This is a genomic window from Chitinilyticum aquatile DSM 21506 (genome assembly GCF_000430805.1).
GTDB lineage: Bacteria > Pseudomonadota > Gammaproteobacteria > Burkholderiales > Chitinibacteraceae > Chitinilyticum > Chitinilyticum aquatile.
Genome location: NZ_KE387260.1, coordinates 292,329 through 333,859, shown reverse-complemented (window position 1 = coordinate 333,859; position 41,531 = coordinate 292,329). Strand labels below are relative to the sequence as shown.

The following is a 41,531-nucleotide window of genomic DNA, read 5'->3' as shown; positions in this document are numbered from 1 at the left end:
GTCGATGAGTCGCAAGGGCAACTGCTGGGACAACGCGCCGATGGAGAGCTTCTTCAACAGCCTGAAGAACGAGCGGGTATTCCACCGACGCTACGCGACGCGGGCGACAGCCAAGGCAGACCTCTTTGATTACATCGAGGTGTTTTACAATCGCAAGCGCCGGCATTCGTCGCTGAATTACGAATCACCGGCAACCCATTACGCAGCCTGGCTGGAGCGAGAAAAGCTGGCCGCATAACCGCTACCTTGGTAGCCGGAAAGTGCGGGTAACCTCAAAGCAACGGCAAAAAATCAGCAAGTGAACGACTGTGTTGCTTGAGCTGGGAGGTGGACATGAGTGGCTGTAAGCGAAGAAAAGTTTACTGTAACCAAATGGCGGATCAGCGTCCATGCCGGTACCCGGCTGGCGCAGTCTATGTGACAGCATTGTCATCGGCGCTCCTGGTTGGGCTTTAGCGCATTCAACCCAACAGTGCTTCATGGTGATTTTTTGGGTATAAGGCCACAGCCTTGTATTTAATTTGGTCTTGGCCTTATGGGTTTGTGGGTATGTGTCAGAGCCGCTTGATCCGCCCGCGCAGCGCGTCGATGTGGGCGGCGTTACTGGCGTCACCCGCATCACCGTTGGCACTTTGCCAGACCGGTGGCGTGATGCCGCGCGCAGCCAGCTCGGCCACGGTGGCGGTAGCGAGCGCCTGCAGCAGCGCGCTGCCCACCGCGGTGGATGAGGCGGAAACGGGCACCGGGCAGCCGGGGATGCTGATCAGTGCATCGCCATCGGCCCCGTAGTTGTCGAACACTACGTCGGCCACGTCGAGCAGGCGCTGGCCGCTGGCGTGCCGCGAGGCCACCGTCTGCGAGAAGCGCACCGAGGTCAGCGCCAGCACCGTCGCGCCGCGCTCGCGCGCGCCCAGCGCCATTTCGATCGGCACGGCATTGCGCCCGGAGTTGGAAATCACGATGACCACATCGCCCGCACTCACCGGCTCGTCCTGCAGCAATTGGCCGGCATAGCCGGGCACGCGTTCCAGCCAGGTCGAGCGGCGCGCAGCGACCATGACTGACAACGGCAGGTCGAGAATCGCGTTCACCGGAACGAGGCCGCCGGCGCGGTAAAACAGTTCGGCGGCCAGCAGCTGCGAATGCCCGCTGCCGAATACATGCAGCAGGCCGCCTGCGGCGAGGCTGTCGGCAATGCGGGTGGCGGCATCCTGCAATTGCGGCAGCTGCTCGTCGTGCACGCGCTGGATCAGCGTGATGACGGCCTGCAGGTAATCGGCGGCATAGGGGCTGACTGCCGGGCTGCGTTCACTGTGCGGCATGCTGGACTCCCTGTGTTGTTGCAGCGGCTTGCGGGCGGAAGCCGCTGGTCTTGAAGCCCATGCCGGCGATCAGCTCGCGCAGGGCGTCGCTGGCCATCAGCTCGAAATCGGCAACCCGGCCGCGCCAGTCACGGGCGATGGCCTGCAGCTCGGGCGTGTTGCTGGCCGGATGGCCGACCAGGCAGTACACGCCGGGACCGTCGAAGCGGGCGAGTTCCGTCGCTACCCATGCAAGCCGCTCGGCCTGCGTGGTGTGCGAATGCAGCGGCAGTACGGTCATGCCGGTTACCGGCAGCAGCTCGCCACGCGCGATGGCGGCATCCAGCAGCGCACAGGCGGCGGCGGCTTCGGGTTCCGGCAGGCAGGCGGCCTGCATCATGCCAGGCGTATTGATGTTCGGCAGCAGCAGGGGCAGGGCATGTTCCTTGCCAAGTGCCAGCATGTGGGTCAGCAGCGCCGGATGCCAGAGCGTGAGCATGTGGCTGTCGAGGTGGGTGAGCGGCAGACCAAGCTGCTGCGCCAGTGCAATCTGCGCTTCCAGCTCGTCGCGGGCGGCGGCCAGGTCGGATTCGCGGTAGGTGTCGGCGGCCAGCCGGCGCAGCGTGCCGTCCTCGCCGCAAAGGCGGGCGGGGTGAGCGGAGCCGGTGAGCGGGCGCCAGCGGTAGTTCGGCCATTCGCAGTTCAGCGTCAGGTGCAGACCCATGTCGGCCGCCGGCCCGGCTTCGCGCACGGCATCGACTGCGCCATGAAACCAGGGGCAGGGCGGCATGGCCGACGCCGAGGTCAGGTTGCTGCCCTGCAGCGCGCGCCAGGCGCTCACCGTCGCTTCGCACATGCCGACATCATCGGCATGGGTAATCAGGACACGATCATCCGGCGAAAAGCCGAGGTATTCCTGCAGGGTGCTCATGGTGCGCTCCGGTCCGGGTTCGGGTGATGACGCTGATTATCTGCCTGCCAGCATGCCATGACTTTCCCCGCTTTGCGCAATCGCCGGCTGGCGTTGCGCGCGTGAACTACACTCCAGCCATGTCATCCACACCGGAATGCCCATGCCCGCATCACTGAAACTGGCCGAACTCATCAGCTCGCTCAGCCATGCGCTTGATCTCACCGAGGGTCAGCCGGAAGGGCACTGCGTGCGCTGCTGCTGGATCGGTGTGCACATCGGCCGGCAGATCGGCCTGCCCGAGCAGGAGATCTGGCAGCTGTATTACACGCTGCTCCTGAAAGACCTCGGCTGCAGCAGCAATGCCGCACGCATCTGCGAGCTGTATCTCACCGATGACCAGAGCTTCAAGCATGATTTCAAGCTGGTCGGCTCCAACCTGTCACAGGTGCTGGGCTTCGTGTTCACGCACACCGGACGGCATGAAAGCTGGAGCCGCCGCCTGACGGCCATCCTCAACATCATGCGCAATGGCGAGCGCATTGCCGACGAGCTGATCCAGACGCGCTGCGAGCGCGGTGCGCAGATTGCGCGGCAGCTGCGCTTCCCCGAGCCGGTGGCGCAGGGCGTGCATGCGCTGGATGAGCACTGGGATGGCAGTGGCCGGCCCGACGGCAAGGCCGGAGCCGCGATTCCGCTGCTGGCGCGCATCGCGCTGCTCAGCCAGGTGATCGATGTGTTTCATTTCGCCAGCGGTCGCGAGGCGGCGCTGGCGGAGGCCCGCACGCGCAGCGGTAGCTGGTTCGACCCGGAGCTGGTTGCCGCGTTCGAGGCGGTGGCGCGCGACGAGGGCTTCTGGCAGACGCTGGCCAGCAACGATCTGCCGCAGGCGGTGCTGCAGCTGGAGCCACCGCAGTATGCGCTGCCGCTCGACGATGACTACATGGACGACATTGCCTCGGCCTTCGGCCAGGTGGTCGACTCGAAAAGCCCGTTTACCGCCGGGCACAGCGAACGGGTGGGTTTCTACACCGAGCTGATCGCCAGCGAGATGGGCATTCCCGCTCCCGAGCGGCGCTGGTTGCGGCGGGCGGCCCTGCTGCACGATGTCGGCAAGCTGGGCGTGAGCAGTGCGATTCTCGAAAAACCGGGCAAGCTCACCGACGAGGAATTCCGCGCCGTGCAGTTGCACGCGCAGTACACCGAGGAGATTCTCGCCAAGGTGCCGGCCTTTGCCGAGCTGGCCTTTGTCGCCGGCGCGCACCACGAACGGCTGGATGGGCGCGGTTACCCGCGCCGGCTCACTGCCGGGGCCATCCGGCTGGAAACACGCATCATCACGGTGGCCGACATTTTCGACGCCATCAGCGCCGAGCGCCCCTACCACGCCGCCACACCGCCGGATAAAACGCTGCAGATCATGAGCGGCATGGTCGGCAATGCCATTGATGGCGACTGTTTTGCCGCGCTGCAGGGCATCATCGCGCGCGAACAGGTGCAGCTTGCCGAGGTCTTGCCGGCCTGAGCGGCTGCATCTCGTTATACATTGAATGGTATTGCCATGAAACCAAACATATAAAATGGCTTGATACGTATACCTGTGTGAGTTTCTGTGTGTGACACACGGCCGGGGCAATCCTTCCGCCCGGACGTATAATCGGCCGGCTCAGCCGCTGCGGGGTTCCGCCGGCGCTCATCCGGCAGGCGTTCGCCCTGCCACCGACCGGGATGCTCATGGAAGCCACCAACTGGTTTGTCGTACTCCGCCCCAACCACGATCGCAAGCTCGCCGCCAAAAGCAAGATGTACCGGCTGCGCCACAACCAGCCCGAGCGCATCGCGTTGCTGGAAGAAATCGTCGGCGATGCGCAATTCAAGTACAACCGCTTCAAGCGCGTGATCGATTCCCCCGAGCAATACCTGATCGACCGCCTGCGCCGCGCCTGCGTCGAAAAAATCGGCCACGACCGTGACCTGCTGCACTACCTCATCGCGATTGCGCTGGAGCAGAGCGAGGCGCGCTAAGCGCCGCTTGCGACCGGCTCGGCGGGAATGATCTTCGGCGGTTCGGCCAGCATCTGCAGGAAGGCCGCCAGCGGCACCGGCCGGCCAAACCAGTAGCCCTGGCCGTAGCGCACGCCCATCTTTCTGAGCAGGCCGGCCTGCTGTGCGTTTTCCACGCCCTCGGCAATGATGTCGGCCTGCACCGCGCTGGCGATGGCGACGATTTCCGGAATCAGGCTGGCACGCAGCGTGTCGTCTTCCATGTCATGCACGAAAGAGCGGTCGATCTTCAGGAAATCCGGCGCCAGGCGCTTGACGGTGCCGAGGTTGGAATAGCCGGTACCGAAATCGTCGACCGAGATCAGGTAGCGGTCCGCGCGCAGCCGTGCCACATCGTCGAACAGATTGTCGCTCATGCCGTATTCGGTCACTTCGACATTGATGGCCAGGCACTCGTGCTGCAATGGCTGCAGCAAAGCATGCAGGCGCGCGTGGTTGATGTTGTCCGGAAAAAAATTGAGTGCCACCTTGAAAGGCTGCGCCGCTGACGTTGCCGGCAGGGCAGCCGCCAGATCGCGCAGCGCGCGTTCGCTCACCGCGCTGTCCAGCGCCCAGCCGAGCTTCTGTTCCAGAATCAGCGGAATCACGCGATCGGGGAAGATCACTTTGTCGCCATCCTGCAGGCGCATCAGCACCTCGCAGCCGGTAATGCGGCCGCTGGCCAGTTCCACGATGGGCTGGTACATGCAGATGATGTGTTCGGGGCGGCACAGCTTGCCAATGCGGTAGTTCAGCGTGGTCATGCGCTGCAGGCGCCGTGCCAGCAGCAGGCCGCCAAACGTGCCGGTCAGCACAGCCAGCAGCACCAGCCCGAGCAGCAGATAGGCATTCTGATTGGCGATCACGCGCCAGTCCTGATAGGACTGGATGAAAAAGCCTGTCTCCGGAATATTGCTGCCGACGATCATCCGGCCGTGCTGCCAGTCCACCCTTGACCAGTATTCCTGTGTGCCGGAGTAGCGCAGTTGCAGATGGGTCGGTGCCTGCAGAGCCTTTTCTTCTGGCGCCGACCAGACGAGCTGGGCCCGGCCCTCGTGTTCGGCATGGTGATTGAGCCAGAGCGCGTCAATGTCTGCATTGCGCAGCGTGTCCAGGGTGACATGGGGGTCGGCCAGGGTGATGAAGGCGCCCATCCCCGTGAGGCTGACGCGGAGCTCCTGGTTATCGAGCCGGAAGGGGAAGTTCTGCCAGGTCTGCACCTGTCCAGCGTCGGTCAGGTCGGGTGCCGGCAGGCGGTAAGCCTTGGCAAGCCGGCCCAGATTGGTACTGCACATCACGTAGCCCTGTGCATCGCGCAGGCCGATGCCACGGATATGGTTGTATTGCAGCAGCAGCAGGCGCAGGCGGGTCAGATTGGCCTCGCTGCAGTCACTGCTGTAATCCTGCTGCAGGCGGGTGAGAAGCTGCCGGTTTTCAACGACCACCTGCGCCAGCTGCTGGCTGGCCCTGGACTGGATTGCAGCCAGATGCAGGCGTTCGGCGCCGAGTATTGCCGCGATTCCCGCGACCAGGACGAGCACGCCGGCCAGAATGCCTGCCGTGATGCCGATGCTGCGGCTATGCTGGCCAAGCCAGTGTGAGTGCGTACCGGATGCCATGCTGGGAATCCTCCGGGGATAAGGCCATGTCATATTACATGATGACATGATCTGTAATCAGGCGGGATGGGGTAAACCCGCAGGGGCTTTGTCAGTGCTGAACATTGTCTTGCATGCCCAGGCCTGCCGCAGCCGATTGGCTGCATACCCGCTTGCGCCCGGCGTGCTTGGCGGCGTAGAGCGCCCGGTCGGCGTGCTGCATGGCCTCTTCCAGGCTTGATCCATGATCCGGAATGGCGGCGACACCGGCCGAGAAGGTGACGGCCAGCGTCTGCCCGCCCGCCTGCGCGGGGGAGAGGCCGAGGCTGGCCAGCCAGCCCTCCGCCAGCGCCACGGCTTCGTCGCGGGTGGTATCGGGCAGCAGCGCAAGGAATTCCTCGCCGCCGATGCGGAACAGGAAATCGCTCTGGCGCGCGTGTTCCTGCAGCAGGCCGGCAACGTGCGCGAGCACCGCATCGCCGGCAGCATGACCGTAGCGATCATTGATGGCCTTGAAGTGGTCGAGGTCGAGCATGACCAGCGCCAGCGGCTGGGTGGCACGCACGGCGCTCGCCAGCAGCTTGGGGCTGATTTCGGCCAGAAAACGGCGGTTGTGCAGGCCGGTGAGCGGATCGCGGATGGCGGCTTCGCGCAGCTGCGCCTGCAGTGCCGCATTCGAGTCGAGCTGGTCTTCCAGCGATTGCAGGGCCTGGTGCAGCTCCAGCTGCACATGCTTGCGCTGCGTGATGTCGTGCAGCACCAGCAGGAGGCCGACCGGATGCCGGCGGTAATGCACCGTCACCGCGCGCAGGTCGTAATAGCGCTCGGCAATGCCGATTTCGCACTCGGTCCGGCCGGCCTGCTCCCACAGCGCGGGCAGCAGCGCCTGCAATTCGCCGCAGCCCGTCAGCGGCATGCCGATGGCCGGCTGCGGCATGCCCGGCAGTGCCTGTGCGGCGCGGTTGAGCTGGGCGATGCAGTGCCGGTCATTGATGACGAGCACGGCGTCGGGAACCGCATCGAGCAACACATCGTGCGCGATGGGAAGAAGATCGAACAGCTGGCGGCGCGAGATCAGCCAGTAGAATACCAGCCCCATGACGAGGAAGCTGAAGGGCGTCGGGTCATACTGGAAGAACAGCAGCAGGCCGGTGACATGCGCGGCGTTCACCAGCCAGGGAATCGCCATCGCCAGCGCAAAGCCCAGGTAGTGACGCTGGTAGAGCGTATTCGAGCGCGCCAGTGCATTGATGATCACCAGCATGCTCAGCGTCATGTAGCCGTACAGATAAAGCGTGCAGAAAAAGAACCATGGCCCGTGCCGGTAGTCGATGGCTGCACCCGGCTCGGCGCTGACCGGCAGTGTGCTCAGGTACATCAGATGGTGACTGTCATTGCTGAGCGCGATGGCGCAGGTCAGTACCGGCATCACCAGCAGGCCGAGATGCCAGGCGAGCGGCGGACGCTGGTAATCGCCCTTCACATACGCCCAGATGAAGAGCGTCCAGTAACTGGGGGCGGCAACGATGCCCGGCCAGGCCAGCTTGGCGGCCAGTACCTTGTCCTGCGGGCTGCTCACCGCCAGCTCGATGCCGGCAGCCGCACTCCACCAGGATGCGGCCAGCAGCATCGCGATGTAGTGGAATTTGCCGGGGAAGGCGCGCTGGCGCTGCGTATGGGCGGCGAGCGCCAGTGTCAGCAGCGTACCGACCAGCAGCAGCAGGGTGGGAAGATTCATCGCATCCGCGCTTTCGCCAGAGCAAGCGGAAGATGAGTGGGCGTGAAAGTGACGAGCATGTACGCAGTCTAAACCATGTCCGTGGCTTGCAGATGTCATTCCGCGGGCGTGCTTGCGAATACCAGTTCCCGGCAAGTGTCGCCTGCCGCATACGCCGGGCGGTGCAAATGCGGCTGCCGCCGGGCTGGCGTTTTACACTGGCTGCATACTCATCCGGATGAGAACTCCATGAACTGCACCGGCTGTGGCGCACCGCTGGCGGCGGATGCGCTGGTCTGCCCCTTCTGCGGCCTGCATAACGCCGTCGACCTGCTGGCGATTCGCGATTTCAGACTGCTGGCGGAGCACAGCGAGCTGCGCTGCCCCAATGGCTGCGGTGACCTGCAGCTGCTGGAGCTGGGGGCCGGTCTTGATACCACCATCGGCTTCTGTCCCGCGTGCAAGGGGCTGAAGTTTGCCCCGGGCGCCCTGCAGATCGCGCTCGACAAGGTGGCCGGCCAGGTGCGCGAAATCAATCACGACCGCCTCGCCGCCATCCTGAGTGAGCGGGTGCCGCGCGAGGCGGTGCGTTACCGCCCCTGCCCGGCCTGCGCGAAGATGATGCACCGCGCGGCCTTCAATTCCCGCATCCCGCTGATCATCGACGAGTGCCGCGCGCACGGCACCTGGCTCGATGGCGGCGAATTCACCGTACTGGCGGAATGGATGGAGGCAGGCGGGGCGCAGATGGCGCAGCTGGAAGCCGAGCGCCAGGCGCGCATCAGCCGGGCCGTCGGCAATGTGCATGCCGATTTTCTGGTGCCGCCCGGCCAGGCCAGCCCGGTGCCGCAGCCGGAGCCTCGCCCCTGGATGACGCCCCCGCTCGCGCTGGCGCTGCTGGGGAGTGCCTGGTACGCCCTTTTCAGCAGCAACGTCCTGCCTTTATTGCTGGCCGTGCTGGTTACCGTGCTGTGGTGGCGCTGGTTTCGCTAGCCCTGATTTGGTCTGGTCAGGGTATCGGTCCATAGCCCTTTATCCGGAAGGGCCCTGATGCAATAGGTATGGTGTATCCGGGTTGCCGTTGCGGCTAGCGGCGTGCGTCGATGTCGGCCAGCGATTCGGCGCCCTTGGCGGTAACAGAGTAGCCGCCTTCCTCACGCTCGCTGACATGCCCCTTCTTCAGCAGGAAGGTCAGCGCCTCCGGGTCGACCTTGCCCAGCGGGTCGCGCGTGAGCAGGCGCAGGCCATCGATGCAGCGTTTCAGGAACAGCGTCTGGCGGCCTTTTTCGGTGATGGTCAGGATGCCGTTGCGGGCGTATTCGGCGTACTTCAGGCCGCTGAGCACCTTGGCGTGCTTGAACACGCGCGGGCTGAGGCGCTTGCTGCGCAGGCCGCGGCCAACTTCAACGAGCGCTTCGAGTTCATCGGTCGAAAGGGCTTCATTCTTCAAAGGGAGCATCCTGCAGGCGTTGGAATCAGGGGCGTCATGTTACGCGCACTTCCCGCCGCCTGCATGACCCTCCGTCATATCAGCATTTTCTGAATTGCCTGCCGCCCGGCGCTGCAGATGACCGCTTACGCTCTACTGGCAACCGCTTGCTGTTTTTCCTGTCTTTTCTGACCGTGCTGCCGGCACACTGTGGTCAGCTGCCCCGGCGCGCGACATGCCCGGGGCAGGAACAAGAACAATACAAGGGGACTCCGCTCATGTTCATCCGTCATTTATTGCAGCGCTGGCGCGTCGGTACGCGCCTGCTGGCACTGTGCCTGCTGGCCATCCTGATTCTGGGCGCAATCGGAGCATTGTCGCTTGCCGATCTGCGCCGCAGCATGTTCGAAGAGCGCCAGGCCAAGGTGCGTGCGCAGGTCGAATCGGCTGTCGGCGTGGTGAACTATTTCCGCGCACGGGAAGCCGCCGGGCAGCTCAGCCGCGAGGACGCGCAGGCCCAGGCCGCCGCCGCGCTGCGCGACGTGCGCTTCGACAGGAACGAATACTTCTTCATCATCGACACGGGCATGGTTTACCGCATGCACCCGATGAAGCCGGAATTCGTCGGCCAGTACAAGGGCGAGCTGAAAGACAGCAACGGCGTGATGATCCTGCGCGATCTGGTCACCGCCGCGCAGAAGGGTGGCGATTTTTCCTATTTCCATTTCGCCAAGCCCGGCGTGAAGGAGCCGCAGCCCAAGATTGCCTACTCGCTGCTGGTGCCGGACTGGAACTGGGTGGTGTGCACCGGCGTTTACGAGGATGACCTCAATGTCGCCTTCCTGCACAAGCTGATGCTTGGCGGCGCGCAATTGCTGGTGCTGGCGCTGCTGCTGGGCTGGGTGTCATGGGTGATTTCACGCTCGATTCTGCAGCAGCTCGGCGGCGAGCCGCGCGAGGCCATGGCGCTGATGGGTGAAATTGCCGCCGGCAATCTGCAGGTGGACATCCGCAGCAATCACCCCGACAGCCTGCTCGCCTCGCTCGAAACCATGGTCAATGGCCTGCGCGGCATGCTGCGTGCCGTCCAGCAGCATGCCGGCACGCTGGGGCAACAGTCCTCGCAGATTGCCCAGTCCAGCCGTGCGATTGCGCAGGCTGCCGCCAGACAGGCCGACGCCACCACCTCGATGGCTGCCGCGATGGAAGAGCTGACGGTGAGCATCACGCACATCTCCGACAATTCCAGCATCACCGAACATTCCTCGCAGGATGCCACGCAGCTCGCGCGCACCGGCGTGGCGCAGGTCGGCGAGGCCACGCAGGCGATGGAGCACATCGCGGCCAGCGTGGCGGATGCCACCGGCCAGATCCAGCTGCTCGACAGCAAGGCGCGCGAGATTTCCGGTATCGCCGCCGTCATCAAGGAAATTGCCGGCCAGACCAATCTGCTGGCACTCAATGCCGCCATCGAAGCGGCGCGCGCCGGCGAGCAGGGCCGCGGCTTTGCCGTGGTGGCCGATGAAGTGCGCAAGCTCGCCGAGCGCACGTCGAGCGCCACGGTGGATATCGAGGGCATGCTCTCGACCATCCAGGGCGAAACCGAACAGATTGTCGGGCTGATGCATGCGGCGCTGCCGGAAGTGCAGCGCGGCGTAGCGCTGGCACGCGAGGTGTCCGGCTCGCTGGCGCACATTCATGCCGGTGCCGAATCGACGCTGGAGCACCTGCACGAGGTGGCCTCGGCCACGCGCGAGCAGAGCATCGCCAGCAACAGCATTGCCGTGCGCGTCGAGGACATTTCGCAGATGGTCGAGGAAACCAGCGTCGCCATCCGCAATGCATCGGACAGCGCCGCCGGTGTCGAGCAGGTGGCTGCCGAGCTGAAAGAAATGGTGGGGCGCTTCCGCATCTAGCGCGTACGGGCTCCGGCGCGCCTTGGCCGTCATGCCCGCGCAGGCGGGCATCCAGGGAGGCGCCGTGAACTGGATTCCCGCCTGCGCGGGAATGACGCCTCAAATATACCGATGTGATCCGGTTTAATTTAGGGTATATGGCTGAAGCCATTTAATTTGAATGGCTGCAGATCTATACATTTATGGGATTAGCCAATGCAGGCGCGCAGCTCCTGCTCCCAGTTCACGCTCTGCCAGCTCTGGCCCATCACGAAGCTGCGGTAGCTGTCGCCACGGAAGCGGCGGTCGATTTCGACAAGCACGTACACGCCTTCCGGGCGCGGGATGCAGGTGATTTCCACTTCCTGTACGTCACCGAATCCGCCATTCACCGGGCGGAATTCGAATTCCTGATAGCAGCCCAGGCTGCTCTGGATATTGCCGATGCGTGCGGCGCCGGCTTCGACGTCGGTGCTGGCGTGGGCGTAACCCAGCCGCGCCATCGCGGCGATCAGCGCCTGCATCTGCGGCAGCGGGCGGATGTCGAGGAAGTCACGGTCGCTGGCGTCGACAGCCGAGGCAATTGCCAGATCGGTGTGAATCCAGACCGCAGCGTTCACACGCGGAGCCCACGGGCTGCCGGGACTGGCGAGCAGCTGCGCGTTGTTCACCGGTGTTTCCAGCGGCAGCGGCAGCGCGAAGGGGATGATGATTTCCTGGCCGGCAGCAAGTGTGGTCGCGCCGGCCGCGCGGTAGGCGCACAGCGCGCGGGCGGTGCGGATCTTGTCGTCACCGGATTCCTGCTCGACTTCGGCCATTAGCACCAGATCAACGTGTTCCAGGCGCTGTTCGACCTGGCCGCCGCGCAGCACGATCTGGCCATTGAGGGTTTCGCCCGGCTGCAGGCCGGGATTGCTGATGACGGTATCGACGGTGGCGCCGCCTACACCCATGGCGGCAAGCATTTTCTTGAACATCGTGGCGATCTCTTGGTGGTCGGGATGAATGCAGTCTGTGCTGCGGGCTTCTGAGTGCGACACGTGCAAATGGTTCCGCCCGCTTGTGTTTGTTCGTTGTTACGTAGTTTCACTACAAATTGATCTGGTTAATCCTTTTGATTTCCATGGTTTTTTGTTTGGCAAAGTTGTAGTAAATTTGCAGCCGTGCGAATAAATATACGAAAGAAATCTACATGCAGATCGATCCGGTAGTTCTCTTCTTCCTGCTGGGGCTGGCGGCGGGCTGGGCCAAATCCGACCTCAAGCTGCCCAGCGCGCTCTACGACACCCTGTCGGTATTCCTGCTGCTTGCCATCGGCATCAAGGGCGGGCTGGAGCTGGCGAAGCAGCCGTTTCTGGCCATCCTGCCGCAGGCGCTGCTGGTGCTGCTGATGGGCTTCCTGATTCCGCTGCTGGCCTACCCGCTCTTGCGCTGGCGGCTGCCGCAAGTCGATGCCGCCAGTATCGCTGCGCACTATGGCTCGGTATCGGTCGTTACCTACGCGGTGGGCGTGGCCTACCTCACCCGCCAGGGCGTGAGCTTCGAGTCGCAGACCACGCTCTTCCTCGTACTGCTGGAAATGCCGGCGCTGGTGGTCGGCGTGGTGCTGGCGCGGCTGGGTGCACGGCAGGCGGCAGGCGACGTCACGCCTTCTGCCGGTCACGGCTGGGGCAAGCTGCTGCATGAAGTGCTGCTGGGCAAGAGCATGGTGCTGCTGCTGGGCGGGCTGGCCATTGGTGCGCTGGCCGGGCCGGATGGCATCAAGCCGCTCGACCGGCTCTATATCGATCTCTTCAAGCCGGTGCTGACACTCTTCCTGCTGGAAATGGGGCTGGTGGTGGCCGGCAAGCTCGGCATATTGCGCCGCGAAGGCTTCTTCCTTGTGGGTATCGGCGTGGGGCTTCCGCTGATGTTAAGCTGGGTAGGGATAGGTTTCGGGGTATTGATGGGACTCAGCCCCGGCGGTGTCACCATGCTGGCGGTGCTGGCCGCGTCTGCTTCTTATATTGCTGCGCCTGCCGCGATGCGCATGGCCGTGCCGCAGGCCAACCCGGCGCTATCGCTGGGCGCCGCGCTCGGCATTACCTTCCCCTTCAACCTGCTGGTGGGCATTCCGCTCTACCACCAGTTCGCTACTGCTGTTACCGGAGGCTAGAGCATGCAGCTTCATATCCGCACGATGCTGACCATCGTCACCGAAGGTCGCCTGGAAAACGATCTGGTCGAGCTGTTCGAAGAACGCCGCATCCGCGGCTGGACCATCGTCGAGGCGCGCGGCAAGGGCGCGCACGGCGAACAGCACGGCAGCTTCGACGCCAACCACAATATCCAGATCGAGCTGATTGCCGAGGCCGCGACCGCCGAGGCGCTGGCCGAAACCATCCAGCAGCGCTACGGCGCGCACTTCGCGCTGGTGCAGTGGCTCTCGGACGTGCGCGTGCTGCGGCCGCAGAAATTCTAAGGATTTTTCACGCCAGCCTTCCTGCGATGGCTCCGTCCTGCAATCCCGCTGCGGCGGGGCTGCCGCCATGCGGGTCACCGCAGGAAAGCGGAAGCCGCGCTGATCACAGGCCCGGCGCGGCGGCCAGCTCCGTCCTTGCCAGTTTCACGACCGCAATGCCGGACGAAAGCGCCAGCCAGGCCATGATCAGCGCCACGGCCAGATCCGGCCAGGCCGTGCCGGTGCCGAACACCCCGGCTGCGGCCAGCAGGACGGCCACATTGCCGATGGCATCATTGCGGCTGCACAGCCATACCGAGCGCATGTTCGCGTCGCCATCGCGAAACGCATACAGCAGCAGCGCCACGCCGGCGTTGGCCAGCAGGGCCAGCAGCGCGATCACGCTCATGGTGAAGGGCTCCGGCGCAACGCCATGCAGGCCGGACCAGACCGTCTTGCCGATCACGAACACGCCGAACGCCGCCATCGACAGGCCCTTGACCATCGCCGCGCGCGAGCGCCACGCCAGCCCCAGCGACAGCACTGCCAGCGAGATGCCGTAATTGGCGGCATCTCCGGCAAAATCGACCGCATCAGCCAGCAGCGATACCGACCCGGAGCGCAAGCCCCCGACGATTTCCACGCCAAACATCGCTGCATTGATGATCAGCGCAATCCACAGGGCCTTGCGAAAACGCGGGCTGACGCGGGAAGTGGAGCAATGCGCGTTCGCGCAGCAATGTCCGGCCATGATGTTTCTCCAGTAATCAGCAATGAGTAGTCCGGTATTGCACACCCTGTAGTGACTACAGGGTCAAGCGCCTATACTGCGCAGAACCATCCAACAGGAAGCCGCCATGAAAACCGGCATGCGCATCAGCGAGCTGGGCGCCGCAACGGGCGTCGATACCGAGACCATCCGCTACTACGAGAAAGCCGGCCTGCTGCCCGCGCCAGCGCGCAGCGCCAACGGCTATCGCAGCTATGGCGATGTCCATCTGGAGCGGCTTGCCTTCATCCGGCACTGCCGGGCGCTGGATATTTCGCTGGCGGATACCCGGCGCCTGCTGGATTTTCTGGCCCATCCCGAAGCCGATTGTGGCGATATCGACCAGCTGATTGATGCCCAGCTGGCACGGGTACAGGCGCGGCTGGCCAGCATGCAGGCGCTGGAGCAGCAGCTGCTCGCGCTGCGTGGGCAGTGTGGTGAACACCGCTGCGCCAGGGATTGCGGCATCCTGCAGGAGCTGGTCGCCGCCGCGCATGGCGAAGCCTGCGCCTGCCACGGCAGCCGCACCTAAGGCGCGCTGCACGCGGCAGACCCGTTGCGGCACAGCGCCGCCGGTTTGCATGGCTATCAGGGTATGGATTTGCAGCCCTTTCAATGAAAGGGTTGCTGACATATACCTTTTATAATCGCGCGGTGCGGGGGGCTGCATGGTTGATCCGCTGCTCTGCGGGCATAAGCCGCAGCAGCGAACCAGCCCGTGGTCCGTCAGGCTTCGCGCATACCCAAGGGGGAGTGCCTGCGGGGCGCAAGCGTGCTCCCGCCAAACTTCAGCCTTCAGATGGCCGGATTATCGGGGCGCATTGGCCGCAGAGTCTGATTGCTGCTGTGCTGCGGCGTCTTCCGCCGGCTTGCCCGCACACACCCTCGGGTCGGCGTGGTCGGCCGTCTGGCAGTCAATCACCAGCCGCTTTGATTCCCACTGCCCGTTCTGCTGCTCGCAGTAGCCGATCTCCAGCGTGCTGACCTGCCGCTTTTCGTCCAGCTCCATCCTCAGCTGGGCGATGTCAGTCAGGTCCAGCGCCGCCATGCGGGTGTATTCCTCGCCGCAGAAAAAACTGCTGCGCCAGCCCTGGCCATCGCCTTGCCAGCCCGCGATCCAGCGCTCCTTCTCATAGAGCCTTTGCACCCATCCCCCTGCCGGCAGCGCAATGCCGTGGATGCTGCTGCCCGGCTGCAGCAGGCAGTGCTCAAGCCGCACCGCGCCGTTTTCCAGTTTGGCCATGACCGTATCCCTGCACAGCCAGCCGTCGATGTGCTGCGGGTGGGTCAGAAACAGCGTGGGCTTGTCGTTATGCCATTCCAGGCCGATCAGCGAGAATTCGTTCAGCCACACCGGCTGCAGTGCATAGGCGCGGGCGATGAAGTCGGGTTCGTTCGCCCAGTGAAAGGTTGTGCTGCCCGCTGGAAACCATACCCCGCTCAGCGAAAACGGCGCCGTCGCCGTCGCCGATGCCGGCTCCTCCGGCGTTGTGCGCCGCGGCTCTTTCTGCCCGCAGCCGCTCAGGGCCAGCACAGACAGCAGCGCGGCAATGCACAGCCAGCGCGCCAGCCGCGCAGTTGATCCGTGGGGGATATCTCTGGTTTGCATGTCAGATGAAAGCAGGGCGCAAGGTGCCGCAGCATAGCACGCCCGCCGCGCCGCGCACTGTGGCGCCGCTCGCAGCGCGGGGCTCAGGTATCCATGAACACCGGCACGCCATGCACGCCCGCATGCGCTGCCGCGAATACAAAGCGCTTGAACTGCGCCGTGCATTCATCGTCGCCGGGCTGTGGCAGATTGTCCGGTTGCGCGCGGTATTCGAATTCGTCGTCCAGATAGCCCAGGAAAAAGCCCAGCATCTTCGCGTGCGCCGGCTGCAGGTGGCCGACGGGAATGATCATGTGGAGGATCTGGCTGGACGAAATCACCGTCTTGCGCGCGAAAAACCCGCCCCATTTGCGTACCGGCGCCGTGCTGCTGGCGTACAGCTCTTTGCGGCTGCGCGCCGCATCGATGCACGCGCCGTCATAATCGAAATCCGCAATCGCCTGCAGCAGCAGCTGGCCGCGCGCGGACTTCAGATCATCGGGCAGGCGCGACAGCAGCCACTGCTCGGCCGCCGCGCTGATCGGATAATTGATTGCACCACCGCAGCCGAAATCGGCATTGCGATGATTCGCCACACAGCCCGCGCAATGCCGCGCCAGCGCATCCAGCGGCGCCGATTCGGCCAGCAGATCGCCGATCTTCACCTCGACCTGCACCGGCCCATCGGGGCGCAGCACCTGCGTGATGAAGGTCCATTCTTCTTCGGGTTGATCTTTCGGCGTACCCGGATGGCTGCGCATCAGCTCGACCACGCAGCTGGCACGGGTGCGGGCTTTTTCCATCGTCAGCAAGGCTTCGTCGCTGACGGAATCACGCACGGGGCAGGGGTGGGAGGCGTAGTACTCGATGCTCATGTTACTGCGTGTAAAAGAAGCGTTTTAGCAAGAACCAGGGCCCCATTCCCACTGACCACTTACTGGATTGTATTTATTCTTTGCCCGGAATTTTACTTTTTTTCCTGTGTCGTAAGTTCTGTAGCATTCACTGTTGTAACACTGTGTGTTGCATGTGATTGAACCGCTGACCTTATTTGGTTTTTCTGGATATGGGGAGTCATTTTTTTCGGTGTTTTCATTCTTTGTTTTGTTTGATTCAAGGCTAGCTGTTTTTGAAATATTTGAGTTAATTGTGCTTGTGAGCTTATTGCTTTTTAGTATCTGATCTGTTATTTGTGATGCTTGCTTTATTTGCTTTTCGTTGAGTTCTTTTTTGATTCGCTCTGCATTATTGTATGTGATCTCGTCGTGTCTTTTTGACAAGGCAGTTTTATAGAGGGCGTATGCTATCGTACGATTTTTCTGGACTGAGCGGCCGTTCTCAAACATGTAGGCAAGATTATTGATCCCCATGGGCTCAAACTTGTCAGCCGCTTGTGAAAAATAATCGAAAGCGCTCGCGTCACTTTGGGGGAGTCCGTTTCCTTCTAAATATAAAATACCTACATTGGTTTGAGCTTCAGGCAGGCCAAGAATTGCTGCAGTTAAATAATAACTAGCGGCTTGGCTCTTGTTAATAGTGACGCCGCGCCCTTGTTCATACATAAGGCCGAGGCTAAACATGGCATCGGGATTGCCTTCCTCGGCTGATTTTTTGTACCACGTAAATGCTTTTACGTAATCTTTTGGGAGAGGGGCGCCTCTTTCGTAAGCTGCACCAATTGCCAGTGAGGCTTTAGAATCCATAGGCTTCTTGGAGAAAGACATGATCTCAAGAAAGGCTGTTGCTGTATTTTGATCTTGTTTTGCAAGGTCAAGAAGAAGGTCGACCGCCTTTTTGCTGTCCTGCTTTACACCGTCGCCCATAAAATACATGGTTGCTAGGGCATATTTTGCCTTGGGGTTATCGAGAGCTAATTCATGCTCGTACTCTTCTAGAGCTTTCTCGTAGTTTTTTGCCTGATGTGCAGCGAACCCTGCATCGAAGTCAGCTTGCGCGTATTGAATGGAGCAGCTTAAAGCAACAATAATCGAACAGATTGTGATATTTAGCGTTCTCATATGTACACCAAGGTTGTTTTATGTATTGTACGTATATTGAAATTGTGACGAAAGCTTTCTGACTGCTTTGTTGTGCGCATGCTGCGAAGGCACAATATGCATGAAGATGCTTAAACTTAAACAAGAGGATGAGCGATAAGTAGCGAGCTCTTGCTACACTGCCCACTTCCAACCTTTGCCCGGAGCCGCCCATGTCCGAATTGAAAACCCCGCCGTCCGGTGGCTGGGGGGCCCTGAAGGCGACGCTGGCGAGCATTCAGCCGGCCAATGCGGCGCGCGCGGTGATTGCGCTGGCGAACGCTAACCAGCCCGGCGGTTTTGATTGCCCCGGCTGTGCGTGGCCGGACAAGCCGGATACGAAAATCAATTTCTGCGAAAACGGCGCGAAGGCGATCAACCACGAGCTGGATCGCCGGCTGGCCGATGCGGCCTTCTTTGCGCGGCATACCGTTGCCGAGATGCTGGGCTGGGACGATTACACGCTGGAACAGCAGGGCCGGCTGGCTGAGCCCATGCGCTATGACGCGGCCAGCGACAAGTACCTGCCGATCACCTGGGACGCAGCCTTTGCGCTGGTGGGCGAGCATCTGCGCGCGGTCAGCCCGGACGAGGCGCATTTCTATACATCGGGGCGCACCGGCAACGAGACGGCGTTTCTGTATCAGCTGTTCGTGCGGCTCTTTGGCAGCAACCATTTCCCCGATTGTTCGAACATGTGCCACGAGCCCAGCGGGCGGGCGCTGAATGCCAGCATCGGCGTGGGCAAGGGCACGGTAACGCTGGACGATTTCGAGCACGCCAGCGCGGTGTTCATGTTCGGCCAGAATCCGGCGACCAATCACCCGCGCATGCTGGGCACGCTGCGCGAGGCCGCGCTGCGCGGCTGCAAGGTGGTGGTGATCAACCCGCTGCGCGAGGCTGGCCTGCTGCGCTTTCAGGACCCGCAGCAGCCGCTGGAAATGCTGGGCAACGGCGCGACCAATATCGCCAGCCATTATTTCCAGCCCAGGCTCGGCGGTGATCTGGCGATTGCCAAGGCACTGATCAAGAGTGTGCTGGAAGCCGGCGCGCACGACGAAGCGTTTATCGAGGCGCACACCGAGGGCTTCACCGCGCTGGCCGAGGATATTCTCGCCACCAGCTGGGACGAGCTGGTTGAGGCCAGCGGCCTTGGCCGCGACGAGCTGGCCGAACTCGGCCGCCTGTATTGCGAAAGCCCGGCCAGCATCATCACCTGGGGCATGGGCATCACCCAGCACCGCCATGCGGTGGCGACGATCCAGATGCTGGTGAACGCGCTGCTGGTGAAGGGCAATCTGGGTAAGCCCGGCGCCGGCGCCTGCCCGGTGCGTGGGCATTCCAATGTGCAGGGCGACCGCACGATGGGCATCAACGAGCGGCCGTCGCCGGCGTTTCTGGAGCGCCTCGGCAAGGCGGTGGGCTTCACGCCGCCGCTTGAGCACGGCCGCAATGTGGTCGAGACGATTGCCGCGATGGAAGACGGCCGCGGCAAGGTGTTCATCGCGCTGGGCGGCAATTTCGCGGCGGCCACGCCGGATTCGCCGCGTACCTGGGCCGGTTTGCGTAAACAGAACCTCACCGTGCACATCACAACGAAGCTGAATCGCTCGCACCTGCTGCCCGGCCGCGACGCACTGATCCTGCCTTGCCTCGGCCGCACCGAGGTCGACGAAACCGGCGGCATTGCGCAGCAGATCACGGTGGAAGATTCGATGAGCATGGTGCACCTCACGCGCGGGGTGAAGCCGCCAGCGTCACCGCACTTGCTATCCGAGCCGGCGATTGTCGCGGGTATCGCCAAGGCTACGCTTGCCAACAGCCCGGTCGATTTCGACTGGCTGGTGGCCGATTACGACCGTATTCGCGATCTGATCGCGCAGGTCGTTCCCGGCTTTGCCGATTTCAACCGCAGGGTGCGTGCGCCCGGCGGCTTCTATCTGGGCAACAGTGCGCGCGAGCTGCGCTGGACGACCGCCGTGGGGCGCGCCCGTTTCCAGGTGCATGCGCTGCAGCCGGCGCTGCTCGACGAGCTGCAGGGGCTGACCGCGCAACGCCTGCTGCTGCTGACCACCGTGCGCAGCCACGACCAGTACAACACCACGATCTACCAGCGCAACGATCGCTATCGCGGCATCCGCAACGAGCGCCGCGTACTCTTCGCCAATGCCGAAGACCTCGCCGCGCTGGGCCTCGCGCCCGACCAGCGCGTGGCGATCGTGTCGGTCTGGCATGATGGCGAGCGGCGCGTGAACGATTTCCGCCTGCAGGTGCACGATATTCCGCGCGGCTGTCTCGCCGCGTATTTTCCCGAGACCAACCCGCTGGTGCCGCTGGACCACTACGCCGCAGAGGCGATGACGCCGGCAAGCAAGTCGATTCCGGTCTACCTGAAGGCCATGCCGCACTGATGGGCTGGCCGGGGAGGGGATGTTGCGAATGCTATTGATCAGTTCTGCGCCTTCGGCGCGGTGTTGAACTGCCGGTGTGCCGGCGGCACGTCGGGGGGCTTGTCTTGCCAAGCCCCCCGACACCCCCGGGCGCGCCCATTTCGCAGCCCGCCTGCGGCGGGTGCCCTGCGATACTCGCAAGCAACAGCGCGGGTTCGAAACTCGCCCTGCGGGCTCAGACATCTCACCCGCGAAACCCTGTTGCCTGCTGCGTTTCTCGGCTGCTGCAAGGGCAAGGGGGTGCTAAGGGCAGCAGTGTATCTCCGCCGGCATTCGGGGGTAGGTGCAGCTCTAGTGTGATTATGTTGGGTATCTTGCTGTAGCTTTCTAATTTCATGGGCTCTGTCTGTATGCGGTATTGGGTATATGCACGATAAATTGTTTCCCGGCATCAAGCCGGCACGCGTGCTGCGTCTGCAGAAGGGCGAAAGTACGGAGGCCGACGAACTGCTGGCCGACGAGGCGCCGCTGGCGCTCCATTACAACGGCGTCGAGCAGCTGGTGACGCTGTGCACGCCGGCCGATCTGGAAGAGCTCGCCATCGGCTTTACGCTCAGCGAGGGCATCGTGCCGGCCTATCACCAGATCCTCGATGTGGCGATCCGCCGCGAGGCCGACTGCTACCGCGCCGACATCCGCATCCCCGAGCAATACGCCGCGCTGCTGCGAGCACAGGCGCCACGGCTGGCGAGCCGTACGAGCTGCGGGCTGTGCGGCAGCCGGCTGGAGCAGGTGCTGCGCCCGCTGCCGGTGGCCGAGTCGAATGAATGCTTCCCCGTCGATGCGATTCACGCCGGGCTGGAGCGCCTCGCCGAAAAGCAGCTGCTCAACCAGGCCTGCGGTGGCCAGCACGCGGCGGGCTGGCTGGGCGATTTCGACGACGGCCTGCTGGTGCGCGAGGACATCGGCCGGCACAACGCGCTGGACAAGCTGATCGGCGCGCTGGCCCACGAGCGCGAACGCGGCGACGGCGTGCTGCTGCTGACTTCGCGCGTGTCGCTGGAAATGCTGCAAAAGGCCGCGCGCGCGGCGATGCCGGTGGTGGTCGCCATTTCCGCGCCGACCGCGCTGGCGGTGGACTGGGCGCAGCAAGCCGGCATCACGCTCGCGGGTTTCGCGAGGCAGCAGCGGATGACGGTGTACACGCACCCGCAGCGCATTGCCGGCTGAAACGCGGGACTGCTGCCGCGCATGTTTGCGCCACGGCCTTTGTCGGCGTGGCCGCGGTCTGCTGATGGCGACTTCCATTTCCGGTTTGGTGTTTGCAGCAAAGTCTTCCTAGCATGAAAGACCCGTCCGCACCCAAACCAAATACAGGGAGACCACACATGGAGTTAGCTGAAGTATTTGACCGGGCCGCCGCCAAGCTGCCCAGCGTACCCAAAGTCGTGCAGGAGCTGATCGCCAGTTTCGACAAGGCCGAAGCCGACATCGATGAAATTTCCCGCAAGGTTTCCCACGATCAGGTCATCACCGCCAAGGTGCTGCGCATGGCCAACAGCGCCAAGTTCAGCGGCGGCAACCCGGTCAGGACCATTGATGATGCGGTCGTGCGGCTGGGCTTTGACGCGCTGCGCGTGCTGGTCATCGCCTCGGGCATTTCGTCCATGCAGGTGCCCAATGACACCTTCAACCGCCAGGCGTTCTGGCGCCACAGCTTCGAGATCGCCAATACCTGCAAATGGCTGGCCAAATATGCCGGCCTGGATGGCAACCAGGCCTACACCTGCGGCCTGCTGTCCAATATCGGCGAATTGCTGATTCACGTGGCCTTTCCGGGGCAGGCGCTCAAGATCGACCGGCTGGTGGAAAACGGCGGCGACCGCATCCAGCTGGAAAGCATGGAGCTGGGGCTGGATCTGACCCAGGTCGGCGAGGAGCTGGCCAGACGCTGGCAATTCCCGGCCGACATCCAGCGCGCCATTCGCCAGCAGCGCAACCCGGCGGCGCACAGTCCCTTCGAGCCCTACGCCGGCCTGATTGCACTGGCCGAGTTGCTGGTGCAGCTTTTCACGAGCAAGGCCTCGCCCGACGAAGTAGTCGAGGCCTTGCCCAGCAGCATGGTACAGCTGCTGAACATCAATCTGGACAAGCTGATCAGCAATCTTGAACAGGGGCGCGAGGTCTGCCTGGCCGTCGACGATCTGCTCTGACAGCATCGTTCTGCAGCAGAAACGGCAGCCGCGGCTGCCGTTTTCATTGGCGCGGCCTGAAACCAGCCGACGAAGAGCGTAGTTCTGTCATCGCCGGGTCATCATCAGCGAGTGTACTTGCGGAAATTCTGACCGGAAGGAGTCCGCCATGCTCTTGCTTTGTCGTAATGTCCTGATTTTCATGTGTTCTGCCCTGCTGCTTGCCGCCTGCGACCAGGCTGCTCCGCCGTCCGGAGCCAGTCAGGCCGTGGCGCAGGACCAGGCACCGAGCACGCCGGCCGTGCCTGATGCGCCAGAAGCGGGGGCCGGCTCCGGCGTGGTGAAATTCAGGGTCGGCAATGACGAAGTGGTCAGCAATGTCTGGACATTTGCCCGCTTCAGCAATGATGGCGACTACAACTTCACCAGCAATATGCATCGCGATCCGCGCACGCTGACGATCAATCTGCGTGAACCCGGTGCCGGAAAAACGCTGGTGTTTGGCCAGAACATGAGCAGCGGCAATTACGGCAGCTATATGCCGGAGTACGGCAAGCCAGACCAGATCCACACGATCCAGAGCGGGACGCTGACCTTCACTGCCTATGACGATGTGCAGCATACCTTTTCGGCCCGGTTCGACTTTGTCGTCACGAATCCGGCAGGCAAGTCCGAGACGCTGACCGGTAGCATCGAGAATGCGCAGATTGGTGAACCGCAGATCATGAACTGAGGCAGCGGCGATGGGGGCCTGGCAATCAGCCAGCGCAGCTTTGGCGAAGCGTGCAGGCTCGACAGTCCTGTTGTCGTCCTTGCTGCTGGGTAATTGTGGGTGCACTTCAGTGCCGACCATGGCGCGACAGGCGCTGGCGGGCGGCGAGATCGCCGTGTTCAGTCGCCCGGGCAGTGCGCCGATCGTGGTCTTCGAAGCCGGGCTGGGTGATGGCAAGGCCGTATGGGGGCCGGTGATCGAGCGCTTGCCGAAGGGCCAGGCCGTGCTGGCCTATGATCGCCCCGGCTATGGCGACAGTGCCGCCCGCAACGGCGAGCGCTCGCCCTGCACGATTTCCGCCGAGCTGGCCGAATTGCTGGCGCAGCAGGCCGCGGATGCGCCGGTTATTCTGGTTGGTCATTCGCTGGGCGGGCTCTATGCCTATTGCTTTGCGCGCCAGTACCCGCAGCGGCTGGCTGGGCTGCTGCTGCTCGATCCCACGCACCCGGAGCACTGGCCGCGCATCCAGAGCGGGGCGTCGGAAATGGCGGCACTGGTCATCGGTTTGCGCCATACGCTGTTTACGCCGGCAATGCGGCAGGAATTCGACGAGCAGGCGCTGTGCCCGCAGGCCGCCGCACGGCCCGAGCCGCGCGCCGTACCCACGGTGCTGATGTTCAGCGGCCGGCGGCGTCCGGAAGAACTTGGCCGCTTCCAGACCGTGCTGGAGTCCCTGCGGCGCGACTGGCAGGCGCGCTTGCCGCAGGCACAGGTACTCACGCTGCCGATGACCGGGCATTACATCCAGACCGAAGCGCCGGAGCGGGTGGCTGCAGCTATCCGCGCCTTGCTGGCGCAGGGAGACAAACCGCGTCTGCAGTGACGCGTGTGCTACTCAGGGTAGGCAGGCGAGTGCTCGCTCCAGTTCTGCTACGAGCGCCTGATTCTCAGCTTCCGGGTTGAAATGCCCGCGCAGCGTCGTACTGCGTTCGCGGAATGCCGGTTCTTTCAGCAGATTTTCCACTGTGCGAGCCAGCCGTGCCGGGCTAAGGCGGCTCGCGGGCAGGCGCAGGCCGCAGCCCAGTGCGGCGATGCGTGCGCCGTTATCGAACTGGTCCCAGGCAAACGGCGTGATCAGTTGCGGGATACCGGCACGCAGCGCTTCGGCGGTGGTGCCGATGCCGCCGTGATGCACCAGCGCGGTTGCGTGCGGCAGCAGTTGCGCCAGCGGCACATACGGCTGCCACAGCACGCTGGCGGGCAATTCGGCAGGGATTTGCGCGCGCTCGCGGCTCAAGAGCAGCGCACGCTGGCCCAGCCGCTGCGAGGCGGCGAGCGCGCAGGCGAAAAAGCGCGCCGCGTGCAGATTGCCGGTGCCGGCGGTGAACACCAGCGGCGGCTCGCCAGCCGCCAGAAACGCCGCCAGTTCGTTCGGCAGGGGCTGGCCGGCGTCGATCTCGAACAGCGGAAAGTCGCCGCGCAGCAGCGGCTGCGGCCAGTCGGGCTGCGTGGGGGCGAACCAGTCGGGAAACAGCGCCAGCGACAGATCGGGTGCGTGCGCCAGGTGATTCATGAAGGACGCGACCGGCGCCAGCCCCTGCTCGCGGCGCAGCGTGTTGATCTCGCCCAGCGCCACCGGGTCGATCCAGCCGCGCTCGACCAAGCGCCAGTAGGCGCGCCGCCAGCTCATGGGAACCCAGCTCGGTACGCTCAGTGGGCCGATGGTTAGCGGGTCGTGGCAGGTTTTCAGGTTCGACGGCGCCAGGATGCCGGCCACGACGTGCGCCACCAGCCCCTGCTCGCGGGCGATGGCAGCGGCCGGCACGGCAAACGGGTGGCAGATCACGACGCTGGATGCCGGTGCGCCAAGCTGGCTGATCGCCATGCCGATCTCGCGCAGGCCATCGGCGTAGTTGGCCAGCAGCGCGGCAAACGATTTCTGCGGGTGCCAGATGTCCGGATTGCGCAGCAGCGCCAGATAGTCTTCGTCATTGCCGAGCGCGATGCAGCGCAGGCCGGCAGCTTCGACCCGTGCGGCATGGTAGCTGTGCGTGAGCACCGTGACCGTGCGGCCCAGCGCCTGCAGCTGGCTGGCGAGGCTGACAAAGGGATGCAGATCACCGGTTGAACCGACGGTGATCACGAGGTAGTGCGGGCTGGCTTGCGGCATTGGTGGCCTGCGATCTGCGTTGTCGCGATGCCGCTGAGTGTAGCGCTGCAGGGCTAGTGCGGGCTGCGCCGGGATTGCGATTGTGCTGTGTGGCAGTAAGGGCTGGAGGTGTACTTCTGATGCTTGGCCATGATCAGTAATGAATTCCTGATTATGTTTCTGCTTCAGAATCGCCATTCCCGCGTACGCTGGAATCCAGATGAGGATGTGAAATCAAGCTTTGCTCTGGATGCCCGCCTTCGCGGGCATGATGAGAAATGGGTTTCTGAAAGAGAGACGTAATCAGGAATGAAATAAGGGTATATCGACACGGCCATTCCTTATAAAGGGCTGTGACGATATACCCGTCAATTTGCTGCGTGAGGAAGAGCGTTCCGGCCGGTCTGGCTCCGGCCGGGAGGGTTACTTCGCGGCGACTTTGGTCAGTCGTGCGTTCCACAGCTTCGCGGCTTCTTCCAGTGCGGCCTTGGCTGGTTTGCGACCCTCGATGGCCAGCTGCATCTGGTCGTTGAACTGCTTCATCATCGTGGTTTCATCCGGCAGTGAGCCCGGCGGCAGCATCGGTGTGCGGGCGTATTGCATCGATTGCGCGGCGGCGGCGCGGGCACGTTCGACCGGAATCTTGCTGCTGGCGCCGGCGGTGAAGTACTTGTCCTGCACGGCCTTGCCCGACGAGGGGAACGTGGTTTCGGTGGTGCGGGCGAAGGCCAGCTGGCGCTCGTCGCCGGTGAGATAAAGCCCGAGTTTGACCGCCGCTTCCGGCTTGGCGTAGTTCTTCGGCACCACGAAGCTCATCAGCCAGGCACCCATGGCCATCTTGCCGCCGGCGACTGGGAAGGACATCACGTCGGTCTTGCTGTATACGGCGTTGTTGTCGATCTCGACGCGCTTGAGCGCAGTAGGCGAGGTCGTCATCATGGCCAGTTTGCCCGAGGTGTAGGCCGCAATTTCCTGCTCATATTCCAGACGGAAGCTGTCTTTCGGAATCACGCCCTTGCGGTAGAGCTCGGCGAACAGCTCGACGGTCTTCACGTGTTCGGGGCTGGTAAAGGCGGCCTTGCCGTTGTCGAAAACCGGCAATCCCAGATACATGAACCAGCGCAGCATGCCGCCGTCGCCGCTCTTGGTGGCAAGCTTGGGCGAAAAGGCGGCCACGCCGGTCTTGTCGCGGATCTGTTTTGCCTGGGCGATGAATTGCTCGAAATTCTGCGGCTGGCTGCTGATGCCGGCCTTGCCGAAGACATCCTTGTTGTAGGCAATCACCGAAACGCTGTTGTAGAAGGGGAAGCCGTAGAGCTGCTGGTTCACGGTCAGGTCGTTCAGTGCCACCGGCAGGTAGGTCTGGCGCTGGTTGCCGATCAGCTTGTCCAGCGGCTGGATATTGCCCCTGCGCGCAAATTCATGCGTCCACGGCACGTTGAAGTTCACCAGTGCCGGCGGCGAGCCGGCCGCCATCGCCGAAATCAGCTTGGGCTGGATCTGGTCCCAGTTCATGTCGACCCACTTTGCTTCGAGCTCCGGGTTGCTGGCGTTGAAGGTCTTCACCGATTCTTCGAAATAGGGCGCGAAGGAGGACAGGTTGAAGGTCCAGAACTCGACCGGGGTTTTCTGGGCATGAACCATGCCGCTGGCCAGTAGTGCAACCAGTGGCAAACACGTAAACAGCTTGCTGCTTTTCTTCATGGTGAACTCCGCATTCTTCCGGGGATGGCAATTGGATTGGCCGGCGCGGCCCATCCGCTGCATGTAATGAGCCGGTGGTGCACTACATGCGAATCATTTTCTGGAATTGGCGGCCGGAAAACTCCTGTAATGGTTCTATTTTCTCCATGATTGGTGATAAATTTGCTGACTGGCGCTGCGCAAAAGCTTACTCGGTCGGCATGGCGCAAACAGGAGCGCTGCCCGCATGCCGTTTCGCGAATGGATTACCAACCCCCGCCACCAGCCCTGGCACTACCAGCAGTACATCGTGCCGGAGATCCCGTTTCGCGTGCATTACCATCCCGAGTACGAGCTGACCTTCACCCGCAACGCGCGCGGCCTGCGTTATGTGAGCGGCGAGATGGGCAGTTTCGACGAGGTCGATCTGGTGCTGGTCGCGCCCAACCAGCCGCACAGCTGGCAATCTTCGCGCAACACGGATGGCAGCAGCCAGACGCTGCAGATCGTGTTCTTCAACGAATACTGGCTGAAAACGCTGGCCGAGCAGGGTTTGCCCGAGTTGCGGCAGATCTGCAGCTGGCTGGCGCGCATCCGGCATGGCCTGCTGTTCAGTCCGGTGCTCAGTGCCAGCCTCGTGCCGCTGTTTGCCGAGCTGCACGAGGCGCGCGGCCTGGCGCGCATCAATCTGCTGTTTTCACTGTTTGCCGCTCTGCAGCGCGACGAAGGTGCGCGGCCCCTGGGCGATGCACTGGCACCGCGCGCGCCCGAACCGCGGGTCGAGCTGGCGCTGGCCTATCTGCGCAGCCATTACACCCGCCGCGTGACGCTGGCGGAAGCTGCCGCTGCCGCACACACCAGCGAGGCCAATCTCAAGCGCCTGCTGGACGAGGTGCTGGGACGCAGCTTCAGCGCGATTCTTGCCCAGCTGCGCATCACGCATGCGCGCAATCTCCTGATCAGTACCACGCAGAGCATGGACAGCATTGCCAGCGACAGCGGCTTTCCCAGCCCGAGCAATTTCTACCGCCTGTTCGCCCTGCACACGGGGATGACGCCGGCAGCCTTCCGCCGCCTGCGCGATTCGGTCTGAGCCACTGCCGTCATGGCATCGCCTTTCGGGCGGACTGGACGCCACTTCGTCCAGCCGGCGCTGCCGGACAGGGCTAGATTGAAAGCAGGATTGGTCAATGCTGGCCGGCGGCCTGCCGGTACTGGAGGGCATCATGTATCAGCGCATTATGGTTCCGATTGACGAGAGCGCCGCCGCGCAGGCGGCCTTTGCCCAGGCGCTGCAGCTCGCGCAGCTCACCGGCGCGCGGCTCTACCTGCTGCATGTCGAGGATGTGTCGCGGCCGGCGCTGGCACCGGTCGGGCTGCCGGGCATGGAATTCGCCAGCTACACCGAGGCGCGGCAGGAGAATGTCGCCCACAGCGAGGGCATGCTGCAGAGTCTGGCGCACACAGCGGAAGCTGCCGGTGTCACTGCCGAGACGAAGCTGATCCAGGCCTGGGGCGGCAGCCCGGCGAAAACGCTGCTGGCTGCGGCTGACGAGTGGCAGGCGGACCTCATTGTCATGGGTACGCACGGCTATTCGGGCTTCATGCACCTGCTGTTCGGCAGCGTGGCTGAAAGCCTGCTGCACCACGCGCATGTGCCCGTGCTGCTGGTGCGCAAGGATGAAGAAGCCGAAGAAGACGATGACTGAGGCCGCTGGCGTACTGCGCTAGAGCATGACTTCAAGCAGGCGGGCGCCGTAGGCCGGTGCCAGCGGATGCTGCAGCGTGTGCCACAGCGCGATGGCACCGGCCGCGCAGGCGAGCGGCGTGCTCCAGCGCAGCGCGGCCGGCAGGGCCAGCACATTGCCGCGCAGCAGGCCATCACGCACGGCGCGGGTCAACAGCCAGCCAGCCAGCGCGAGCAGCCCGCAGGCGAGCAGCAGCAGCGTACTGAAGGACATGCCGTCGTGCGGGGCAAGCCCGACCGCCGCGCCGGCGAGAATGCCGGGCAGCAGATAGGCCGGAGTCCAGAACAGGCAGGCAAACAGGCAGGCAGGAAAGAAACGGCGCTGCGGCATCGCCAGCATGCCGGCCACCATGGGCAGGACCGGGCGGCTTGGGCCGAAGAAACGTCCGGCCACGATGCCGGCCGGGCCGTGCCGGCGCAGCACCTGGCGCGCCTGCAGCAGCAGGCCGCGATGCGGGCGTATCCAGCGGTGCCGCTGCAGTGGTCGCCGGTAGCGGTGCCCCAGCCAGTAGGACAATCCATCTCCCAGGGCGGCCGCGACAAAACCGGCGGCACACGCCTGCCAGAAATCGAGCTGCCCCTGGCCGATCAGTGTGCCCACGGCCACCATCAGCACCGTGCCGGGAATCAGCAGGCCGACCAGTGCGGTGGATTCGGCCAGTACGATCAGAAAGAGGGCGAGCAGTGCCAGCTCGCCGGAATGCAGCAGGATCTGGTTGAAGAAGTTTTCCATGGGGCCGTTCGCAGAATGGATGCCGGCGTTGGAGGAGGAAAATGGCACCGGGTTCCCTGCCGTTCGGCGCCGCAGCCACTGCCCGCTGCCAGACTGGCTTCCGTGATTGCTTGTTTATGGGTATAGGTCTGTAGCCATTATGCTTGTTTGGCTACAGGGCATTACTTTTCAGGGTATTGGCTGTGGCTGGCTAGCGTGCGTTGCACTGTTTCAGCAGTGCCGCATTTTCCGCTGCGGACCAGCTCATTCCCGCATCGTTGTAGTAGTAATCCAGCGGCCCGACGAGGCGGGACAGCTCGCGGCAGACCTTCATGTTCAGGCCGCGCCCGTAGGGGCCAGAGAGCTGGCAGGTGCCGCCGGAACATTGCCAAACAAGGCCAAAGGTACTGACCTGGCCTGTGTAACTCGAGCCTGCGTACCATGTGTGGTACTCCGTGGCAGGGTCACTGGCGGCACTGGCAAGGCCGGCGGTGGCGGCCAGCAGCAGGGCAATCATCAGACGTTTCATGGTGGTCTCCGGTGTATGCCGCAGCCTGTGCGCGGCCTGCAGCCACTCTAGTCCAGCGATTGCCTTTCTGCCGGCCGGCCGTGTCAGCGCGGGAAGTAGCTGCTCAGGTTCTGCTTCAGGTGCAGCAGCCACAATTCGGTCGCTTCCTTGTTGGCCTTGAGTACATAGCTGCCCTCCGCCAGCTTGCCGTCGACGACCAGGCCGTCTTCCGCATCCTTGCTGGCGGCCCCCTCGATGCCGGCTTTCAGGCCGAAATCGTTGTCGTTGATCAGCGCGATGCGCCCTTCGACCAGCGCGAGGCCCTCGGCCTTTTCGGCTTCCCAGCCCAGTTCGCGCAGATCGACGATGCGCTGCTTGCGGATCATTTTCAGGCCGGCGAGTTCTTCCTTGCCGGCGTATTCATAGTCGCGGCCGTCAGCCAGTTTCTTGCTGCCCAGATCGTCGGCGCCGGCAATGTCGATCACGTAGAGCACATTGCGCATTTTCTTGTCGGCGCCCTTGCCCTGCTCGATGGTCAGGAAACGCGTGTTGTCGATGGCCACCAGATCGCCCATCTTGGCGTCACCGTTCTTCTTGTAAACCGGGTCGATGGGGTAGGCGAACATGCGCGTCTGACCATTGGCCGGGTCGTATTCCATCACGCGGATCAGGCCGGCCGTGGCCCTGGTTTCCCTGTTGATATCGAGGGTGGATTGCACGATGGCGTAAACCTTGCCGTTCGGTGCAACGGCCACTCCTTCAAAGCCGCGGTTGGGCTGGCGGTTGGCCAGCACTTCCGGCAGTCCCTTGCCCGGTGCCAGCTGCTGCAGAATCTGGCCACTGGCCGGATCGACACGCATGATGAAGGGGCCGTATTCGTCCGAAACCCACAGCTTGCCTCCCTTGTCGACCGATACGCCTTCCGGATCAATGCCGCGCTGCGACGGTGCCAGCGTGGTCAGGGTGTCGCCCAGCGCCACTTCACCGGTGCTGCCGGTGGTGCCGGCAGGCAGCGGCAGGCCGCTGGCCATGTCGTTGCCAAAGCGCAGCGGCTGGCTCTGGGTCACGGTTGCGCGCTCGGCGAGGCTGACGCGGATCTCGGCCAGTTGCGGGACGAAGGCTGGCGCAGGGAATACCTTGCCGGCGAGTTTTTTGTCGCCTTGCTGCACCCTGGGTGCATCGCCATTGGGGCCGCGATCGCTCACCGCCCAGAAGACGAGGCTGCCATCCTTGTCAATCTTCTTCAGTGCCAGCCCGGAGCCGGGGGCAAACGGAAATCCGCCCGGAAACGCGCTCCTGAATTCTCCGTTGTACGGGATGCTGAAGCGTGCCGGGCTCTGCAGTTCGTAGCGTTCGACAATCGACACTGCCGCGTGGTCGGGGTTGTTCAGGGCATAGGGAGCGGCTTGCGCAAAGGCACTGGCAAGCAGCAGAACGGGAAGGGCGAAGGGACGCAGCATGGCGGTTCCGGCAGAAAGGAATGAGGTATGTGATTGTAAGGTGCATTCATGACTGCACGGTGACAGTTCATTGGCAGTAATGGCGGTACAGTCCGGGTGATGCTCTGACTGTCAATGTGTTGTTTGCCAAGCACATTTGCCCGGCCGGCCCGCGTGCCGGTTTGCGAAAAGCCGGGCATGCGACTAAAAAGGGTGGCATTGCATCAGCTTGCCGATGCAAATACACAAATAACCAGACCTATTGCATTCCGGAGATCGATACGATGAGCATTGTCCGTTACAGCCTGATGGCTGCTGCCGTGATGTCCCTTGCCGCTTGCGGTGAAAAGAAAACCGAAGTCGCCGCTCCTGAAGCCAGCGCGCCTGTCGCCAGCGCTCCGGCTCCGGAGAAAAAGGCCGAATCCGACGTGATCGTGATCGGTCATGCAGGTCCCCTGACCGGCTCGATTGCCCACCTCGGCAAGGACAACGAGTACGGCGTGAAGATGGCCATCGACGAAATCAACGAAGCGGGTGGCGTTGACATCGGCGGCAAGAAGATGAAGATCGAAATGGTCTCCGAAGATGACCAGGCCGATCCGAAAGTCGCCACCACCATCGCCCAGCGCTTTGTCGACAAGAAGGTCAATGGTGTTATCGGCCACCTGAATTCCGGCACCACCATTCCGGCGTCCAAGATCTACAGTGAAGCCGGCATTGCGCAGATTTCCCCGTCTGCCACGGCCGTGGCCTATACCGCCCAGGGCTTCAAGACCGCCTTCCGCGTGATGGCCAACGATGCACAGCAGGGCAAGGTGCTGGGTGAATACGCCGTGAAGAAGCTGGGCGCGAAGAAGGTGGCCATCGTTGATGACCGCACCGCCTATGGCCAGGGCCTGGCCGACCAGTTCGAGGCTGCTGCCAAGGCGGCTGGCGCCGAAGTGGTCAAGCGTGAGTTCACCAGCAATTCCGAGACCGATTTCAGCTCCATCCTTACCAACATCAAGGGCGCGAAGCCCGATCTGGTGTTCTTCGGCGGCATGGACGCACAGGCTGCGCCGATGAAGAAGCAACTCGCCAAGCTCGGCATCAAGGCGAAAATGATGGGCGGCGACGGCGCGCAAACGCCGGAATTCGTGAAGCTCTCGGGTGCGGACGCCGAGGGCATGGTCGCATCGATTCCGGGTGTGCCGAAAGAGCAGATGGCTGGCGGCAAGGAATTCCTGGAAAAGTTCAAGGCCAAGAATGGCGTGGAAGTCCAGCTCTACGCACCATTCTGCTATGACGCCGTGATGGTGATGGTCGATGCGATGAAGCGCGCCGGCTCGACCGACCCTGCCAAGTACCTGCCGGAACTGGCCAAGACCGAGTACAAGGGTGTGACCGGCGATATCGCCTTCGACGAAAAGGGTGACATCAAGAATGGTGCCGTTACCCTCTACACCGTCAAGGGCGGCAAGTGGGAAGTGCTTGACGTCGTGGGTGGCGCTGCTGCAGCCAAGTAAGCCTGCGCAATGCAACAAAAAGGGAGCCGCGAGGCTCCTTTTTTGTTGTACTGGCGATCCCGTTCAGTCGTGCCGGTTCTGCTGCAGGACCTTGCCGATCAGCGCGCGGATTACCGCCGGTTCGAAGGGTTTGTCGCAGATGCCGGATACGCCGGCCTGCTCGACGGCGGCCAGCCGCCCGGCATTACTCTCTGACGATACCATCAGGATGGGCAGATCACTTTGCCAGCTGTCCTTGCGGATATATTCGATGAGCTGCTGGCCATCCATTTCCGGCATGTTGTAATCGGTGAGCACCAGATCGAAGCTGCTGGCTTCGAGCAGGTTCATGGCTTCCCGGCCATTGGCGGCTTCGGTGATCAGGCGCACGCCGACATTGCCCAGTACCTGGCGCATGTAGTTGCGCGCGGCGCGCGAGTCATCCACCAGCAGCACGCGCAGGCTGTCCAGCGACACTTCTTCATCAAACGACGTATCGTCGGACAGATAGTCGAGCGTGGTATTCAGTGCGCGCTGCAGCAGATCCTGCGTGAACGGCTTGGGCACAATGGCGCATACGCCCAGCTGGCGTACCGGCTCCAGCATTTGCGGGCGGGTTTCGCTGGAGACCAGAATGAATGCAAGGTTCTGTGTTTCCGGCAGGCTGCGCATCAGCGTCAGCAGCTCGACGCCGGTCATGTCTGCCAGATACATGGCGGAAAGCACCAGCTCGTACTCGTTTTTCTGCAAGTGGGTCATCGCCTGCTGTGCTGTAGTGACATGCTCGATGTGCGAGGCGCCGAGTTTCTGCAGATAGCTGGTGATGACGCTGGCCTGCACGCCGGACGGCTCGATCAGCAGGATGCGCAGTTGTGTGGTGGAGTAGTGTCTGGCCATTGCGGATTCCTTGTTGCCAGCTTCTTATCGTAGAACGCCCTGTCAGGAAAGAAAGGAAACCCCAACCTGGCGTAAACTGGTGCTTTCATCCACCGGACTTTCACGATGAACATCACCGTGCTGTTTCCGACCTCGACCGAGGCGCGCCATTTTTCGCATCCTGCCGCCAGCGTGGCCTATTGCGGAGTCGGGCTGACACGCGCGGCCCATGCGACGACCAGGCTGCTGGCGGATTCCCGCCCCGATGTGCTGATTCTGGCCGGCATCGCCGGCGTCTATCCCGGCTCAAGGCTGCAGGTCGGTGATACCGTACTGGTGGCCAGCGAGCAGGAGGCCGACCTGGGCTTTTTCGGCAAGGACGGCTTCCGGCATCTGGCGGATGTCGATATCGATATGGAATTTGATGTGAGCAAGGTGCGCCCCTGCCCCTGGCTTACCGGGCAGGAACCGTTGCCGCATGCGCACGGCAATTCGCTGAATGCAGCCATGGCACCGTTTGCTCCGACTGCCGGCATCGATCTGGAAAACATGGAAGGGGCCGCCTTTTTCCACGTCTGCCTGCAGGAAAACCAGCGCTTCTACGAAGTACGCTCGATTTCCAATCGCGTGACACTGGACGAGGAGGCCTGGGATTTCGATGCCTCGATCCGCAATCTGGCCGGCGGTCTGCATGAATTCATCGACTGGCTGCTGCAAGCTGGTTGATCGCTTGCGTCGCAAGCGTTTGCCAAATTATTACTGCTAATGTAAAAAATTGCTTGCCAAGCCATGCCGGAACTGGCTATACCTGAATATCCAAATAAAATCAGGGAATTGCCGTGCCCGTGCGTGATGGCCTTCTGGAATCCGTACCGCTGTTTGCGTCCGTGCCAGGCCAGCCGCGTGCCAGCCAGGGTTTGCCGCTGCGCATCCTGCGGCACTGGCAGCAGCCCGCCGTCCAGCGTTTGGCGCTGCTGTGGATTCTGAATCTGCTGGTGTGCATCGTTTTCGGCCTGCTGGTCGTGCAATGGCAATGGTTTGCCATCTCCATGCATTTCGGCGGCACCGACCTGCATGTCACGGTCTATCCCCCCATGATTCTCTGCCTGTTGTGGGTGATGTGGTTCGGTGTGATCTGGGGGGCCATTCCCGCCTATTTGTCGACCTTCGTTCTGGCGCTCTATTCCGGCATGCCGCTGCAGTGGGCGCTTCTGTTCGGGCTGGCCGATCCGCTGGGCCTGCTGGTCATCGGTACGGTGTATCGCGCAATCCAGATGCCGGTGGTGCTCAATACCGCGAGCCAGTGGCTCTTCTTCATGGCCATCTGTTTCATTGCCAGCGTGTTCAGTGCCACAGGCTCGTTCGTGTGGAGCCATACCAGCCAGCTGGGCGATGCGGGCTTGTTTGGAATCTGGCAGGGCTGGTGGCTGGGGGGCTTTCTGCAGGCAAGCCTGATCAATGGCCCGATCATGGCGCTGGCCAGCCCGGCCGTGTTGCGCTGGCGAATGCAGCATTTTCCGCAGCCGCAGATCCGGCTGATGGAAAAATGGCGCTTGCTGCTCACCTCGGCGCTGGGCGTGCTGGGCGTGCTGGGTTTCCTGTGGCTGTCGCTGTTTTTCAGCACCGGCAGCCTGCGCATCAGCCAGCCCAACTCGCTGGCCGATTGGCAGCACCTGGCGCTGGTTACGCGGGAGTCGACGATTGCCGTGTACTGGGTGATGACGGTGCTGTTTCTGGCGATGGTCTTTCTTGGCTATCGCTTTTTTCTGCACTGGACGCACGAACTGGAGCGTGCCGCGGCCAAGACGGCGGCCGAGCGTGATATTGCGCTGCGCCGGCAGGCCGAGGCCGAAGCCGCGCGCGCGGACATGGAACTGCTCAACCAGGAACTGGCAATCCGGATGGTCGAGGTGGAAAGCCTGCAGTTCCAGCTGCAGGAGCAGGCCACCCGCGACCCGCTGACCTATCTGTACAACCGCCGTTATCTGCACGAAACCCTGCCGATCGAATTGCAGCGGGCGCAACGCCAGCAGTATTCGGTTTGCGTGGTCATGATCGATCTGGATTTTTTCAAGGCGGTCAACGACCGGCACGGCCATGCCGTGGGCGATGCGGTGCTCGTGACGCTGGCCGGCGTGCTGCGCACGGGCCTGCGGGCGGTGGATTTTTCGGCGCGCTATGGTGGCGAGGAATTCTGCCTGGTTCTTGCCGACATCGATCTCGTGATGGCGCAGCAGTGTGTCGAGCAACTGCAGCGCTGTTATGCCAGCCAGCACATCCGTGGTGTTGGCGGCGATCTGACCGGCCTGACCTTCTCGGCCGGCATTGCCTGCTGTCCACTCCACGGTGCCGATGAAAAAAGCCTGCTGCGCGCGGCGGATCGTGCGCTCTACAAGGCGAAGGCAGACGGACGCAACTGCATTCGGCTGGCCCCAGATGGTCTGCTGGATGCCGAAATGGATACGCTGGCCTGATACATTTACCTGATTATGTCCCTGTTTCAGAAGCGTCATTCCCGCGAAAGCGGGAATCCAGATAGCGGCGTGAAGCCAAGCTTTGCTCTGGATGCCCGCCTACGCGCGCATGACGAAAAAGGCTTTCTGAAAGAGAAGTATAATCAGATACATTTATGGGTATGCGCCTGAGGCTATTTCAATGAAATGGTCAAGGGTGTATACCCGCCATTTTGTTGCGGCATAAGGCACATTTAAAAGCCGCCCCGTAGGGCGGCCTGAGCGGGCGTGGCGCGCTTACTCGGCGGCCAGCAGCGCCAGCGCTGCGGCGACATCGGCATGTGCAATGCCGTCACCCAGGCTGACCGGTGCATCATTCAGCGCCGCTGCGCCTTCCTTCTTCAGCTTGCCTACCCACTGTCCGGCATCACGGCCGGCGTCGAAGGCTGCGCTTTGCAGCAGTACGCGGCCATCGTGGCTGGTGAGCTTGAAGTAGAAGCGGCCATCGGCCTCGCGGTACTGCTTGAAGAGCGGCAGCGCCGCCTTTGCTTTCTCGGCGTGGTCAGCCGGTTTGGCGATGGCATTGAAGCGGCGCAGGCCAACAGCATGACGCAGTTCGGTGAGGAAAGGCGTGGCAATTGCCCGCGCCTTCTGTGCGCCGATCTGCAGCAATTCTTCAATCTGTTCCGGATTGGCCATCAGCGCTTCATAGCGGGCGCGCATCGGCGCGATTTCTCGCTCGATCAGCTGCACCAGCTGCTGCTTGGCTTCGCCCCAGCCGAGGCCAGCCATCAGCGCGGCGCGGAAGGCCGCCACTTCACCGGCACTGGCGAAGGCTTCATAGATGGTCACGAGGTGCGAATTGTCCGGGTCTTTCGGCTCGCCCGGCAGTTTCGAATCGGTGACGATGCGGGCGATGGCATCCTTGATGGCCTTCGCGCCGCCTTCGAACAGCGGAATGGTATTGTCGTAGGACTTGCTCATCTTGCGGCCATCGAGCCCTGGCAGCGTGGCCACGTGTTCCTCGATGTGCGCTTCCGGCAGCACGAAGAGTTCGCGCCCCTGCCCGAAGGTGTGATTGAAGCGGGCAGCGACATCGCGCGCCATTTCGATGTGCTGGATCTGGTCGCGGCCGACCGGAATCTTGTGCGCGTTGAACATCAGGATGTCCGCCGCCATCAGGATCGGGTAGCAGAACAGGCCCATGGTCACGCCGTGATCGGGGTCTTCGCCGGCCGCTTCGTTGATGTCGGTGCTGGCCTTGTAGGCATGCGCGCGGTTCATCTGGCCCTTGGCGGTGACGCAGGTCAAAAGCCAGTTGAGTTCGGTGATCTCCGGCACGTCGCTCTGGCGGTAGAAGGTCACGCGTTCCGGGTCGAGGCCGGCGGCCAGCCAGGTGGCGGCGATTTCGATGCGCGAGCGTTCGATGCGTGCCGGATCATCGCACTTGATCAGCGCGTGATAGTCGGCCAGAAAGAAAAACGCATCCACATCGGCCTTGCGGCTGGCTTCGATGGCCGGGCGGATCGCGCCGACGTAGTTGCCAAGGTGGGGAGTGCCGGTCGTGGTAACGCCGGTCAGCACGCGCGTAGTCATATCGTCGTCCTTCGTCTTGAACCGCAGAGAAGGGCGCAGTCTAGCAGCTGGCCGCCGATTTGGCAGCCGGCGGGCGCGTGCTTACTGATATTGCGCAGGGACTTTCCATCGGCTCAGCGCGTCGAAAATACGCTGGCGGATTTCCGGCGGCAGGCTGTCCTTGCGGAAGGCGAGGTAGACGGGGTCGCTTTGTACTGGTTTATCCAGCGTCACCAGCTTGCCCGCGCGCGCCATCAGTTCGGGGTCGGTGCGCTGCACTTCGCGCACGGCGTCTTCCAGCGCTTTCACGTTGGACGACATCAGAATGCAGTCGATATTGCCGGCGAGCAGATTGCGCAGGCGGACTTCAATGCTGGTGTCGCGGATCATGGTGATGCTGCCGGTCTTGACCGCGTTATCGATCTCTTCGCCATAGCTGGCACCGAGTTGTCCGCCGACTTTCCGTCCCCGCAGCGAATGGACGCCGTCAAAGGGGAAGGCTCGGTTCTGCAGCATGGTCAGGCGGATTTGCGATTCATAGATCAAGGGGGAGTAGTCAAAAAGCTGCGCGCGCTCACGGGTATGCGACAGACCGATCACGCCGCCCTCGCCGGCCAGCGCCGCCTTGTAGCTGCGGTTCCACGGTTGCAGTACCAGGCGCACCGGCAGGCCGGTGCTGCGGCGGATATGTGCGACCGCCGCCACCGCCAGACCGTGCATTTCACCGTTTTCCTGCCAGGATACTGGCTTGTAATCAATGTCGCCGAAGATGAGGATTTCCTTGTCTTCGGCCTGTGCCGTGCCGGTGACGGCCAGGCCCAGCACGAGCAGCAGCAGGATGAGCAGGTGACGCATGGCCGCCTCCCGGATTGCGTTGCAGTATACGGATTTCCAGTCTAGGCATGATCTGACGGCTGCGCAGTGCTGCTAGACTGACGGCATGACAAGCCTCTCGTTATCCACGCCGCCATCGCCCTGCATCAAGCGCTGTGAACTTGATGCTGCAGGGGTGTGCACCGGCTGCCGCCGCACGATTGACGAAATCACCCGCTGGCAGGCGATGGGCGATGCGGAAAAGCAGGCCGTCTGGCAGCGCCTGCTGGCCCTGCCGCCACGCCCGGGCGGGAAGCGGTGCAGCGCCTGCGGGCAATGGTTTGTCTGTGGCAGCGGCGGCAGGGAGGGTGGCTGCTGGTGTGCCGATCTGCCGGCAACGCTGCCGCTGGGTGGCGGCGCAGATTGTTTGTGTCCGCAGTGCCTGCGGGCGCGCATTGACGGATAGTTGCGACCGGATTTTCGGGTTGTATTATGGGTATCTGCTTGTAGCCATTTCAATACGATGGCTTCGAGCACATACATGATGGAGTATTCATGAGCGTCGACATGCCGGTTTCGCTGGATACCGCCGCCCGCTGGGCCTTGCTGCAGCGTAATCCCGGCCTCACCGCACTGGCTGAAGCTTGCCCGGACGACTGGCTGGCGGTGCGGGATGAACTGGCTGCGGTATTTGCGCGCCGCGATCCGGCCGAGCTGAAAGCGCTGATCACGCGCGCCGCGCAGCGCCACCGGCCCGATGCGCGTTTTCTGAGTGGCGAGCGCGACGGCCGGGCGTTTGCGCTGTTTGTCAGCCAGCAGGTGCGCTTGCGGCTGACCGAGCTGGCGCTGCGCCAGCATGCGTTCAGCGCAGCGACGGGCGTGAGCAAAGGCAAGGCGCGTTTCAATCTGTGGAGCGGCCTGCTGGCACAAAAGCTGTTCTTCGAGCGCGATCTGGTGCGCAAGCCCGTTTCGCTGCGGACGTTCCGGCTGATCTGGCCGCTTATCGGGCAGAAGCGGCTGCTGATGCCGCTGGTGGAAAAGCGCGGGATCTGGTGTTTCTACAGCCGCGAGCTGATCGCCGGACTGGCCGCGCTGATTGCCGGGCGCCGCACGCTGGAAATCGCCGCAGGCGATGGCATGCTGAGCCGCTTTCTGGCTGCCGCCGGCACGGACGTCACCGCGAGCGATGATTACAGCTGGCAGGGCGCGGTGAATTACCCCGAGTCGGTGCAGAAACTGGATGCGCTTGCCGCCGTGCAGCGCTTCCAGCCGCAGGTGGTGATCTGCTGCTGGCCGCCTTCGGGCAACGTGTTCGAAAAACAGCTGTTCCGTCAGCGCTGTGTCGAGACTTATATCGTGATCGGTAGCCGCTCGCGCTTTATCACGGGTAACTGGCGCGAATACGAGGCGCAGACCGCATTTGTCTGGCGCGAAGCCCCCGAGCTGAGCCGGCTGGTGCTGCCCCCCGAATTGCAGGCGGGCGTCTGGGTGTTCGAGCGCAAACAGTAAATCGCAACCTCGCAATACAGAACGGGCAGCCCGCAAGGCTGCCCGTGTATTTTACTTCTGGTCTATTTACGGCACTGCCGGCTTACTTGGCCAGCTTGTCGAAGTAGGCGCGGTGCTGGGTGCTGAATTCAAAGCTGTTGAACTTGTCCCAGTTCACCGACCAGGTCATCAGTCCGCGCAGGTTCGGGTAGACGGCATGCGGCTTGTAGTTGCCGCAGCCGGTGCCCTTCATCAGGCAATCCAGCGCCGTTTGCACGTCGGCGACGCTGGTGAAGCCGCCGCCGGCATTGCCGTTGGCCGGCAGGCCGATGGCAATCTGCTCCTGACGCAGTGCCGGGAACTGGAAGTTCGTGCCAGCCACCTTGAAGCCGGTCAGCAGCATGTCGGTCATGGCGACGTGGAAGTCCGCGTTGCCCATGGTGTGATAGCTGTTGTCCAGCCCGGTGATCGGCCCGGAGTTGTAGTCCTGCACGTGCAACAGCGTCAGATCGTCACGCATCGCGTAGATCACCGGCAGATAGGCACCGGCGCGCGTATCGCAACCCGCGCAATTGCCACCGTAGAAGCTGTAGCCCAGTTGCACGAAGAAGGTTTCCGGCGCCATGGTCAGCGTGAACTTGCTGCCGTATTTCGCCTTCAGTTGTTTCAGCGCGCTGATCAGGTTCACCACGACCGGCGTGGTCGGCTTGGCCAGATCATTGTCACCGGGATTGAGCTGCAGCGAGTGGCCCTCGAAATCGACGTCCAGACCATCCAGACCATATTTGTCGATGATGGCGGAAACCGAATTGACGAAGCTGGTCACCGCTGCGGCATTTTCCAGACGAACCTGGCCGTTGGCGCCACCGATGGAGATCTGCACCTTCTTGCCCTGTGCCTGCTTGGCCTTGATCGCCGCGATGAATTCGGCTTCCGATTCCACATTCGGGCATTCGGATACCGGGCACATCTTGAAGGCGACTTGGCCGGAGGTCGACGAGGTCGGCTCGGCAAACGACAGGTTGATGATGTCCCACTTGTCCGACACATCGCTCATGCGGATGTAACCCGAGCCGTTGGCAAAGCTGGCGTGCAGATAGCCGACGAGCACGTGCTTGGGCAGATCAGTTGGCGTGCCGGTCGGTGTCACGGTGGGGGTCACGGTCGGCGTGACTGTTGGTGTCGGTGTGACGGGCGGAGTCGGGTCGACCAGTACGGCCGGCTGGCTCAGGACGCAGCCCGTGTAGTTTTCAGCACAAACCTGGATGCGTACGCTGCGGTCGCTGGTCGAGCCGGTGCCCGTCCAGTAGCTCTTCCCGGCATCATCGACCACGCTGATGACACGGCTGTCGCCGCTCCAGCCATTCTTGCCGATGATGATGCGCCAGACTGCCGGCGTGCCGGAATACGCACTGCGGTCCAGCTTCCAGCTCAGGGTGTTGCCGCTGAGAATGACCTGCTGGAAGGTGACCGTGCTGCCAGCCGGCATGGTGATGTTCGGGCATTGCAGTGTCGGGTCGTAGGCGCTGACAAAGCCAGGAATCGGCGTCGGCATCGGACAGATCGGGGGTGTCGGTGTCGGCG

At 62.8% G+C, this 41,531-nt stretch carries 39 protein-coding genes (1 of these 39 only partly in view); 20 read left to right on the top strand and 19 right to left on the bottom strand.

From position 1 onward, the window contains the following. A partial coding sequence (locus tag H559_RS0117050; RefSeq protein WP_155845472.1) for an IS3 family transposase occupies positions 1-238 on the top strand: 238 nt, incomplete at its 5' end. Positions 239-554: 316 nt separating this feature from the next. On the opposite strand, the gene H559_RS0117045 is transcribed toward H559_RS0117050, so the two are convergent. Together H559_RS0117045 and H559_RS22005 are read right to left on the bottom strand one after the other, a co-directional pair. Continuing rightward, the gene (locus tag H559_RS0117045; protein WP_051279727.1) at positions 555-1,322 is read right to left on the bottom strand and encodes a sugar isomerase domain-containing protein; all 768 of its coding nucleotides are present in this window, start codon (positions 1,320-1,322) and stop codon (positions 555-557) included. Further along, entirely contained in the window at positions 1,309-2,232 is a 924-nt protein-coding gene (locus tag H559_RS22005) for a ChbG/HpnK family deacetylase (protein ID WP_051279725.1), read from the bottom strand. Before H559_RS22005 ends, H559_RS0117045 begins: the two co-directional genes overlap by 14 nt. Before the next feature lie 142 nt (positions 2,233-2,374). On the opposite strand from H559_RS22005, the gene H559_RS0117035 reads away from it, so the two are divergent. Both H559_RS0117035 and H559_RS0117030 read left to right on the top strand, forming a co-directional pair. Continuing rightward, complete coding sequence (locus tag H559_RS0117035) at positions 2,375-3,736, top strand: HD-GYP domain-containing protein (RefSeq protein ID WP_028453666.1); 1,362 nt, start codon at positions 2,375-2,377, stop codon at positions 3,734-3,736. A gap of 209 nt (positions 3,737-3,945) precedes the next feature. Continuing rightward, entirely contained in the window at positions 3,946-4,236 is a 291-nt protein-coding gene (locus H559_RS0117030) for a hypothetical protein (protein WP_028453665.1), read from the top strand. On the opposite strand, the gene H559_RS0117025 is transcribed toward H559_RS0117030, so the two are convergent. Continuing rightward, on the bottom strand, positions 4,233-5,873 hold the full coding sequence (locus H559_RS0117025) for an EAL domain-containing protein (RefSeq protein ID WP_028453664.1): 1,641 nt from the start codon (positions 5,871-5,873) through the stop codon (positions 4,233-4,235). The two genes, H559_RS0117030 and H559_RS0117025, sit on opposite strands and share 4 nt — an antisense overlap. 91 nt (positions 5,874-5,964) lie before the next feature. After that, positions 5,965-7,590, bottom strand: a complete 1,626-nt coding sequence (locus tag H559_RS0117020) for a histidine kinase N-terminal 7TM domain-containing diguanylate cyclase (RefSeq protein ID WP_028453663.1) — start codon at positions 7,588-7,590, stop codon at positions 5,965-5,967. A 228-nt stretch (positions 7,591-7,818) separates the two neighbouring features. On the opposite strand from H559_RS0117020, the gene H559_RS0117015 reads away from it, so the two are divergent. Further along, positions 7,819-8,562 (top strand): TFIIB-type zinc ribbon-containing protein, encoded by a 744-nt coding sequence (locus H559_RS0117015; protein WP_028453662.1) that lies wholly within the window; start codon positions 7,819-7,821, stop codon positions 8,560-8,562. Between the two features lie 94 nt (positions 8,563-8,656). Here H559_RS0117015 and H559_RS0117010 read toward each other — a convergent pair whose 3' ends face one another. Next, positions 8,657-9,019 carry a hypothetical protein gene (locus H559_RS0117010; RefSeq protein WP_028453661.1) on the bottom strand — a complete coding sequence of 121 codons (363 nt, stop codon included), beginning with the start codon at positions 9,017-9,019 and terminating at the stop codon, positions 8,657-8,659. Positions 9,020-9,276: 257 nt separating this feature from the next. Between H559_RS0117010 and H559_RS0117005 the strand changes: the two genes are divergently transcribed. Next, entirely contained in the window at positions 9,277-10,914 is a 1,638-nt protein-coding gene (locus H559_RS0117005) for a methyl-accepting chemotaxis protein (RefSeq protein ID WP_028453660.1), read from the top strand. 188 nt (positions 10,915-11,102) lie between these two features. On the opposite strand, the gene H559_RS21005 is transcribed toward H559_RS0117005, so the two are convergent. Continuing rightward, entirely contained in the window at positions 11,103-11,870 is a 768-nt protein-coding gene (locus H559_RS21005; RefSeq protein ID WP_051279723.1) for a sporulation protein, read from the bottom strand. Between the two features lie 215 nt (positions 11,871-12,085). Between H559_RS21005 and H559_RS0116995 the strand changes: the two genes are divergently transcribed. After that, on the top strand, positions 12,086-13,048 hold the full coding sequence (locus H559_RS0116995) for a sodium-dependent bicarbonate transport family permease (RefSeq protein ID WP_034641868.1): 963 nt from the start codon (positions 12,086-12,088) through the stop codon (positions 13,046-13,048). Positions 13,049-13,051: 3 nt separating this feature from the next. Further along, entirely contained in the window at positions 13,052-13,354 is a 303-nt protein-coding gene (locus tag H559_RS0116990) for a P-II family nitrogen regulator (RefSeq protein WP_028453658.1), read from the top strand. Between the two features lie 103 nt (positions 13,355-13,457). Here H559_RS0116990 and H559_RS0116985 read toward each other — a convergent pair whose 3' ends face one another. After that, positions 13,458-14,084 carry a cation efflux transmembrane domain-containing protein gene (locus H559_RS0116985; protein ID WP_028453657.1) on the bottom strand — a complete coding sequence of 209 codons (627 nt, stop codon included), beginning with the start codon at positions 14,082-14,084 and terminating at the stop codon, positions 13,458-13,460. A gap of 106 nt (positions 14,085-14,190) precedes the next feature. Here H559_RS0116985 and H559_RS0116980 point away from each other — a divergent pair, with 106 nt between their 5' ends. After that, a complete protein-coding gene (locus H559_RS0116980) occupies positions 14,191-14,634 on the top strand; it encodes a Cd(II)/Pb(II)-responsive transcriptional regulator (protein WP_245579396.1) in 444 nt (147 codons plus the stop codon). A gap of 276 nt (positions 14,635-14,910) precedes the next feature. Here the strand turns inward: H559_RS0116980 and H559_RS0116975 are convergent, their stop codons facing one another. The 3 genes from H559_RS0116975 to H559_RS0116965 all read right to left on the bottom strand — a co-directional run bounded on the left by H559_RS0116975 (position 14,911) and on the right by H559_RS0116965 (position 17,708). Continuing rightward, positions 14,911-15,711: an LptM family lipoprotein gene (locus tag H559_RS0116975; RefSeq protein ID WP_028453655.1), complete on the bottom strand. Its 801-nt coding sequence runs from the start codon at positions 15,709-15,711 to the stop codon at positions 14,911-14,913. Positions 15,712-15,794: 83 nt separating this feature from the next. After that, positions 15,795-16,565, bottom strand: a complete 771-nt coding sequence (locus H559_RS0116970; RefSeq protein ID WP_028453654.1) for a hypothetical protein — start codon at positions 16,563-16,565, stop codon at positions 15,795-15,797. A gap of 24 nt (positions 16,566-16,589) precedes the next feature. Then, positions 16,590-17,708 (bottom strand): tetratricopeptide repeat protein, encoded by a 1,119-nt coding sequence (locus H559_RS0116965; RefSeq protein WP_028453653.1) that lies wholly within the window; start codon positions 17,706-17,708, stop codon positions 16,590-16,592. Between the two features lie 191 nt (positions 17,709-17,899). Between H559_RS0116965 and H559_RS0116960 the strand changes: the two genes are divergently transcribed. The 5 genes from H559_RS0116960 to H559_RS22000 all read left to right on the top strand — a co-directional run bounded on the left by H559_RS0116960 (position 17,900) and on the right by H559_RS22000 (position 23,903). Next, a complete protein-coding gene (locus H559_RS0116960; protein WP_028453652.1) occupies positions 17,900-20,137 on the top strand; it encodes an FdhF/YdeP family oxidoreductase in 2,238 nt (745 codons plus the stop codon). Between the two features lie 405 nt (positions 20,138-20,542). Beyond that, on the top strand, positions 20,543-21,346 hold the full coding sequence (gene fdhD / locus H559_RS0116955) for a formate dehydrogenase accessory sulfurtransferase FdhD (protein WP_028453651.1): 804 nt from the start codon (positions 20,543-20,545) through the stop codon (positions 21,344-21,346). A 158-nt stretch (positions 21,347-21,504) separates the two neighbouring features. After that, the gene (locus H559_RS21000; protein ID WP_034641867.1) at positions 21,505-22,329 is read left to right on the top strand and encodes an HDOD domain-containing protein; all 825 of its coding nucleotides are present in this window, start codon (positions 21,505-21,507) and stop codon (positions 22,327-22,329) included. Between the two features lie 148 nt (positions 22,330-22,477). Then, positions 22,478-23,041 (top strand): hypothetical protein, encoded by a 564-nt coding sequence (locus H559_RS0116945; protein WP_028453650.1) that lies wholly within the window; start codon positions 22,478-22,480, stop codon positions 23,039-23,041. Between the two features lie 118 nt (positions 23,042-23,159). Continuing rightward, positions 23,160-23,903, top strand: a complete 744-nt coding sequence (locus H559_RS22000; protein WP_028453649.1) for an alpha/beta fold hydrolase — start codon at positions 23,160-23,162, stop codon at positions 23,901-23,903. A 12-nt stretch (positions 23,904-23,915) separates the two neighbouring features. Here the strand turns inward: H559_RS22000 and H559_RS20990 are convergent, their stop codons facing one another. Further along, positions 23,916-25,190 (bottom strand): glycosyltransferase, encoded by a 1,275-nt coding sequence (locus H559_RS20990; RefSeq protein WP_034642007.1) that lies wholly within the window; start codon positions 25,188-25,190, stop codon positions 23,916-23,918. A 402-nt stretch (positions 25,191-25,592) separates the two neighbouring features. After that, positions 25,593-26,873, bottom strand: a complete 1,281-nt coding sequence (locus H559_RS0116930) for an ABC transporter substrate-binding protein (protein WP_081413128.1) — start codon at positions 26,871-26,873, stop codon at positions 25,593-25,595. 226 nt (positions 26,874-27,099) lie between these two features. On the opposite strand from H559_RS0116930, the gene H559_RS20985 reads away from it, so the two are divergent. Both H559_RS20985 and H559_RS0116920 read left to right on the top strand, forming a co-directional pair. Then, on the top strand, positions 27,100-27,945 hold the full coding sequence (locus H559_RS20985) for a helix-turn-helix domain-containing protein (RefSeq protein ID WP_081413123.1): 846 nt from the start codon (positions 27,100-27,102) through the stop codon (positions 27,943-27,945). Positions 27,946-28,042: 97 nt separating this feature from the next. Further along, positions 28,043-28,561, top strand: a complete 519-nt coding sequence (locus H559_RS0116920; RefSeq protein WP_051279717.1) for a universal stress protein — start codon at positions 28,043-28,045, stop codon at positions 28,559-28,561. A gap of 18 nt (positions 28,562-28,579) precedes the next feature. On the opposite strand, the gene H559_RS0116915 is transcribed toward H559_RS0116920, so the two are convergent. From H559_RS0116915 to H559_RS20975, 3 genes are all read right to left on the bottom strand, one after another. Continuing rightward, entirely contained in the window at positions 28,580-29,332 is a 753-nt protein-coding gene (locus H559_RS0116915) for a DedA family protein (protein ID WP_051279715.1), read from the bottom strand. 190 nt (positions 29,333-29,522) lie between these two features. Further along, entirely contained in the window at positions 29,523-29,840 is a 318-nt protein-coding gene (locus H559_RS20980; RefSeq protein WP_051279713.1) for a DUF8200 family protein, read from the bottom strand. Between the two features lie 83 nt (positions 29,841-29,923). Then, positions 29,924-31,279, bottom strand: a complete 1,356-nt coding sequence (locus H559_RS20975; protein WP_051279711.1) for an esterase-like activity of phytase family protein — start codon at positions 31,277-31,279, stop codon at positions 29,924-29,926. Between the two features lie 263 nt (positions 31,280-31,542). On the opposite strand from H559_RS20975, the gene H559_RS0116900 reads away from it, so the two are divergent. Next, positions 31,543-32,763, top strand: coding sequence for a branched-chain amino acid ABC transporter substrate-binding protein (locus H559_RS0116900; protein ID WP_028453645.1), 1,221 nt, complete (start codon positions 31,543-31,545; stop codon positions 32,761-32,763). Between the two features lie 63 nt (positions 32,764-32,826). Here H559_RS0116900 and H559_RS0116895 read toward each other — a convergent pair whose 3' ends face one another. Next, the gene (locus tag H559_RS0116895) at positions 32,827-33,639 is read right to left on the bottom strand and encodes a response regulator transcription factor (RefSeq protein WP_028453644.1); all 813 of its coding nucleotides are present in this window, start codon (positions 33,637-33,639) and stop codon (positions 32,827-32,829) included. Between the two features lie 105 nt (positions 33,640-33,744). Between H559_RS0116895 and H559_RS0116890 the strand changes: the two genes are divergently transcribed. Together H559_RS0116890 and H559_RS21995 are read left to right on the top strand one after the other, a co-directional pair. Further along, positions 33,745-34,344, top strand: coding sequence for a phosphorylase family protein (locus tag H559_RS0116890; RefSeq protein ID WP_028453643.1), 600 nt, complete (start codon positions 33,745-33,747; stop codon positions 34,342-34,344). Between the two features lie 119 nt (positions 34,345-34,463). Then, positions 34,464-36,092 (top strand): sensor domain-containing diguanylate cyclase, encoded by a 1,629-nt coding sequence (locus H559_RS21995; protein ID WP_211230963.1) that lies wholly within the window; start codon positions 34,464-34,466, stop codon positions 36,090-36,092. A 276-nt stretch (positions 36,093-36,368) separates the two neighbouring features. On the opposite strand, the gene H559_RS0116880 is transcribed toward H559_RS21995, so the two are convergent. Then, positions 36,369-37,667: a tryptophan--tRNA ligase gene (locus tag H559_RS0116880; protein ID WP_028453641.1), complete on the bottom strand. Its 1,299-nt coding sequence runs from the start codon at positions 37,665-37,667 to the stop codon at positions 36,369-36,371. A gap of 81 nt (positions 37,668-37,748) precedes the next feature. Beyond that, a complete protein-coding gene (locus tag H559_RS0116875; protein WP_028453640.1) occupies positions 37,749-38,501 on the bottom strand; it encodes a substrate-binding periplasmic protein in 753 nt (250 codons plus the stop codon). Positions 38,502-38,586: 85 nt separating this feature from the next. Between H559_RS0116875 and H559_RS0116870 the strand changes: the two genes are divergently transcribed. Together H559_RS0116870 and H559_RS20965 are read left to right on the top strand one after the other, a co-directional pair. Next, the gene (locus H559_RS0116870) at positions 38,587-38,925 is read left to right on the top strand and encodes a DUF1289 domain-containing protein (protein WP_028453639.1); all 339 of its coding nucleotides are present in this window, start codon (positions 38,587-38,589) and stop codon (positions 38,923-38,925) included. 89 nt (positions 38,926-39,014) lie between these two features. Next, positions 39,015-39,968, top strand: a complete 954-nt coding sequence (locus tag H559_RS20965) for a class I SAM-dependent methyltransferase (protein WP_051279709.1) — start codon at positions 39,015-39,017, stop codon at positions 39,966-39,968. A gap of 82 nt (positions 39,969-40,050) precedes the next feature. Here H559_RS20965 and H559_RS23080 read toward each other — a convergent pair whose 3' ends face one another. Continuing rightward, positions 40,051-41,531, bottom strand: the 3' portion of a protein-coding gene (locus tag H559_RS23080) for a carbohydrate-binding protein (RefSeq protein ID WP_245579395.1). Its footprint extends 544 nt past the window's final position; only the last 1,481 of its 2,025 coding nucleotides appear in the window; its start codon lies off the right edge, out of view — the gene reads right to left on this strand; the stop codon is at positions 40,051-40,053.

Excerpts from the sequence above, each read along its gene's own strand:
- H559_RS0117045 (WP_051279727.1), bottom strand. The coding sequence starts at position 1,322 with ATGCCGCACAGTGAACGCAGCCCGGCAGTCAGCCCCTATGCCGCCGAT.
- H559_RS22005 (WP_051279725.1), bottom strand. The coding sequence starts at position 2,232 with ATGAGCACCCTGCAGGAATACCTCGGCTTTTCGCCGGATGATCGTGTC.
- H559_RS0117035 (WP_028453666.1), top strand. The coding sequence starts at position 2,375 with ATGCCCGCATCACTGAAACTGGCCGAACTCATCAGCTCGCTCAGCCAT.
- H559_RS0117030 (WP_028453665.1), top strand. The coding sequence starts at position 3,946 with ATGGAAGCCACCAACTGGTTTGTCGTACTCCGCCCCAACCACGATCGC.
- H559_RS0117025 (WP_028453664.1), bottom strand. The coding sequence starts at position 5,873 with ATGGCATCCGGTACGCACTCACACTGGCTTGGCCAGCATAGCCGCAGC.
- H559_RS0117020 (WP_028453663.1), bottom strand. The coding sequence starts at position 7,590 with ATGAATCTTCCCACCCTGCTGCTGCTGGTCGGTACGCTGCTGACACTG.
- H559_RS0117015 (WP_028453662.1), top strand. The coding sequence starts at position 7,819 with ATGAACTGCACCGGCTGTGGCGCACCGCTGGCGGCGGATGCGCTGGTC.
- H559_RS0117005 (WP_028453660.1), top strand. The coding sequence starts at position 9,277 with ATGTTCATCCGTCATTTATTGCAGCGCTGGCGCGTCGGTACGCGCCTG.
- H559_RS21005 (WP_051279723.1), bottom strand. The coding sequence starts at position 11,870 with ATGTTCAAGAAAATGCTTGCCGCCATGGGTGTAGGCGGCGCCACCGTC.
- H559_RS0116995 (WP_034641868.1), top strand. The coding sequence starts at position 12,086 with ATGCAGATCGATCCGGTAGTTCTCTTCTTCCTGCTGGGGCTGGCGGCG.
- H559_RS0116990 (WP_028453658.1), top strand. The coding sequence starts at position 13,052 with ATGCAGCTTCATATCCGCACGATGCTGACCATCGTCACCGAAGGTCGC.
- H559_RS0116985 (WP_028453657.1), bottom strand. The coding sequence starts at position 14,084 with ATGGCCGGACATTGCTGCGCGAACGCGCATTGCTCCACTTCCCGCGTC.
- H559_RS0116980 (WP_245579396.1), top strand. The coding sequence starts at position 14,191 with ATGAAAACCGGCATGCGCATCAGCGAGCTGGGCGCCGCAACGGGCGTC.
- H559_RS0116975 (WP_028453655.1), bottom strand. The coding sequence starts at position 15,711 with ATGCAAACCAGAGATATCCCCCACGGATCAACTGCGCGGCTGGCGCGC.
- H559_RS0116970 (WP_028453654.1), bottom strand. The coding sequence starts at position 16,565 with ATGAGCATCGAGTACTACGCCTCCCACCCCTGCCCCGTGCGTGATTCC.
- H559_RS0116965 (WP_028453653.1), bottom strand. The coding sequence starts at position 17,708 with ATGAGAACGCTAAATATCACAATCTGTTCGATTATTGTTGCTTTAAGC.
- H559_RS0116960 (WP_028453652.1), top strand. The coding sequence starts at position 17,900 with ATGTCCGAATTGAAAACCCCGCCGTCCGGTGGCTGGGGGGCCCTGAAG.
- fdhD (WP_028453651.1), top strand. The coding sequence starts at position 20,543 with ATGCACGATAAATTGTTTCCCGGCATCAAGCCGGCACGCGTGCTGCGT.
- H559_RS21000 (WP_034641867.1), top strand. The coding sequence starts at position 21,505 with ATGGAGTTAGCTGAAGTATTTGACCGGGCCGCCGCCAAGCTGCCCAGC.
- H559_RS0116945 (WP_028453650.1), top strand. The coding sequence starts at position 22,478 with ATGCTCTTGCTTTGTCGTAATGTCCTGATTTTCATGTGTTCTGCCCTG.
- H559_RS22000 (WP_028453649.1), top strand. The coding sequence starts at position 23,160 with ATGGCGCGACAGGCGCTGGCGGGCGGCGAGATCGCCGTGTTCAGTCGC.
- H559_RS20990 (WP_034642007.1), bottom strand. The coding sequence starts at position 25,190 with ATGCCGCAAGCCAGCCCGCACTACCTCGTGATCACCGTCGGTTCAACC.
- H559_RS0116930 (WP_081413128.1), bottom strand. The coding sequence starts at position 26,873 with ATGAAGAAAAGCAGCAAGCTGTTTACGTGTTTGCCACTGGTTGCACTA.
- H559_RS20985 (WP_081413123.1), top strand. The coding sequence starts at position 27,100 with ATGCCGTTTCGCGAATGGATTACCAACCCCCGCCACCAGCCCTGGCAC.
- H559_RS0116920 (WP_051279717.1), top strand. The coding sequence starts at position 28,043 with ATGCTGGCCGGCGGCCTGCCGGTACTGGAGGGCATCATGTATCAGCGC.
- H559_RS0116915 (WP_051279715.1), bottom strand. The coding sequence starts at position 29,332 with ATGGAAAACTTCTTCAACCAGATCCTGCTGCATTCCGGCGAGCTGGCA.
- H559_RS20980 (WP_051279713.1), bottom strand. The coding sequence starts at position 29,840 with ATGAAACGTCTGATGATTGCCCTGCTGCTGGCCGCCACCGCCGGCCTT.
- H559_RS20975 (WP_051279711.1), bottom strand. The coding sequence starts at position 31,279 with ATGCTGCGTCCCTTCGCCCTTCCCGTTCTGCTGCTTGCCAGTGCCTTT.
- H559_RS0116900 (WP_028453645.1), top strand. The coding sequence starts at position 31,543 with ATGAGCATTGTCCGTTACAGCCTGATGGCTGCTGCCGTGATGTCCCTT.
- H559_RS0116895 (WP_028453644.1), bottom strand. The coding sequence starts at position 33,639 with ATGGCCAGACACTACTCCACCACACAACTGCGCATCCTGCTGATCGAG.
- H559_RS0116890 (WP_028453643.1), top strand. The coding sequence starts at position 33,745 with ATGAACATCACCGTGCTGTTTCCGACCTCGACCGAGGCGCGCCATTTT.
- H559_RS0116880 (WP_028453641.1), bottom strand. The coding sequence starts at position 37,667 with ATGACTACGCGCGTGCTGACCGGCGTTACCACGACCGGCACTCCCCAC.
- H559_RS0116875 (WP_028453640.1), bottom strand. The coding sequence starts at position 38,501 with ATGCGTCACCTGCTCATCCTGCTGCTGCTCGTGCTGGGCCTGGCCGTC.
- H559_RS0116870 (WP_028453639.1), top strand. The coding sequence starts at position 38,587 with ATGACAAGCCTCTCGTTATCCACGCCGCCATCGCCCTGCATCAAGCGC.
- H559_RS20965 (WP_051279709.1), top strand. The coding sequence starts at position 39,015 with ATGAGCGTCGACATGCCGGTTTCGCTGGATACCGCCGCCCGCTGGGCC.